We start from the raw sequence: 57,671 nt of genomic DNA on the forward strand, positions 1-57,671 counted from the left end.
ATGCCAGATTATGAACGGAACGGGCTCTTTTATGTGAGTGCGCACTTCTACCGGAGTGGGGTGGTCTGGCAATATAGCCATGCGCACAGGAGCATCTTTCCATGTCTTTATTTCTTCATAAATTGGTTTGATGATTTTGCTGTCGAGATTCTCTATGGTTTTAAGTTTCAGTTCGAGGTCCCCGTCGTGTCCTGCCTCGTCGCTTGCTTCAAGATGCAGAAAAACAAAGTCATCCGTCTTTAGCGCCTTTATCGCAGCTTCAGCCTTGCCTTCATAGTTTGTATCCGCAAGTCCTGTGGCTCCTTCTACTTTTATTATTTTCAATCCCGCATAAAATCCTATGCCACGAATCAGGTCAACTGCCGATATAACCGAGCCATTCTTGATTTTAGGGTACATATAGCATAATTTTTCCATGTCTGGGCGGTAGCCTCCTCCCCATGGCCATATGCTGTTGGCTGCGTCTTTTCCGCTTATGCGTCTTTCTTTATTGATAGGATGTTTTTCTAAAAGTTCTTGAGATTTTACAATCAGGCTGTTTATGAGCTTGGCAGTTTCATTACCTGTCATTCTGTTGCCGTCACGCTTTTTTTCCCATCCGGGTTCTGCCTTTACCAAAAGCCCTTTCCATTGTTCGTTCGGATAGTCGTGTGGTGGAGCACAAATTATGTGTTTGTTGCCTCCGCATATTATGAGCAGGTGACGATATTGTATTCCGGTAATGAATTTGATTTGCTCATTGCCGAGATGTTCGTTCAGATACTTTATAAGTATTTCTCCTTCTGCAGTATTCAGATGCCCTCCGTTATGATTTCTGATAACACCATTTTCAAGCGTTATTATGTTGCACCTCATGGCAAAATCATCAGGTCTCATGTCGTATCCGATGCTTGCTGCTTCTAGTGGTCCTCTGCCTTCATAGACTCGATTAAGGTCATAGCCTAGGATGGCAGTGTTGGCAACTTCGCTGCCCGGAAGAAATCCGTCAGGAATAGTTATTAGTCTACCTGTACGCCCTTTGCATGCGAGCATATCCATATAAGGCTTGTCGGCATATTGAAGAAGGGTTTTGCCTCCAAGTCTGGCGACGGGATGATCTGCCATTCCGTCGCCTAAAATGATGATATGTTTCATGTAGCCCCTCCTTTTATGGACTAAATGTTTGCTATGCTCATTATGTTAGCAAATACACCGGCTGCCGTTACACTTGCTCCTGCGCCGTAGCCCTGTATTAACATCGGGTATTCTTTATAGCGTTCAGTGGTTAGCATCACAATGTTGTTAGACCCTTCAAGATTATAGAAAGGATGTCCTTTTTCTACTGTTGTGAGTTCTACGCTGGTATTCCCCATTTCCATTTTTGCAACAAAGCGCCATCTTTTGTTCTGGGCTTCAAGTTGTTTGCGTTTCTGTTCGAACTCATCATCAAGCATAGGCAGATGTTTCCAAAAATCGTCCAATGAACCATTAAAGAATGATTCTGGAATGAAGAGTTTCTTCTCAACATTATCCTGCTCGGCTTTATATCCGGCTTCTCGTGTCAGGATGATGAGTTTGCGTATGACATCTATTCCGCTTAAGTCTATTCTGGGGTCTGGTTCGCTATAGCCTTGTTCTTTTGCACGTCTGACAGCTTCTGAGAACGGAACATTTTCAGACAGTTCGTTGAATATGAAGTTTAGCGTTCCGCTTAATACGGCTTCTATTTTCAGAATTTTGTCACCAGAGTTGCGCAGGTCGTTTATTGTCCCGATGATAGGAAGCCCTGCTCCCACATTTGTCTCAAATCTGAATTTAACACCTTTGGCAAGGGCTGTCTGTTTAAGTTTTATATAACTTTCATAATCGGATGAGGCTGCTATCTTGTTTGCTGCAATAACAGAGATGTTGTGCTCAAGAAAATCCTGATATAAAGCTGACACATCTTTGCTGGCAGTACAGTCTACGAATACGCTGTTAAATATATTCATGCCAATAACCTCTCTTCGTAGTGTCTCGGTGTCGGTAATCTCTGATTGTACAAGCTGTTCTTTATATGTGTCGAGGTCAATGCCTTCGCGGTCGAATATTGCATTGTGGCTGCTTGCGATGCCGACAACATTTAATTGCAGGCGCCTGTTTTGTTTCAGTTCATCATGTTGTGAGCGTATTTGTTCTATAAGTTTGCTGCCAACTGTGCCAACACCGCATATAAAAAGGTTAAGTACGTTGTATTCAGAAAGGAAGAACGAATCATGAAGAACATTGAGTGATTTGCGCAGATACATGCCGTTGACAACGAACGAAATGTTTGTCTCAGATGCGCCCTGGGCACATGCGATGACGCTTATACCGCTTCGTCCAAGTGTTCCAAACAGCTTGCCTGCTATGCCGGGAACATGTTTCATGTTTTCACCGACAACGGCAATTGTTGCAAGTCCTTTTTCTGCACGCATCGGGAACATGGCTCCTGTTTCAATCTCTTTGGCAAATTCTTCGTTAAGTACGTTTACCGCAGCTTCAGAGTCAGACTCTTTCATACCGATAGAGGTTGAATTTTCAGATGAAGCCTGGCTTACCATAAATACAGATATTCCATTATTTGCCAATGCCGTGAATATTCTTCGGTTTACACCGATTACGCCGACCATAGATAAACCGGTGACGGTAATTAATGCCGTACCGCTGATGCTTGAAATACCTTTTATGGCTTTAGTATCATTGTTTATTTCTTTTTTTATTATGGTGCCAGGATTTTTCGGATTGAAAGTGTTCTTTACCCTTATTGGTATGTTCTTTATGCATACCGGATAAATCGTCGGAGGATAAATTACTTTCGCTCCGAAGTTGCATAACTCCATTGCTTCAATATAGCTGAGCTCATTTATGGTATATGCAGTTTGTATTATGCGAGGGTCTGCTGTCATGAAACCATCAACATCAGTCCAAATCTCAAGTACCTCAGCATCTAATGCCGCAGCAATGATTGCTGCGGTGTAGTCACTTCCGCCTCTTCCTAGGTTGGTTGTTTCGTCGGTATTCTTGTCTTTACTTATGAAGCCTGGTACAACAGATATTCGTGGCAAATCCTTGAATGTTTCGCATACTAAAGAGTTTGTCAGCTCACTGTCAAGAACGTGTTTACCATTCTTCTTATGTTCAGTTTTGATAAAGTCGCGTGCATCAAACCAGCATGCGTTTTTTATCAGTGTTGCTACAATGTTTGAACTAAGCCGTTCACCGTAACTTACAATTGCGTTTTGTGTCTTTTCACTGAGGTCGTGTATCAGATATACGCCATAATAGATACTCTTTAATTGTTCAAAAAGAGCATCTACGGTATTAAAAAGATTCTCACGCTTGGTTGTGTCTGTTATTATAGTGTCAATCATCTGATGATGGCGGTTCACCATGGCATCAAATTCTCTCTTATATGATTCATCTCCATTCAGTGCCATTTGAGCAGTAGACAAAAGCTTGTCCGTGATGCCTCCCAATGCACTGACAACAATTATTACTGATTGTTTTTTTGCTTCTTTTTCAACAATCCTCTTTAAGCACATAATGCTTTTAACGGAACCTACGGACGTTCCTCCAAACTTTAATACTTTCATTTTATCTCTTTTATTTAGTTGAGCCCCTCTGACAAATAGGGTTTACGCTCTGTTAAATTGGTCACAAATTTAGCAAGATTTCTTGTTTGTGGCAATTATTTTACATAATAAATTGCTATTTTTGCACAAAATTGGAATATTATGTTACAGGTTATATATAAACGGACGTTGCTGCTTGTCCTCGTTTTGGCTGTATCTTTTGCACATGTAAACGGTCAGAAGAGAAAGTCTTATGAATTTTATAAGGATTTTCCAGTATACGCTGATAAATTACTTGCAGACTTGAAGTATCCACTGGCATGGGGCAATAGTAATGAAACAGATTTTGGTAAATGGAGAGATACAGCACGTAAAAAGGTGTTTGAATGTATGATGACACCGCCAACGGCAGCAAAAAGTTATGATATAAAGATACTTTCAGAAGAGCATAGAGACGGATATGTCGCCCGTAAAATTGAATTTAATCTTTCTGATTATTATCGTGTGAAAGCTTATTTGTTGATTCCTGATGGTAAAGGGCCGTTTCCTGCTATAAATCTTTTGCATGATCATGGGGCGCATTTGTTTATTGGCAAAGAAAAGATGATAATGCCGTTTGATGAAGATTCATCTGTTATTGCAGATGCACGTCAGTGGTGTGATAAGTTATACGGCGGACAATTCTTTGGCGATTATCTGGCAAAAAATGGCTATGTAGTGTTTTCTACTGATGCCCCTTTATGGGGAGAACGCGGTAGGGCGGAAGGTGTTGACCGGAAAAAATATGATATTATTGCAGGTAACATGATGATGTACGGAAGAAATCTATGCGCATTTATGACATATGATGATATCGCATCAACAGATTTTCTTGCAAGTCTCAATGTGGTTGATTCAGACAGGATAGGGTGTATTGGATTTTCTATGGGAGCTTACAGAGCGTGGATGCTTGCGGCTTTGTCTGAAAAAATTGCCGCATGTGCATCTGTTTGTTGGATGGTGACAACCGATGTGCAGATGACATGGAAGTACGGACGTAAGGAAAATGGAGGATTTGCTAACTGTATTCCTTCATTACGGCAGTATCTTGATTATCCTCATATTGCTAGTATTGCTTGTCCTAAACCTATGTTTCTTATTAACGGATTGAACGATAAGCTATTTCCTGTACCTGGAGTCAAAAAGGCTTATGCAATTATGCATGATGTGTGGAATAGTCAGAAGGCCGGAGACAGACTGGTGACTGAGTTAAGGGATATAACCCACTCATGTGGCATAGAAGAACAGAAGAGTGTTCTTGACTTTATGAATAAATTTTTGAAATAATATTTTGAATATGATAAGTGAATATCAATTACGTGTGCTGCCTCAACAGGCTTTCAATGAAGCAACAATAAAAGAATATATATCACGTGAAAAGGCTATTGATGCGAGAACAATAAAGCATGTCAGAGTGCTTAAACGTAGTATTGATGCCCGTCAGCGTACTATCTTTATTAATTTGAAAGTAAGAGTGTATATTAATGAAGAGCCTGAGGATGATGTTTTTGAGCATGTAGAGTATAAAGATGTTTCTTCAGCTCCTTCGGTTGTTGTTGTAGGAGAAGGTCCTGGTGGGCTTTTCGCTTCTTTGCGTCTTATAGAACATGGATTGCGTCCTATTGTTATAGAACGTGGTAAGGATGTTCATGAACGTAAAAAAGATCTTGCTGCCATTTCACGAACTCATAAGGTTGATAATGAAAGCAATTATTGTTTTGGTGAAGGTGGCGCCGGCGCTTATTCTGATGGAAAACTATATACAAGAAGTAAGAAGAGGGGTAATATAAGTAAAATATTAAATGTCTTTTGTCAGCATGGAGCTCCTATTTCAATTTTAGCCGATGCTCATCCGCATATAGGAACAGACAAACTTCCGCGTGTTATAGAAAATATGCGAAATACAATATTAAAGTGTGGTGGAGAAGTTCATTTTCAAACAAAGGCAACAGGAATCATTGTTGAAAATGATGAGGCATTGGGTGTCGAGGCTGTAGATCTTAAAAGTGGTAATGAATTGGTCTTTAAAGGACCAGTGATTTTGGCTACAGGACATTCATCAAGGGACATTTATGAGTATCTATATAAGTCTGGAATAGAAATTGAAGCCAAGGGACTTGCTGTTGGTGTGAGGCTTGAGCATCCTGCCGAACTTATCGATCAAATCCAATATCATAACAGAAACGGACGTGGAAAATATCTGCCTGCAGCGGAATATAATTTTGTCACTCAAGTTGATGGGCGTGGCGTTTATTCATTCTGTATGTGTCCTGGTGGCTTTGTAATTCCTGCTGCGACAGGAAAGGAACAGATTGTTGTAAATGGTATGAGCCCGAGTAATCGTTCTTCTAAATGGTCAAATAGCGGAATGGTTGTTGAAATTCATCCTGAAGATATTGAAGGTGAGCGTGATGCCTTGTGCATGATGCGCTTTCAAGAGAATTTAGAGAAGATGTGTTGGCAGCAAGGCAATATGAGGCAGACAGCCCCGGCTCAGCGAATGGTTGATTTTACACGCTCTAAACTCAGTTATGATTTGCCTAAGAGTTCTTATGCACCTGGGCTAATCTCTAGTCCGTTACATTTTTGGATGCCAAAGATAATTGCGGGAAGACTAAAACAAGGATTTGAAACCTTTGGAAGGATAAGTCATGGTTTCCTTACCAATGAAGCTGTGCTTATTGCCACAGAAACACGAACTTCTTCACCAGTGAGAATCATGCGTAACCCGGAAACATTGCAACATGTGCGTATTCAAGGCTTTTTCCCATGTGGTGAAGGTGCCGGATATGCAGGAGGAATAGTTTCTGCTGGAATCGACGGCGAACGTTGTGCTGATGCAGTTAAGCAATATCTTAATATGCAGAACTAATAAAATGTCCGAAGGGATTCATGTTGATTTGTATGTCATATTGACAGCATTATTTATGGGGACTGTTTTTATGCAGATATGCTTTTTATATGAATAACGATTTGAATTGGCTAAGAAGATAGATTTATAGGATATTTTTATAAAAATAATTCACCCAAGATTACGTTGTTGAACGTCTTCTTGGGTGAATTGCTTTTATTTGGTTATAATAATCAACCTTATAGAGATTTATACGAGTCCTTTGCCGTGGCAGTTCTTGAATTTTTTACCGCTTCCGCATGGACATGGATCATTTCGTCCCGGCAGCTTATCTTTATGAATAGGCATCTGTCTTCTAGGCTCTGCACTTTCTCTTGTATCTTGTTGTGCTGCTGCCTGTTGTGCCGGATCTGTCATGTCGTCTTTTTGTTCTGTATAGCGTTGACTCCTTTGCTCCGGAGCTGCTTCGTGTACCTCTTCTTGTTGCATTTCTGGTATTTGTCCTCTCATAAGAATTCCGACGATTCGGTTATTCATTTGGTCTACCATATCATCGAACAGTTTAACACTCTCTAATTTGAAGATAACCAGCGGATCTTTTTGTTCATATGAAGCATTTTGTACGCTATGTTTCAATTCGTCCAATGCGCGTAGGTTCTCTTTCCAGCAATCATCAATAATATGTAACAGGATAGTTTTCTCGAATTGTTTTACGACACTCTTGCATTCAGTATCGTATGCTTCCTTTAAGTTACATGGAATATTGAAAATTCGTTTACCGTCAGTAATAGGAACCATTATACGTTCATATCTGTCACCTTGGTTTTCGTAAACATCCTTAATGACAGGCCATCCTACGCTTTGAATGCGCTCAGTTTTACGTTTGAAGTCTGCCATTGCCATTTGGAATGCTCTTTCTGCCAAATTGTCATGGCTATCGTTGGTAAATTCCTCCACAGTAAACGGACATTCCATTGATAGTATTTTGAGGAACTCATCTTTGCAGCCTTCATAATCGTTCTTTTCAATAATGTTTACAACGCGATCCCAGATGATGTTCGTAATATCCATTCCGATTCTTTCACCCATGAGTGCATGGCGACGTTTCTCATATACGACAGTTCTTTGTTTGTTCATGACATCGTCGTATTCAAGCAGACGTTTACGAATACCGAAGTTGTTCTCTTCAACTTTCTTTTGTGCTCTTTCGATATTTTTTGTAATCATCGGACTTTCAATACGCTCTCCATCTTTAAATCCGAGGCGGTCCATAACTCGTGCGATTCTTTCACTTGCAAATAATCGCATAAGCTTATCCTCAAGGCTTACGTAGAATACTGAGCTACCCGGGTCTCCCTGACGACCTGCACGTCCACGAAGCTGTCGGTCAACGCGTCGGCTTTCGTGACGTTCTGTACCAATGATAGCCAAACCTCCAGCAGCCTTTACTTCTGGAGACAACTTAATATCGGTACCACGTCCAGCCATATTCGTTGCGATAGTAACGGCTCCAAGTAATCTTTCTTCAACATGTTGATTTCCGTCAGAATCTGTAACAGTGACCTTTCCTAATGTACTACGTCCTGCTTCTGCTACGATATTAGCTTCTCGTTGATGAAGCTTTGCGTTCAACACATTGTGAGGAATGTGGCGCATCTGCAACATCTTGCTTAACAGTTCTGATATTTCTACAGATGTTGTACCAACCAAGCATGGGCGACCAGAATTTCGCATTGCTTCAATTTCCTCTATAACGGCGTTATATTTTTCTCTGGCTGTTTTATAAACTCGGTCGTCCATGTCGTTTCTTATGACTGGCTTGTTTGTTGGAATCTCAACAACATCGAGTTTATAAATATCCCAAAGTTCTCCTGCTTCTGTACTTGCCGTACCCGTCATACCGGAGAGCTTATGATACATACGGAAGTAGTTCTGAAGAGTTATTGTTGCAAATGTTTGTGTCGCTTCTTTTACTTTTACGTGCTCCTTTGCCTCTATAGCTTGGTGTAGACCATCGCTCCATTGTCTTCCTTCCATGATACGACCAGTTTGCTCATCGACGATTTTAACTTCACCGTCCATGACAACATATTCGTCATCTTTATTGAACATGGTGTAGGCTTTCAGAAGTTGCTGTAACGTATGTACACGCTCACTTTGAACGGCATAATGATTCAGAAGCTGGTCTTTCTTATCAAGTTTCTGTTGATCATCAAGTTCTTTTTCATTTTCCAATGCAGAAAGCTGTGCTGTAATATCCGGCAACACAAACAACTCCTTGTCATTTACCTGTTTTGCCAGCCATTCTGTTCCTTTGTCTGTTAAATCAACAGAATTTAATTTTTCCTCAACAACAAAATATAAAGGTTCAACGGCTTCAGGCATGCGACGGTTGTTATTTTCCATGTAATACTCTTCCGTTTTGAGCATACCAGCCTTTATACCTTCTTCTGAAAGGTATTTGATTAACGGCTTGTTCTTCGGTAATGCTTTGTGAGAGCGGTATAGGCTCAAGAAACCTTCTTCTTGAAGTTTTTGGTCGTTCTTCTCACGGCCTTCGCTTATTTTTTGTTTAGCCTCAGCCAAGAATTGTGTGGCCAATTTCCTTTGAACATCAACAAGACGTTCAACCAATGGCTGATATTCTTCAAACATCTGGTCATCACCATTTGGCACAGGACCTGATATAATAAGAGGTGTACGTGCATCGTCAATTAACACAGAGTCAACCTCATCGACAATTGCATAGTTGTGAGCTCGTTGAACAAGATCTGAGGGCGATATTGCCATGTTGTCACGAAGATAGTCGAAACCAAACTCGTTATTTGTACCAAATGTAATGTCTGCTTGGTATGCTTTTCTTCTTTCTGGTGTATTGGGTCTGTGTTTGTCAATACAGTCAACAGATAATCCGTTGAACTCATAGAGCGGTCCCATCCACTCAGAGTCACGTTTTGCAAGGTAATCATTTACCGTAACGACATGTACACCGTTTCCAGTAAGAGCGTTCAAGAATACAGGCAATGTTGCAACGAGTGTTTTTCCTTCACCTGTTGCCATTTCCGCAATCTTTCCCTGATGCAATACGACACCACCAAAAAGTTGGACGTCATAATGAACCATATCCCATTTCATATCGTTACCGCCGGCCATCCAGTGATTACTGTAGATAGCTTTGTCTCCTTCAATCCTAACGAAATCTTTTCTAATGGCAAGTTCTCTATCGAAGTCATTTGCAGTAACAACTACTTCCTCGTTTTCTGCAAATCTGCGGGCTGTATCTTTTATGATGCTAAACGCTACCGGCATAACTTCATTGAGGGCTTTTTCATAAATTTCAAGCACCTCTTTTTCAAGCTTATCGATTTGAGCGAATATATCTTCACGCTCATCAATAGGTGTTTCTTCGATTTTTGCCTTCAGTTCAGCAATCTGTTTCTTTTGATCTTGAGCAGATTCTTGAACATACTTTTGAATTTCCTTTGTGCGGGCACGCAAAGAGTCATTATCAAGTGCTTTAATTTCTGGGTATGCCGCCTTGACTTTTTCAACTAATGGCTGTATCAGTTTCATGTCTCTTGACGATTTATCACCGAACAATGACTTTAAAAAATTATTAAAACCCATATCTATAATATTTTATTTTCTTTTATGAATTGTGAGTATTTGTGTACAAAAGTACAAATTTATTGTAAAAAAGTTATATTATTTTTAGCTTTATTTAATATAAAGGCAATGCTGAACATGCATTTGGGGCTCTAATCCTAATTATTTTTGCTATTGTAGGAGCTATTCTGTCTATTGTTACAGGTGTAATTAACTCCTCATGCTTTATTCCTGTCCCGTAAAAAATTACAGGAAAAGGAATTGCATTCCCTTTAGAAACATATTGCTGTTTTGTATCTTCATTTAGGAGTTTCCAGCCTGGTGAAACTTCAATTATTAAATCCCCACAATTGTCAGGGTTGTACCAGTTACGTAGTTTTGAATCATTCTTGTCGCCATATAGCATCAAGTCATTACTGGTAAACACATTCTTTATTCCTGAATTTTGTATCAAGAAAGATTGAGCACGGCTTAACAGATCACTTATATTTATACGCTTCAGCTCAATTTGTCTTAAATTTAAGAATATCTGATTGTAGAAACAGCTTTCAATATATTTGTCCTGTCCGTATATTGCGCCAAGATACATATTAAGTAAGTTGGCTGTTCTGTTTATATAGAAAGTACCACTAGGTATTCTGTATTTTTCGTAATTAATTTCTTTTTCATCGCAATATCCTGTACTTGTTACGACAAATAAAAGATTATTAATACCTATTTTGCTTTCGAGTTTTGATATTAACTTTTCAAGTTCTTTATCAAGTTGTATATATGTGTTTTGTAATTGTTGCTTGTTTATTTTTTTTACGGGAATCTTCACGCTGTATGTTAATGACAGCATATCTGTGATGTCATCAGTTCCCATTCCACAGGAATTCACGCATTCTAATGCAACATTAGTAATATTTGCATTTACATTGTCTTCAGTGAAATTATTCGCGTAAAGTAAATTATAAGATTCTAACCAGCTTGGAGCTTTTTTGAAATAATATTTAGATGAACACCAGCATTTGTTGTCTTTATTGAACCATAATGCTCCATCTGCAGCATGACCACCTCCGATAACTGCAGCATCACGCTCTAGAGCTATACTATATACAATGGCGTCACCTTCAGTTGCTATTTTAAGTTCGTCATTTATGGTCGTGGTAATGATATTTTTTGGAGATGCTCCTTCTTTTGTGAAGATACCTTCATAACTATTGTCATCAACACAATTTACGGGAATCAAAGTGTTTTTGTTTAACCATCTGAATCCTGTTATTCCATTGGATGATGGAGATGTGCCAGTGGAAATTGATGCAATTGATGATGCACGGTCCACTGGAGAAAACATATATTGTGCATTGCTGTATACAGCACCATTTCTTAGGAGTTTTTTTATTCCTCCTTCGCTATAGTACGGAATAAAAGCTTCAATGTAATCTGTCCTTAATTGGTCTATGGCTATATTTACAACCAATTTAGGAACAGGTCTTACATTTTGTGAGCTTATGTTTCCTATTGATGCAACTGCTAAGAATGTTGCTGTAATGTATTTATTTATCATTGTTCTTTTTACGAATAATGTTATATATGCATCTTATCAGCAAAGATAATGCCAAAATGTACGTGCCCTCAGCGTAGTCCTGAAACAGCCCTCCGATAAAGAAGCATGCGATTGATCCTGAGAGATAGTACCAAAGACGATTTGTCCTATTACGTTTTACAATATTGTATATATAAAATAGCGACAGAGGATTAAATAAAAATATTTGCAGATTTGTACTTGTTGTAGGATGCTTTGAGAAAAACATCATTAATAGTATCAAACCTATACAACCATATATAAAAATTAAAAGTGTGTCAAAAAGCCAAAAATTCTTTTTAAAGCATATTTCAATGATTGTAGTTATTATTATACATCCAAGGAATATCCATGCACAAGTGCTGGGGCGTAGTGGAAATCCCTTTTCATTATTTATGCTTGTCTGACACTTTACTACATCATGCTGGGATAGAATTAAAGGGCGAGTAATGCCATTTTTGTTTTTTATAGTGGCTTTCTCGAAGTCATACATTAAATTATACGGTAAGAATTGGTATTCATTTAGATTGGTCTTTCTGTCTGCTTTTGCGCCAAGTAAAATGTCATTGCCAAATCTTGCCCATGGGGCATTATCATTAAATGAATGTATTAAATCTCTGAATGACGGATATGACTCCTTTTTATTAGGATAACATACCTCCCCGTCAATGTTGTCAAGCAAGATGTTGCGGGCGCGTGTGGTACAATTATCATAAAAGTAGTTATATCTGTATACTCTGTTCTCAGGTAAATAATTTTTTTCGATAGCTTTAATTATCTCCTTTTTTTCTTTAGCTGTGAGATTGAGAACTTGTTGTGTGACACTTCTGTTCTCATATCTGTATTCTTCACAAAAGGCATCAAATGGAATAATACCCATTTCATAATCAGTCAATCCGAAGATGAACCTTAGAATAAAAAAGGGGGCTTTGAATGAAAACATGCCATAATTGATGGCAATATCAATTCCCTTCTTTTTGTCGTTGTATCTGATGGCTGTATGCCCGTAAAGGCTATAGACCTCTTGCCCTGGTGCACAGGTCAACAAACTTATCTCTATCGAATCTTCGTCTGTTGTTAGAGACTGCACGCTATTACTGGCACTTATTTCGTTCGTATTTAGCGAAATAAGGCATATTATGGCCAGAATTATAAATGTTTTGAAACGTTTCACGATGCAAAAATAATTCATATTTCTCATTTAACATACTATTATTCCAATTTTTTTAATAATTTTGCACGCTGTAATTTAAAACAGTCAAGTGAATCTGATTATAGATATAAGGAAACACGTGCGTGAAATTCGCATGCTTCAATGATGGACATATCATTGAATGTGTTCGTGTTGATAAAAGCGATGCAATATATAGACTGACAGATTTTTGTAATAAATACCCATTTAATAAAGGTATATATTCTACAGTAGCGAGTCTTGATGACGATTTGGTGTCGGCATTTGAAAATTTGCCGTTTCCTGTAATCAAATTAATAAGCGGTAAAACTCCTGTTCCAATTGTTAATCGCTATGCTACTCCTTCAACGTTAGGTGCGGATCGTTTGGCCGCAGTTGTCGGTGCTAATTATTTACGACCTGATTGCAATGTCCTCGTCATAGATGTCGGCACGTGTATAACATTTGATTTTGTTACGGCTGAAGGCGTTTATGAGGGCGGTAATATTTCCTTGGGACCTACAATGCGTTTTTATGCACTTAATGAACATACGGCAAAATTGCCGTTAATTGAGCGAAAAGGTTGCGTGAAGATGCTGGGTGACACTACGGAATATGCGATAAGAAGTGGTGTCGTTCAAGGTATTAAATATGAAATAGAAGGTTACGTAAGAGCCTTTTTAGAAAAATATCCGGATCTTTTTGTTTATTTAACTGGTGGCGTTCATTTGAATTTGCATTTTTCAGAAAAAATGCCCATCTTTGCAAATGATTTTATTGTCCCCATTGGACTTAACAGAATATTAGAATATAACAATGAAATTGTATAGAACGGCGTTAAGCGCAACATTATTGTCGCTTTGTGTAATTCCGACATTCGCTCAAAGTGGAACTAATTCTCCTTATAGCCAGTATGGATTAGGACAGTTAAGTGAGCAGACTAGCGGTTTTAATCGAGGTATGAACGGATTGGGTTTGGGATTTAGAGAGCATAATCAAGTTAATTATATAAATCCGGCGTCATATTCTTCAATGGACTCGCTGACATTTATTTTTGATGCAGGCATGTCTGGTCAGATAACAAATTTCAGTGAGAATGGAACTAAAGTCAATGCTAATAATGCTGATTTTGAGTATGCTGTTGCCGGATTTAGGGCATTTAAGCATGTTGGTGTGAGTTTTGGATTAATACCGTTCACTAATATAGGATATAATTATTCTGTTACTGATTATCTTGATGGTGACAGAAGTACCACTTATACAAATACTTATTCAGGCAGTGGCGGTATCCATCAAGTGTATTTTGGAGCTGGTTGGGAATTCCTAAAAGGATTGTCAATTGGTGCTAATGTCTCATATATTTGGGGTGACTTAAACCGCTCTGTTGTTAACAGCTATAGTGACAGTTGGGTGAATACTTTGTCAAAATATTATACGGCAACTGTAAATAGTTATAAGTTGGACTTTGGACTCCAATATTCAGTTAATTTGAATAAGAATAATTCATTGACGTTGGGTTTGACTTATGGACTTGGCCATAAGTTGAATTCAGATCCGGAATGTCTGATTATTTCAACAAACTCATCGACTTCTGTCGCAGATACTACATCGTTTAGAGTGGATAATGGTTTGGAAATTCCGATGTCATTCGGTGCCGGCTTTATGTGGAATTATAAGAATAAGTTGAAACTTGGTTCTGATTTCACTCTTCAAAAGTGGGGTGGAGTAAAGTATCCGGTATACAATGTCGTTAATGATGTTCCGTCTTATGAATTAGTTGACAATTATTATAAAGACAGATATAAAGTTACTGTAGGAGGAGAGTTCTGTAATAATGAAATGAGTCGTGATTTTATTGATAGAGTCCGTTTTAGAGCAGGCGTCTCATATTCAACACCTTATTATAAAGTGAACGGTCAGGATGGACCTAAGGAAATAAGCGTAAGTGCAGGATTCGGTATTCCAATTATCAATAGCTATAATAACAGGTCTATTCTTAATGTTTCCGGACAATGGGTTCATTCATCAGCAGATGGCCTGTTGACAGAGAATACTTTTCGTATTAATATAGGAATAACGTTTAATGAACGTTGGTTCATGAAGTGGAAAGTTGATTAATGTTTTTATTTAAGCAGACATTGAAATCCTATATATTCATAGTGTTTGTGTTTCTTTTCCTTTCTTGCCAGGAGGGAAAAGAACACATTGCGCCAGCAATAAATCCTCGTGATTCTGTTGCCGTAATGATTTCTTATGGTGTTAATACATTGGTTTCAGATTCAGGCTTAATTAAATACCGTATTGTTGCTGAACGTTGGGAGGTAAATCAAGAGAAAAAACCATCTAGATGGATTTTTGATAAAGGTCTTTTCTTGGAGCAGTTTGATGAGAAGTTCCATGTTGAAGCCTATATTCAAAGCGATACCGCATATTATTATGATCAGTCAAAGATTTGGGAGCTGAGGGGGCGTGTTCGCGTAAGAACAGTTGATGGCATGCGCTTTTCAAGTGAGGAACTGTTTTGGGATCAGAACAGCCATGAGCTGTATAGTCATAAATTTTCTCATCTTATTACTCCAGACCGAGAGATGCAGGGCACTTATTTCTTGAGTGATGAGCATTTAAGACATTATACAATATCTAATACAAAGGGATCTTTCGTCAAAGGTAAATTTGGCGAAAATACAGATAATGATACTATTTTAACAGCGCCGGATACTGTTAAGGCAAAGAAACGATTGCCTACAACTCCTTCGGCCAAAACAGTGCATAAAGAAATTTAATGTTAAATAAAACTAATTTTAAGCGTTCCGTAAATTTGATACGATTGTAGGTTATACCGAATAAATGAGCTAATACCGCATGAATTACAGTATGAAAAGCCTTAACAATGAACTTTTTAAGAGAAAAATAATTGTTTTTATTTTCTTTTTTGTAATTTTGTGCGCTAAAATGTTCAAATACTAATTTGAGGGAATAATAAAAAAATAAATATTTATAATAATGGCAGCATTAGGAAAAATCAGAAGCAAAGGCGTTATCCTCATCAGTATATTAGGATTCGCCCTTTTTGCATTTATTGCTGAAGAGTTGTTCCGCTCTTGTGAGTCATCACGAAACGAGAGCCGTCAACAAGTAGGCGAAGTTTTAGGTGACAAAGTCAATGTGCAAGATTTTCAGAAGCTAGTTGACGAGTACACTAACGTTATTAAAATGACTCAAGGTCGCGACAATCTTACTGATGACGATCTTAATCAAGTAAAGGATGTGGTTTGGAATACTTTTGTTCAAACTGAAATCATCAGCAAGGAAGCATCTAAGTTGGGATTGCAGGTTACAGATCAGGAACTGCAGAACATACTTAACGCTGGAACAAACCCGATGCTTCTTCAGACACCTTTCGTAAACCAGCAGACTGGACGTTTTGATGCTAATTTGTTGAAGAAGTTCTTGGCTGAATACAAGCAGGCTCAAACAACAAATCCGCAGATGGCAGAGCAGTATCAGGGTATATATAATTTCTGGACATTTATAGAGAAATCTTTGCGTCAGCAGGTATTGGCTCAGAAATATCAGTCATTGTTGGCCGGATGTTTGATTTCTAATCCTGTATCAGCTAAAATGGCGTATACAGATGAAAATCAAGAAAGCAATATCCAGTTGGCATCATTCGCCTATTCTTCTATAAATGACAACAAGGTAAAGATTTCTGATGCAGACTTGAAGGCTAAGTATGAAGAACTCAAGCCTCGTTTCAAACAATACGAAGAAACACGTTCAATCAAGTATGTTGATTATCAGGTTTTGCCTTCTGCATCAGACCGTGCAGCTTTGAAAAAGACTGTTGCCGGATATGTGCAGTCATTGAAGGAAACAGCTGATCCGGTTGAAATAGTAAGAAATAGCGGTTCTTTGGTTACATATTTAGGTATTCCTCAGACAAAAGCTGCATTCCCGACAGATATAGCAGCACGTCTTGATTCTATGGCTGTAGGTTCAACTTCTGCACCTGTAGAAAATAAGTTGGATAATACCATAAATGTAGTAAAACTTATATCAAAAGTTCAATTGCCTGATTCAGTTCAGTTCCGTGCAATTCAGGTTGGTGGCGCAACACCTGCTGATGCTGCAAAAACTGCCGACAGTATATTTACAGCACTCAAGAGTGGAGCTGAGTTTGAAGCTATTGCAAAGAAATATGGTCAGACAGGCGAGAAGAATTGGATAACATCTAATCAGTATCAGAATGCAACTTCAATGGACGCTGATACAAAGTCTTATATTGAGTCTTTGAATACATTGCCTGTTAATGAAATAAAGAACTTAAAACTTACACAAGGTAATTTGATTCTGCAGATTACAGACCGTAAGGCTATGACAGATAAGTATGTAGCTGCTGTGATAAAGAAACCGATTGAGTTCTCAAAGAACACATATTCAGCTGCATTTAATAAGTTTAGCCAGTTCGTCAGTGAGAGTCAGACTTTGGAGGCTATGCAGAAGAATGCTTCTAAGTATGGTTACAAAGTTCAGGAACGCATGGATATACGCAATTCAGAGCATTATGTAGCAGGTATACATGGTACTCGTGAAGCTCTTAAGTGGATATTCGAGACAGACGAGAACAAGGTATCACAGCTTTATGAGTGTGGAGATAATGACCATCTGCTTGTTTTGGTTATGACCAAGATTAACAAGAAGGGATACCGTTCACTTGATGATGAAAATGTAAAGAATTATGTAAAGCAGGAAGTCTTGCGTGATAAGAAGGCTGAAATGCTTATGGCTAAGGTTAAAGGCGTGAACAGCATCTCTGCAGCTAAGGCAAAAGGTGCTCAGGTTTCTGCAGTTAATCAGGTAACATTTGCTGCACCTGTCTTTGTTCAGTCTACAGGTATGAGCGAGCCCGCACTTAGTGGTGCAGTAGCTGCAACAGCGAAGGGTAAGTTCAGTTCTGCTGCAGTTAAGGGTAACGGTGGAGTATATCTGTTCCAGGTTTTGGAAAAGAAAATGCGTCCTGTTAAGTTTAATGCAAAAGAATATGAGCAGCGTCAGCGTCAGAAGATGATGCAGTATGTGGGTAACTTTATGCAGGAGCTTTACATAAATGCAAATGTTAAGGATAACCGTTACTTGTTCTTCTAATTGGATTTGAATATAAAGACGGTTTATTAAATAATTTGGCAGTCCCGACTGAAGATAATTCAGTCGGGATTGTTCTTTTTTATAATTTGGCTATTTTGTAAGCTTCCAACCTGTTTATTAAAAAAAGCATATCTAGTGCAATCTAGACTTTTTATCCTTAAATGTGTTTGTTCTAATGAAATTTAAGGTTATAATTCAGCTCGTGTGTTGTATATATCTGAGAGTGAATATAAATTCTGTATTTATTGTTTTATTCTGAAGGTTATAATTTTGTCTTATTTTTGATAGTATTTTACAGATGGGCAATGCATAAATTATGTCAAGTCGTGTTTTTACTGTTTTTTAGAGATGCTAAACGTTAAAGTCTAGTAACTTCATAATTGTTGTTCTTAATAGGTCATAAATGGTGCCTTGACATTTTTGATGTAAGGTTATTTTATTCTATTGTGTCAGATAAATTTATTTTATAATGATGTATGTTTATTGATTTAATTTTTTATTAATCAATGTTTGTTTGTTGAAAGTTATAAAGTAATTGATTTTGATGAACTAATTCAGTTATTTTTACCATAAAAATCATTGAGTTTTAGGGTAAAAACAACTGAATTATATGACCGTTGTATAACGTGTTGATATTCAGTTAGTTGCTTGTTTGTATGCTTTTATGCTGCAATATGACATATATTGAAGCGTAAAAGATGTCCTTTTGTGCTTTGAAAGGATGTATCTTATGCTCTGCTAATAATTCTTTTGATTGATCCGAGTAAATAATAGTTGCTCTTAATTATTTTGTTTGAGGTTTCTGTTTAGCATATAACCTCAGAAAGTTTGCCTGTATATGAATCTATAATAAATCCGCGTACAATAATGTCTTTGGGCATAAGAGGATGTTTGGCAACAATTTCTACTGACTTTCTGACAGCTTCTTCTGAATTGTTAAATCCATTAAGCCATGATCTGAAGTCAATTCCGCAATATTTCATCATGTCTATGTGTTCTTGTGAAACACCTCTTTCCAGCATTAGTCTGATCATTTCGTCTGGATCTAGATGCTGTGCTCCGCAGTCAGTGTGTCCTATAATCATAATCTCTTTGACTCCCAGTTCATACACTCCTACAAGCAAGCTGCGTATGGTGCTGTCAAATGGTGACTGAATGATGCCTCCTGCATTTTTTATCATCTTTACATCCCCGTTCCTTATTCCTAAGGATGCCATAAGTAATTGTGTAAGTCTTGTATCCATACACGATACAATTGCAACTTTCTTATCTGGATATTTGGTGGTTACATATGGTTCGTAAGCCTTTTCTGTAACGAACTGTTTGTTATAAGCTAGAAATTCGTCTATCATATTTGTTTATTTTGAATATAATCTTTAGGTTATTTCTTGTTTTAATTTATGGGCAAATTATGCAGAATCTTTTGCAAAATTAGTAAAAATAATAATATACGTGGAAACAGTTTAGAAAAATTATTCATATTAAATTAGCATGATTCGTTTCGTTTTCGTAAAAAATGTGTAACTTTGTAAATATCATATATTGCTTTTACAGAACACATAGATTTAACTTTCAGACTAATTACTTTAAATCTTCTAATGAAAAAACTAATTATATTTATATTTTTGTTTTGCATATCATTGCATATCGACGCTGAGCAGACACATGAATGGGAACAGTTTTTGTACCAGTTAAGTGAACTTGAGGATATAGAGTCTTCATTGTGGGAGTCTTCATTTGAACTTTTGTGTGATCTGGAAGAAAATCCAATAAATATTAATACAGCATCTAGAGAGGATCTGGAGCAGTTTCCTTTTTTGACTGCAAAGGATGTAGAGAATATCAGTGAGTATATTTATCGTTATGGACCAATGAAATCTTTGGGTGAACTCGTAATGATAAAAGATTTGTCATATTATAAGCGTAGGCTTCTTTTTTATTTTACTTATGCTGGAGATACGCATAAAAAGGGCTTTCCGTCTTTTAAAAACATCATAAAATATGGTAAACATGAGGTTGTCGGGACTATAAAAATACCTTTTTATGACAGAAAAGGTGACATAAATGGATATCAGGGCTATAAATATAAACATAGTGTAAGGTATGACTTCGATTATGGAGATTATCTACGATTAGGCTTCCTTGGATCTCAAGATGCCGGAGAGCCGTTTTTTGCAGGCCGAAATAGTATGGGATATGATTTTTATTCATTTTATCTTGTCTTGAAGAAAATGGGGCGTATAAAAACTTTGGCGTTAGGCAGGTACAGACTGCGTTTCGGAATGGGGCTTGTTATGAATAATAACTTTAGTTTTGGCAAGTTGTCAACGCTATCATCCATGGGAAGAGGTGGCAGCAATATAAGGGCTCACTCTTCAACTTCTGACGGAAACTATCTTCAAGGGGCTGCAGGTACATTCACTTTAGCCAAAGGGTTAGATTTAAGTTTATTTGTCTCTTATCGCAAGTTTGATGCTACTTTGAATAAAGGTGACAGTACAATTTCTACAATACTAAATTCTGGTTACCATCGAACCAAGACGGAATTGGATAAGAAAAATAATTCTTCACATTTGCTTTTTGGCGGTAATGTAGATTATCGTTTTGGAGGATTTTATGTAGGGGCAACTGCTGCATACACATCTTTAGATAAAGAGCTTGTGCCTAAAACTACTTCGGTTTATCGCAGATATTATGCTCATGGTAAAGAATTTTATAATGTAGGTGTAAATTATGGTTATACTGGTAGCCGCCTGTCATTCAGTGGAGAGACTGCAACTGGTGGCTGTAAAGCTGTTGCTACGATTAATTCTTTAAGCTATAGCATAACTGATCGTTTGACCATGTTGGCTCTTCAGCGTTTTTATTCATACAAATATTATTCGTTGTTTGCTGAAAGTTTTAATGAGGGTGGGGCTGTGCAGAATGAAAGTGGTATATATTTGGGAATGACATGGCGGCCGTCACAGGCGTTAAACATAATTGCATATATCGATTATGCTTATTTTGCATGGCCTAAGTATCAGGCTTCAAAAAGTTCATGTTCTTTAGATAATACGTTGCAACTGACATATGTTATGCCTAGATGGATATTTTCAGCACGTTATCGGCTTAAAATACGTGAGAAAGACAATAAAGATAAAACGGATTTAATCAATAAAATTGATCATAGAGCACGTTTTTCTGCTGCGTATAGTTTTGAAGCCAGGAAAGCTAAGACGCAGGCTGATCTTGCTTTTTCTTCATACAAAGAAAATAGTTTTGGATGGATGATAACGCAGAATGCCAATTACATATTAAAAAAACGGTTAAACATAAATGTTTCTTTTTCTTATTTTAATACAGACAGTTATGACAGCCGTGTGTATTCTTATGAAAAGGGTATGCTCTATTCATACTATTTCCCGTCATTTTATGGGCATGGTATTCGAGGTTCCTTTTTTGCCAGTTATGATATTTTGAAACAGGTCACATTGTTTGCTAAAGTAGGAACGACAAAATATTTTGACAGAGAAATAATTGGCAGCAGTTATCAGCAGATTAATCATTCTTCTGCCACTGACCTGGAATTACAATTAAGGATAAAATTATGAACTAAATGCAGAGCTGATAAGGCAATTTTCGTGTGTTATTAGGTATCAAAATACCTTGTTGATAAAAGATGAGAACAATGTTAGGGCATTTTAATTCTGATTGTATCAGGTACTCATATTTCATTCTATAAGAGATGGATGCTTTCTGATCCTGATAGTAGATAGGGTGGTACATCTTTGTTACTCTATATTTTGCCCTATACATATAATCTAAATTTGCTGATTTGGCACGACTGATATTTTTATATATCAGGATATAAATTGAAAATTATTTTGTCTGCGTTAAATTTTATCATGATTTTCAATCCAATTATCAATAAGTTTTCTTGCAATAGACAATTTTTCCGGTATTGGTGGAAGATTGTCCATGGTGAACCAGCCACCGGCACCAAGTTCAGAACGTTGTAATTTTATTTCACCACTTTCGTATTCTGCATAAAAGCCAATCATTAGGCCACAAGGGTATGGCCATGGCTGAGATCCGAAATATTTAAGGTTTTTGATTTTTAAACTCGTTTCTTCCGTTACTTCCCTTACGACAGCTTGCTCAAGTGTTTCGCCTGTTTCAACGAATCCGGCAACTAGACCATAATAATTACCTTTAAAGTTGTTTGCATGAACAAGTAATACCTGATCATTTTTGTGTATTAATACGATTATCGCTGTTGCAAGTTGTGGCCATATTTCTTTTCCGCATTTCTCACATTTCTTAGAAATATCAGTATTGAGTTTCATGTGTCCGCCACATACGCCACAGAATTTTGTATTTGAATCCCAATAAAGTATTTCTTCACATTTGCCTGCTTTGAGATATAGTGGTTGGGGCAGTTTATGATATGATGCCCTTAAATTACACATTTCAAACTTATCGTTGTTAATAGGGCCGTCTATTCGATAAGTTTTTACTTCGTAAGATTCCAGTGGAGTTATATTATGGATGGTTGTATCTTTTCCAATTTCAGTAGGAGGATACTCCTGAAAAGGAATCGTATAACTACCGTCTGAATTCTTTTCAAGTAATAAATCTGTGTTATTAAAAACAAACCAATACTTCTTCATAGTTTATAAATTATAATATGGCAATTAATTGATTATCTATTGCCAAAAAGCAGGTCTTTATCGCGTCTTATTGCCGGTATTGCTAGTGATGATGGTACGAATTTCCAGTTGCCGTTTGGTTTAGGATTAACAATTTTAGCATCTTCTATTTCTTTCATGATGTAGTACCTTTGATCATGTTCGCTTTCATATATAATTCTGCCTTTGATGGAATCTTTTGGTATCCCGGCACCACGTGTTAAAAGTTCACCTCCGCCATTGCCTCTATAGCTGTTCATTGCTACGTTATACCATTTGTCCATTATAAAAGGTTCGCCATTTGACATCTGCAATATATGTATCTTATTTCCATAAGGTTTTGTTACATCTACTTCATAGTCAATTCCTGCTGCACTGTCAAAATTGAAGGCAAGATTTTTAAATGTATATTTTTTTATTCCGTTGACGCTATCAATATTCAGCAGCATTATATGGTCATCTTTTGATACCATTGTATTTGTCCATAGGCCATAACTCATTTCAAGGTAATTCTTTATTTCCTTGCCTGTCATTTTTATCGTATATATCTGGTTCTCATATTTGTAGAGGTTAAATAAATCTCCGACAAATACGTCACCAACTTTTATACAGGCATCAAATGACAATGGAGCATTGAATGATACATCGGCATTTGTTACTTTAAGCTGAACGTTTTGGATAAAATCACAAAATGCGTTGCTTCCGAAATATGAGTCACGTGTATATATTGAATTTTTGAAGGTGCCTATTTTCTTATTGACATAGTTGTTTATGCTGTCTATTTCGTCCTTGAAATACTCCATGAATGCAGTATCAACAGGCAGATTTCTTACATCTTTCAGACTTCCTTTTATCTGTTTATTTATTATTTGCCCGTTGTTTATTGTTACGTCTATTTCAGCATCGCATATGAAGTATGCATTAGATGAAGGATCCATGCAAAGAACATCATGTCCGTCTTTATTTTTGATTGTTTCAATGTGTTTCTTATGATCATGCCCATATAAAATCAAATCGAAACCAGGTACTTCTTTGGCAATTCTTAAGGAGGCGTCTTCTTCATATTCATCTGTAATTATTCCTCCTTCGGCTCCAGAATGGAAAAGGCCGATTATTATATCAGGGTTTTCCTGCTTCTTCAAATAGGTAGTCCAATATAAAGCACATTCTTTCATTTCTTGAAAAGACATACCTTCCCAAAGTTTTTCGTTAAGCCAGTTGGGAATTGCAGGAGTTATCATGCCAATAATTGCAATCTTTATGCCGTCACGATTTATTATATGGTAAGGCTTAAGATATGGCTTTTCCGTATCTTTTGATATTATATTTGCAGCAAGCATTGGACACTTTACCTCTTTTATCCATTTGTCATATACATTATGACCGGTTTCAATGTCATGATTTCCGATAGTTTGGACATCATAGCCCATATAATTTATGACCGATGCAGCTACATTGGGAAGTTCAGGCTTTACATAATTACAGTAATAGCATGTAGGTTGACCTTGTAAAATGTCACCATTGTCCATCAATATAAGATTAGTACCATAAGTTTTTCTGAGGTCCTTTATGTATGTTGAAACACGTGCTAAAGAACCTTTTGCTGGTTTACGCTCAATGAAGTCATAGGGAAAGAAACATCCATGAACATCACTAGTCTGTATAATTCGGAGTTTTATAGTCTTTTCCTGGCCCATCAATAGTGTATTAAGGCATATAGTAAAGAAACTTATGGCGACTAATCTTAACATATTATTATTCATTTATCCTTGTCATAGACATTTCTGTCATTTTACCGTCAGGATTAATTCTTGCATTAATTTTATACTTATAGTTTGCGCTTGGCTCATCAACTTTCTCAACTTTCTGATTTGCCATGAAATTTACAATATATTCATATTGTTCGTCACCAATCTCTTTCTTTTGTATGTTGTAGTCACCGGAGATACTCCAAACCATATTCTGAACATCTTGTTTATACAATCTGTTCATGAAATAAATGATATCCTGTTTTGTAGCATTTTGCTTACCTAAAAAGTTGATGTTATCATTTATGTTTGAAACGAGATTAACTTCATCGCGCTCGTTAATGCTTACGAAAAAGTTATGGAAGAGATTACTTATTGCTTGTCTTTCTTCCATGCTTACAGTATTTGCTTTAATCTTTTTCAAAGCAATTTGTGCCTCCTCATAATGGTTGCCATCAGAATGGTCTGCCATGTACATCTGATATGCCTCAGAGGTATTTAATTTTAGGCATTGTGCCCAATCAATAGAATCAATTTTGTCCATTGCTTCTTGTTTGTGTGGACTATCAGGATGTTTGCTTAAGTAATCCATCAGTGCTGATTTACTGCCACTTACAATGGCATTTGTCCAATCTTGATCTAATTGCTCAAGTCTTTGCAAATGTGCTTTAATTGAATCAATATGCTCTTGTGGAGCATCTTTAAAGTTATTTAAATATTCTTGTAAAATTGTTGGATCCTCACTGCTTAAGGCAAAATTATATTCTTCCATTTCCTTTTCATTTTGCGCCCTGTTGTAGAAATAGAAGCATACACCTAATGCCAACACTGCTATTATTAACGAAACAATCAGTGTTGTCCTGTTATTTTTTCTTGCTTTAGGAGTGTTGTCGTTGGGAGTCGTATATTGTTCTTGAGGCGTTGTATTCAAACTATTGCTTGACTCGTCTTTTGTAGGAACGATTATACCATTGTCTGACGTTAGATAGCTATTCCTTTCTACATTTGTTGAGTTTTGCTCAACAAGGCTTTGATTGTCATTCTCAATAGGATTATTGCCATTGGAAGGTGATTTGTGACAATGTGGGCAGACAATCTCACTTATTAAATAAATTTCTCCACAATAAGGACATTTTATTATTTTTCCTGCGATTTCTACTCCACAATTGGGGCATACAGGAGCCTTGTCACTAGTTTGATGACCACATTCAGGACATTTAATAATTGCCATTTTTATATTTTTATTTTATATGTTATTTTATTAGAAATGTCTAAACCGTATTTCTCTCATGCTATGACGTCCCATAAATCTGCTCTTGTCAACATATGTGTTGATACCATTTATGCGTCCTTTTGCAGTATATTGCCAAAGAGTATAATCTCTTCCGTCTGCAAGTTTGGGTTCCTCATCAGAATATTGGGCAATCATAAGACAATAATTGTCAATTTTGCCTTGGAGATGTTTGTTGTAGAAATTTGTATATGTATACAATAAGGGCTTTTGGCGATAGGCCTTCTCAACTAAATCGATGAATTTAAATAATGAATCACAAAATTCGTCAGTCTTAAGCCCCCCTGTTGTCTCTATGTCTATCATAGGTATCAGGTCCTGGTCTCCAGGACGGCATTGTGATTTAAAATTTTCGAGTTGCTTAACTAAATCAGTTTTAGGTCGAAAAAAATGGTATGAGCCAACTTTTAAACCATATCTGTGTGCTAATTCGATATTTCTTTCGTATGTTTTGTCTATATGTGTACCGCCTTCTGTCGCTTTTAAATAAACATAGGCCATTTTACTATTTTCACCAATTGTTTCCCAGAAAACGTCTCCTTGATAATGGCTGAGATCTATTCCGTGAATATGTCTGCATGTGTCTTCACATTGAACATAGGTGTTGTAATCTTGTGCAGATATATATTGTGTTAGAGTAAATAGGCTGATAATAATAAAAATGTATTGTTTCATTGTATGATTCCTTATTTTTGGCAAAGATACACTTAATCGTTGGTACAACAAAGAAAATTATAAAATTTTAGTTATTCCTCAATATTTGAAAGACTGTTAAAAATATTAGAGAAAAAGATGCTTGTTGTCTCAAGTGGAAAGAATGAAAAATACTTGAACATACCGGTATTAGGCTTTGGGATATTACAAATCAAGTTATTAATTTCTTTTTGAGTCTCATTCATCTTGTCCTCCGATTTTGCTTTAAGGTTTAGCGGTAATTTTACTTCTCCCGTTTTGATTTTATTTTGGTTATTATAGAATGGGATTTCGCTTGTATCGAAGTTAAAGAACTTAATGAGGTATATACCAACTAAGTTCATTATTTTATTCATCTTTAATGTATTTATCCAATTGTCTATTTTAACGAAATCTATTTTATTACCATATTTTCTTAAATAAATGCCATATTCTACAAGGTCTCTGATGTATGAATTTGCGGATAAAAGATTTTTAATGTTATCAATACTTCTGTTTAAGAATGTTATAGAGTCTACAGATGTATCGATACTATGGATCTCATTATAAATAATTCGATTTAATTTCTTGTTTAAATATGGATTAGAGAATTTATTTATTGTTTTTGTCGACTGTCTGTATTGGGCGTCTTTTGGCGTGATTCTTGTTGTATTGGAATAAATAGTTTCGTTTATAGAGTTTGTGATTTTTGTTGGTATAATATTATTTGATGAGTTATCTGAATAAATTATTCCAGATATGATAAAATCTTCAACATCATTTATTTTAGCAATGTATAATAGTTGATTCCATTTATATTCAGACATTTCTTCAAGTGTACAATATGACTGAAATGCCCCAGTAGATAATAATTTAATGAAATTTCTTATTACAACTTGCATATCTTTTGTGGTTATAACTGCTTTTGCAGTGTTTTTTATTTTTCAGGATGATGCGTTTACATCATCCTGAAAATATGTTTAAAGTGTTACACCATTTTTGAAGATGGATATTTCTCTGTACCCGTTTTTCTCATTGCATGTTTTTTCACCATTGGCAACAGATATTATCTTTTTGATGAACTTGTCCAATAGGGATTTCATATCTGTTCCTTCAACCAATTCCCCTGCATTGAAATCAATCCAATTTGGCTTGTTGTTAAATAGTGTACTATTGGTCGATATTTTCATAGTCGGAATAAATGTACCAAATGGAGTGCCGCGTCCTGTTGTAAATAAAACAATCTGACAGCCTGCAGCAGCTAATGCTGTTGAAGCAACAAGGTCGTTTCCTGGTGCAGACAACAGATTTAGACCGGTAGTTTTTAGTCTGTCGCCATAGCCTAATACACCACTAACAGGGGCTCTTCCACATTTTTGAGTACATCCAAGTGCTTTGTCCTCTAATGTAGATATTCCACCGGCTTTGTTTCCAGGTGAAGGATTCTCACCAACAGGTTCGCCATGGCTCAAGAAATACTCTTTAAAGTCATTAACGAGTTTTACAGTTTGATTAAAGAGGTCTTCATTTTGACATCTGTTCATGAGAATTGTTTCTGCACCAAACATTTCTGGCACTTCTGTAAGTATAGATGTTCCGCCTTGTGCAACAATAAAGTCAGAAAATTCTCCAACAAGCGGATTGGCTGTTATGCCACTTAATCCATCGCTTCCGCCACATTTTAATCCTATACGCAACTTGCTTAACGGACACTCTGTCCTTACATCTTTACTTGCTATGTCGTATAATGAGTGCAGAATTTTCATTCCTTCTTCAACTTCATCTCCTTGAACCTTTTGTACTACAAGGAATTTTATACGACTTTTATCGTAATCGCCTAAAAGTTTTTCAAACTGGTCAGGCTGGTTGTTCTCACATCCCAAGCTTAATATCAGAACAGCTCCGGCATTAGGATGAAGGACAATGTCGCGTAACACTTTTCTGGTGTTTTCATGGTCCTCACTTAATTGTGAACATCCATAATTGTGGTGCCAGGCATGAACGGCGTCAATACCGGCTAATTTTGTTTCTTCAGCCAGCTTTGTCGCTAATTTTTCTGCTATTCCATTTACACATCCTACAGTTGGTACAATCCATACTTCATTTCTTATTCCAACCTCACCATTGGCTCTGACATATCCATTGAATGTTAGATTTTGGTTTTCGATGGGAAGAATTTCATTTACAGGATTATATTCATAAGCAAGTTTACCTGATAAATTCGTTTTTAGATTATTCTCATTAATCCATTCACCAGCCTTTAAATCTTTTTGGGCATGTCCTATAGGATAGCCGTATTTGATGATGTTCTCACCAGCCTTTGTGTCTTGTAAAAGGATTTTATGGCCGACAGGAGTGTCCTGCAAAACGGTTATAGTTTTGCCATTGATGCTTATTTCTTCTCCCTGCTTATAGTCCCTTAGACAAACTACAACAGAATCGGCCGGATTAATTTTAATGAATGAAACTTTTTCCATAAAATGATTTGTTTTATAGTTGTGTAAATTAAGTTTATAATTGTGTGCGTCTATAGAAATCCACGTTCTCTTTAGACAATAATTCTATTGGCATATAGTTTACCGGATCAACCTTCTTTTTTAACACTATTGCCTTAAATAATGTATCGACACAATTGTAGCCCTGCATGAAGGCATGTTGGGCGATGAGGAATGATATCGTTCCTAATCGTAAGCATTTCGCATTTTTTTCAACCATATCATATCCCATTATTTGAACGTCACGTCTATTGGTCTTTAATAAAAATTCACCGACAATATGACCTTTTGAACATAGAGTGATGCAATGGTGTATATGTGGGTTTGATGTAAAGAAATTTTCTAAGATAGAGTCATAATTGTTTTCATCTTCATCCAACGGTAAATCTAACTCAATAATCTTCGTTTGTGGAAAATGGTCCTGCATATAATGTCTGAAACCAACTTCTCTGTTATCTTGTTGCTTACTTTCGACTTTTCCGTTCTTAGTCTGTTTCATAAGCATTATTTCTTTTTCGCCTGATGCTATTAACATGAGCATTTTTGCGGCAAAATATCCACTACAAAAAGAATCCTGACCATAGAATGAAAGTGGCTTTAAATCTGGCATATATGAGTCTAATAATATAAAAGGTATGCCGCGTTCGTGCAATTTTTCCGTAAAACCTTTCGTTGTTTCTAAATCGCTAGGTACAACAATTACCCCATTTGGGTTTGCATTTAGACATTTGGTGTATTCTCTAATAAAAGTAGACGGGTCAAACCTTTTATAGTACATCATTTTCACATCAATGTGAAAATCACGTCTTGCTTCACATGCTTTTGCTGCTCCCTCTTCAATTTCTTCCCAATAAGCTTCTGATTTGTGTTGAGGGATTATACAATAAAAAGTGTATGACTTGTTGTATGCAAGAGCACTTGCATACATATTCGGTTGGTAATTTATGTTTTTTAAAACAGCTTCAACCTTTTCCCTTGCTGATTTGGATACATTCGGACGGTTATGTAAAACTCTGTCAACGGTTCCAACTGATACACCTGATTTCTCGGCAATGTCTTTAATTCTTATCTTTTCGCTCATATATAAATCCACTTTCAAAGATAAAGTGAAATATTTTCTGCAAAAATAGCAATAAAAACTGAATCGTGCGAAAACACAAAGGCGATTTTTGTGAAAAACACATTTTTTTGTTGTTTTATTTGTTTGGTTTTAATTTAAATATTAATTTTGTGAACTGAAAAAACAAATTATAAATCTATAAACATTCAAAAATTAAAGAAATGGCTAAAGTTGTAACCTTGGGCGAGATAATGCTTCGCCTTTCATCTCCCGGTCAGAAGAGATTTGTTCAATGTGATAATTTTGATGTTGTGTATGGTGGTGGCGAGGCAAACGTTGCTGTTAGTGCTGCGAATTATGGTCATGAGGCTTATTTTGTAACGAAATTACCTAAACATGAAATAGGACAGTGTGCCTTAAATGCATTACGCAGATACGGAGTTAATACACAGTTCATTGCGCGTGGTGGTGATCGTTTAGGTATATATTTCCTTGAAACAGGTGCAAGTATGCGTCCTTCAAAGGTTGTATATGACCGTGCTCACAGTTCTATCGCTGAAGCTGATCCTGAAGATTTCGACTTTGATAAGATAATGGAAGGAGCTCAGTGGTTCCATTGGAGTGGAATTACTCCGGCCATTAGTGACAAGGCTGCAGAACTTACACGTCTTGCTTGTGAGGCTGCAAAACGTCATGGCGTAACTGTTAGTGTGGACCTTAATTTCCGTAAAAAACTTTGGACATCAGAGAAGGCTCAGAGTATAATGAAACCTTTGATGAAGTATGTGGATGTATGTATCGGAAACGAAGAGGATGCACAGTTATGTTTAGGCTTTAAGCCGGATGCAGATGTTGAAGGTGGAAAAACAGATGCTGAAGGATATTATGGCATATTCAAGGGTATGATGGAAGAGTTTGGCTTTAAGTATGTCGTTTCAACTCTTCGTGAGTCTTTATCTGCTACCCATAATGGCTGGAAGGCATTGATTTATAACGGAAAAGAATTTTACCAGAGTAAGCATTATGATATAATGCCTATTATTGATCGTGTTGGTGGTGGTGATTCTTTTGCCGGTGGTCTTATACATGGATTGTTGACATATCCGGAAGATCAGGGTAAGGCATTAGAGTTCGCCGTTGCAGCATCTGCCTTGAAACATACAATTCCGGGCGACTTTAATTTGATGTCAGCAGAGGAGGTTGAAAACCTTGCTGGTGGTGACGCTTCTGGTCGTGTTCAGCGTTGATGCTGGCATGGGTAATGTTTGGACATCTGAAATATATAAACTAAGAAATGCTTTGACAATTTGCGTGTTTAAGGAATAAAACTTTCAAAAGTCCGTATTCCGTATGTTGTTTAAGTGTTATTATAAAACAAAAATAGAATATAATGGCTAAATTTGATAAAATTGCGGTATTGAACAAGATAAGTTCAACTGGAATGGTACCAGTCTTTTATCATAAGGATGTAAAAATAGCAAAAAAAGTTATAAAAGCATGTTATGATGGAGGCGTTCGTGCTTTTGAATTCACCAATCGTGGTGATTTTGCTCACGAGGTGTTTGGTGAAGTAGTTAAGTTTGCTGCCGTTGAATGTCCTGAACTTGCTTTAGGTGTCGGTTCAGTTGTTGATCCCGCAACAGCAGCATTGTATATCCAACTTGGTGCTAATTTTGTAGTTGGCCCGTTGTTTAATCCGGAAATTGCTAAGGTTTGTAACCGTCGCTTAGTTCCTTATACTCCTGGATGCGGAAGTGTTTCAGAAGTAGGCTTTGCTCAGGAATTAGGCTGTGATTTATGTAAAGTATTCCCAGGTGACGTTTTAGGACCAAAATTGGTTAAGGGAATGTTGGCTCCTATGCCTTGGTCTAAATTGATGGTAACCGGTGGCGTTTCTCCTGATGAGGAAAATCTTAATTCATGGATTAAATCAGGCGTGTTCTGTGTGGGAATGGGTTCTAAGTTATTCCCGAAAGATGTTATTGCTGCAGGTAATTGGCAAGCTATTACGGATAAGTGTAAAGAAGCTTTAGGGTATATTGCTAAGGCTCGCGGATAATAAATACGTATTAAAAGGCTCGATTGTGCTTCTTGGCATATTGAGCCTTTTATTTTTTTCAGCTTGTTCTTTTGAAAACGAAAAATCAGAAGTTGACAGGTTGAATGATATATCTTATGTATATCATTACAAGGACTTGGATTCAACTTATTATTATGCCAATAAGGCATTAAGTTTGTCGAAAGGAAATTCTTCTGCATGCGCAGAGGCATATAATAATTTGGCTTTTTTTCATATTTCAAAAATGAATTATGAAAAAGCATATGATTTTCTTGATAGCGTTACTTATGTTACAGATAATCAAGTAGAACTTTTAATTGCTGATATTCAGCGTATGAGATTGTGTCAGCGAGAATCAGAAAATAAAAAGTTTTACGATTTTCGTGAACGTGCTCAAGCCAGATTAAAGCGAATAAACGAAGAAAAAAAATCTTTACCAGAACGCTTGTCAAGGCGTCTTAATTATGCTGAATCAGAGTTTCTGATAGTTAGTTCTACTTATTACTATTATTTGGGACTTGTTGATAAGGCTAAGCATGCCATATTGCAAATAGACTCTATAACTGAAATATATAAGGATACAGCTCAATATATAAATTATTTATATCAATTAGGGAGCGGCGGATTGATAGAAGGAAAAACACAGTATGATGTTTCTCAAAAAGAATTCGAGTATTTGTTTAAATGTTATTTGTATGCTAAGAAAGGAAAATACAAGTACTGGGAAGCAAACTCTTTGCAAGCGTTAAGTGAACATCTTATAGATAAAGACAATCGAACGTGGTTGTCTTTAAATAATAAATTGGCAATAAACTATCTTAATATTGATAATATGCCTGATAGTTTGTTGGCCGGAAATTTAGCACAAAGAGCATTATCATTATTTGTTAGTTATGGAGATGTATATCAAATTGCAGGAGCATACCGTACTTTGGCTTTTTGTTATTGGACTGTGTGTGATTATACATCTTCTTTGATCTGTTTGGAAAATGCATTGGCAGAGCCTTTGATAAACCAAGCACCTGATTTAGTCGCTAGTATCTGTGAACAATTGAGTTTGGCTTATTCTGCGATTGATGATAAGAATAATAGTGATATTTATCGTAATAAATATCTTGATTTACGAGAAGAAACGCGACAAGATCGGCAATTAGAAGCTCGTGCTGAACAATTGGAAAAAACATCAATGCAACTTAATGTCCTTATAGTATTCATAATCTGTTTAATATGTGTTGTTATTGCATTGTTTTTTATTCTTAATAGTTTAAGAAAAAAGCGAGATAAAAAATTTTATATTGACGATTTGTTAAAACCTTTACAGGAATGGAATAAGTTGAATTATAAGTATTTAAATAATCTTGATGAAAGTTATGAAGAGGTTGAAGAACAATTGAATTTATGTCGTTTGAGTGTAGAAAAAGCTAAAAGGAGAAACGTGGACAATCGTTCTAAGGTTTTTCTTGTTAATAATGTATTGCCTTATATTGATCGAATAATAAATGAGATAAAGCGGATAGAGATGTCTGTAGAATCAGATGAAATAAGGCGAGAAAGGTATTGTTATGTTAAAGAATTGATTGATAGAATCAATGAATATAATGATGTACTTACTCATTGGATTCAACTTCAACAAGGTCAGCTTTCTTTGCATATTGAAAGCTTTAAGTTACAGGATGTTTTTAATGTCTTGCTAAAATCAACTGCTTCTTTTCAACTGAAAGGTATAAAATTAGAAGTTCTGTCTTCTTCTGCTGTAGTTAAGGCTGATAAAATAATGACTTTGTTCATGCTTAATACACTTTCTGATAATTCTCGTAAATTTACAAAAGCAGGTGGAATAGTCGTGATTAGTGCAGAAGAAAAAACTGATTACGTTGAAATATCTGTTTCTGATACTGGTGAGGGTATTGATAAGCAAAAGTTGGAGAATTTGTTTGGACACAAAATAAAGAATGGACATGGCTTTGGTCTTATGAATTGTAAAGGTATTATTGACAAGTATCGTAAGACTAGTCAGATATTTAATGTATGTGGTATTTTTGCAGAGAGCGAAATAGGAAAGGGTAGTAGATTTTATTTTCGTTTGCCGTATGGTATTCTACGTGTCTTTTTATTTTTTATAAGCCTTAGTCTGACGATAAATCTTAACGCAGAGGATGTAAAAGAAATAAAAGCAAATACTGTTTTAAAAGTAAAATCAGAATATTTAATAAAAGCAAGTAATTTTGCTGATTCTGCATATTATAGTAATATTAATGGAACATATCAAAAAACGTTGAACTATGCAGATTCTGCAATTTCCTATTTGAATTTATTCTATAAGCAGGCATATTACCAAGGAAAAGACTTGATATCGCTAAAAGGCACAGAGACGGATTTGCCTGCTGATATTATATGGTTTCGTAAGGGGATTAAAACTGATTATGATGTAATTCTAGATATTCGTAACGAATGTGCAGTCGCTTCTTTGGCATTACATAAATGGGATTTGTATGTATATAATAATAAAATTTATACTCAACTATTTAAAGAAATGTCTGCAGATAGAGGTTTGGCTGAATATTGTCTTACAATGCAGCGTTCGAAAACAAATAAAGTAATAGCAGTCATATTTCTTATTATATTATTAATTTCTGCTGCGGGATTATATTATTTGTTATATTATCGCCATGTCTTATATTATCGTTTTTGTGTAGACAAAATTAATGATATTAATAAACTTCTTTTTTCTGATAAATCTATTTCGCAAAAGATTTCAACTATCTCAGAAGTTGATGTTTCAAGATATCCTCATTCGTTACAAAAAGTGATAGGGCAGATAAAAAGTGTTTTGGATAACTCGATTGACTTGAATGAACGTAAGAAGGCTGATATAGAATATCTTTCAGACGAACTTAATCGGGCTAGATATGAGGATGAAAAACTGTATGTATGTAATAATGTTACAGATAATTGTTTGAGTGCGTTGAAGCATGAAACAATGTATTATCCTTCTCGAATCAGACAGCTTGTTGATGAAGCGGATAAAAATATTCAACCTTTAATTGAAGTTACTGTATATTATAAAGAATTGTATACTCTGTTATGTGAGCAGATACAGCGACAGGTTGATTTAGTATCTTATGAATGCAAACCTGTCTCTTTAAAAGAAATAATCGGTATAGATGAATACGTGTTAGGGGATAGCGTATTGATAAAGTATCTATTTGATATTTTGAAAACTCAATGCGGATGTGTAAATGGTGATGTGATAATTTCCTCTAAAAATAATCAATATATAGTTTTTGATGTTATCTGCCGTAGTTTATCGTCTGATTTGATGAAAACTAATATTGATTTGTTTGTTCCATCAGTAAAAAATATTCCATATTTGATATGTAGACAAATTATACGTGAAAATAGTGAACAGACTAATCTTCATGGATGTGGTATTGTTACAATTTTCGAGGAAAGGGAGAACAAGATGATTTTGCGTATAACTTTGGCTAGGTATATTTGTTCAAATATAAAAACATCTTAAATTAAGAGTTAAAATGAATAGTTTTAAAGTTATTATAGTTGAAGACGTTCCTCTAGAATTAAAAGGAACGGAAGGTATATTAAGAAATGATATACCTGAGGCAGAGATAATAGGTACTGCAGATAGTGAAATTGCGTATTGGCATTTGATTAAGCAGCAATTGCCAAATTTGGTATTGCTTGATTTAGGACTTGGCGGCTCAACAACGGTTGGAGTTGAGATTTGTAGACAAACTAAAGAGTTGTATCCTGATGTTAAAGTCTTGATATTCACTGGCGAAATTCTTAACGAGAAATTATGGGTTGACGCACTTGATGCTGGCTGTGACGGAATTATACTAAAAAGTGGTGAACTTCTTACGCGGGGCGATATTTCTAGTGTAATGAAAGGGCGTAAGTATGTTTTCAATCAGCCAATACTTGAAAAGATTGTTAAACGCTTTAAAGATAGCGTAAGTAAACAAATAATGCGCCAAGAAGCGTTGGTAAATTATGAGATTGATGAATATGATGAGCGTTTTTTGAGACATCTTGCATTAGGATACACGAAAGAACAGATAACGGGATTGCGTGGTATGCCTTTTGGTGTTAAGAGTTTGGAAAAAAGACAGAACGAACTTATTCGCAGACTATTCCCTGATGGTAATGGAGGTGTTGGAATAAATGCAACAAGATTGGTAACCAGAGCGATTGAACTTCATATTCTTGACGTGGATAATATTATACCAGATGATTTATAATTAATGAATTAATTAAATGATGCATCGTAAACAAGTATTGGCTTTATCCGCATTGACATTGTTGTTAATGTTTATTTGTGTGATAGTATTTTCGTGGATTGTCAGTTCTGTTAATCCATCATTACCAATAAGGTCAATGATAAGTGAAGAAGGGGTGCGTCAGTTTATGGGTGGTTTTGCTTATTGTTTGGCATCTCCACTATTAGTGTGGTTAGTCTTGTGCTCAATTGCATGGGGCACATTTAGGTATAGTGGTTTTTGTGATGCTATTTTATGTGTTTATAGGGGGAGGCCCATCACATATAGAGAGAAACATGCATTAATTGTTTCTGCTATATTTTTTATTGTATTTTGTATCGTCATAATTTCTCTGACATTTGTTCCACATGCGGTTCTATTAGGAGTTACAGGTGAATTGTGTCCTAGTGCTTTTACGGCAGGAGCAGTTCCTATATTTGCATTTATTATTATAGTTCTTTCTTTGTCATATGGAATTTCATGTGGTAAGCTTGGTGATTTGTATCAAGTTTATAGAAGTCTTTATGTCGGAATAAAAATGTCAGCCTCATTATGGCCGATTTATATTTTTGTTATGCAACTTTATTTTGCGGTTGTGTTTGTCTTCTTTTGAAAATGAAATCGTATTTGGGGTTTTAGAAAAGATTATAGAAGAATTACAATGTATATCATAGATTTTAATTTGTTACTATTTGTTGGATTTAAATATGTCATTCCAAGAGTAACTGCCAGGTTTTAATATTATTTCGGTTTTATCATAAAGCATACTCACTATACCTGGAGAGTATTCCGTCTTAAATTCCAGGTTGTACCATTTCAAATTTTGAATTATTGAATATGCAGTAGCTCCTCCTTCTATGATGAGTATGTCCGGTTGATGTATTTTAACGAGAGTTCTTGTGGCTTCAGCCATGATACGTTTAAGTCTGACTGCATATTCTTTTCCTCGATTTTCTCTTTTCCCAACATTGAGAATCATTGTTTCATGTTTATCATATAACTTTTTTAGCTTAATAATCCATTTATTTATTCCATGTCCGTTAAATACATCATCAGGCATTACTGCTTCATATCCGTTGTGCTCTGTTATATAAGGTTCATTGGCAAGAGAGTTACTTTGTGTACTTCCGCATACAATTATAATGCGATTCGCATTTGGAATCTTGGCAACTTCTTTTCTTAACGGATAAACATTAAATTCTTTCTTTATTATGCAGTTAAAGAAATCCGCTCCACCGGAAAGTAATGTGTGTTTATGCGCTTTTGATAATTGTATAATGATGTCGTTTTCATTTTGGGCATTTGCAATGTAAATATTATTATCAGATAAAGTAATATCGTCTATATTGAGGATTTTGGCTGAATTATTTAATAATGTATTAACGTTTGATGATAATATTGGATATTCCGGGTCATTCCTGAATTCGGTTTTATCTAATTTATTTTCATAGATGTAATAGATACCATCTTTAATAATTCTCCCCTTAGACGGATTTTGAGGTAACAATAATGCGTTCCTATAATAGGAATATGAGATTATCGTTTTAATTTCTGCTACAATATGGCCACGTAGAACTGAATCTGTCTTTTTGTATATTGTAATAGCTTTATCTTTCAATTTACACATTAAATGTTTGATAGCTTTTACAGAGCCAGACTCAGTATCTGAACGGGTATCAGTAGCAATAATAAGTATATCTGAATGCGGCAGAACATTGGTGATATCAGTTGTAATTATTGTATTTAATCCATATCTTAATGCAATACCTCCAAGTTCTGCTGCACCTGTAATATCGTCTGAAATGACAACAATCATGTTGAAAAATTTATTTCTGATTATTTATTCTTTCCATTGCCATGCGTGATGCATAATTTATTGAAAGCAACATCGCGTCAGGGCTTGCTATATTTTTCCCGGCAACGTCGAACGCTGTTCCATGGTCTACGGAAACACGTATTATTGGCAATCCTAATGTTATGTTGACTCCTTTCGCACTTTCCATTTGGCCTGTTTCTTTATTCCAATTGAAACCTACGACCTTAAATGGAATATGCCCTTGGTCGTGGTACATGGCCACGCATCCGTCGTATTTTCCACATTTTGCTTTTGCAAATAATGTATCTGGTGGAATCGGACCTTCTACATCATATCCTTTTAAACGCAGTTCTTCTATAGCAGGTATGATTTCATTCCTTTCTTCATCACCGAAAAGTCCATTGTCGCTAGCGTGAGGATTAAGACCGGCAATGCCTATTTGGGGATGTGAAATGCCAAATTGTTGACATGCATTATATATTAGCTCGGTGACGTCAATTATGCGTTGTTTTTTCACTAAGTCACATGCTTTTCGAAGTGGTATATGTGTTGATACATGAATTACACGCATAAATTCATCAGCAAGCAGCATGGCATATTTTTTTGTATTCGTAAAATGGGCATATATTTCTGTGTGACCGTCAAAATGGTGTCCTGCCATATTTAGGGATTCTTTATTTAGTGGAGCAGTTACAGTGCCGTCGACGATATTAGCCATAGCAAGTTCAATGGCCTTTTTTACCGAAAAAAATGCAGCATTGCCGCATTGAGCATCTACCTTGCCCTGTTTGAATGTATCCATATTGATACATTTTAAATCATATACGTCTATTGTCCCATAGGTAAATATTGCGTCTTTTATATCATCAATAGCATTAATAGATAAAGATATATTGCATTGTTTGACTGCATATTCCATTATTGACGCGTCACCAATAACAACAGGATTACATTTATTATAGGTCTCTTTAAAAGCAAGAGATTTTATTATTATTTCAGGACCAATACCAGCAGGGTCACCCATTGTTAATGCTAATATTGGCTTTTTGTTCGTATCCATGGTCTTGTTTTATTTGTATAGATTGTTGTAAATATCACATGCGTCTGTTTCTGTAACTTCACGTGGATTATTCTTTAGTAACCTTTGTACTTTCATTGCTGCTTTTGCCATACGGCTTACTGCTTCTTGCGGAATGCCAATTTCTGTAAGTGATGTAGGTATTCCACATTTTATTGAAAGGTTTGTTATATAATCAACTCCATTTAGAGCCGTCTCTTCATCTGTTGTTCCACGTTTTGCACCAAATGCAATTGCTATATCTGCATACTTTTTAGGATTTGCGGTGTAATTAAACTTCATGACAGAAGGTAGCAATATTGCATTTGACAATCCATGTGATATATGAAACTCTCCTCCAAGTGGATATGATAAGGCATGAACAGCAGCTGTATTAACAGGTCCAAGGCATAAACCACCATACATACTTCCTAATGCCATTGCCTCACGTGCTTCAACGTTATTCCCGTCTGTTACAGCTTTAAATATGTTGCTTGCGATTAATTTAATGCCTTGAAGTGCATACATGTCAACTATAGGATGTGCAAACTTGTTTGTATATGCTTCAATGCAATGAGTTAAGGCATCCATACCTGTTTCTGCTGTTATTTTGGCAGGTACGCTCCATGTCAGTTTGGGGTCAATGTATGCCGCATCTGCTATTAAATATGGACTTACAACACCTTTTTTCAAAGAGTCTTTTTCATCAAGTAATATTGCGTTGGGTGATACTTCGCTACCCGTACCGGCTGTAGTCGGCATACACGCAAACCATTTCCCTTTATGGTTAATAAGATCAATGCCGAATAAATCTTCAATTTTTTGATTGCTGTCAATCAATGTGGCAACAAGCTTAGTTATATCAAGAATGCTTCCACCGCCGATGCCAAGAAAACTGTCTGCACCGAATTTTTTTGCTTCTGCCATTAGAACATCAAAGTCTGTTATAGATGGCTCATTGCATATCTTTTCGTAAAACTCAATATGTATGCCGTTTTTATTAAGTCTTTCAACCATATTGGAAATCAAAGGCCTAATTACTGGCATGGTTATAATGAATAGACGGTTAAGACCAAGTTTTAAATAGTCGTTCACAAATTTGTCTATACAATTTGTTCCAAACACAATCTTTTGTGGTTGAAGTAATGTAATTTCTTTCATATATGTAATATGTTATTTTTTATTTTTCTTTTCTTCAAGGTAACCATATATTGTCAGCTCCTTATCTGCAAGAGGTGTCTTGAAAAACAGACTCGCAATATACCCAACGACCAATACAATAAGGTGACTATATACGCCGAGCATATAAGTGTGATGTCTGAAATTCCAATCTTCAAGATCTAAAATTATTCCAGCATCAGGATCGCTGCCAAATTTTGTTGTCGTTAATACTGCATATGCTGTGAATAAGATTGCAGCCGCAATACCTATGTACAATCCTTGCCAATTTGCTCTACGACTGAACAGACCTAGTAGGAATATGCCGACGATGCCTGCAGACAATATTGCATAAAGCCCGAATAATGTACCTAAAACGCCTTCACCTCCCCAGGCTACATATAATAATGCAATTAGGATAGCTCCTATGCCTATTGCAATTACAGATATGCGTCCGACAAGTAATTTTTGCTTGTCTGTAGCTTTTGGGCGAAAACGTGTATAGTAATCTTCTACAACTACAGCTGATATGCAATTAACATCTGCATCCAAACTAGATATCGCTCCTGCAATCAATGCGGAGATTATAAGTCCGGTTATTCCGATTGGCATTTCTGTCGCAATAAAATATGGGAAAATTTCATCACTCTTAATACCTGACGGTAAATCGCCTGCATTTATCTGATAATATGCAAATAAACATGTGCCAACGAACATAAATAAAGCCCATGTCGGTACACTTAGCATAATTCCCAGATATGACGCTTTTTTTGCGCTTTTATCAGTTCTTGCGGTAAGATATCGCTGTACAATACTTTGGTCTGTACCATATTTCTGTATGGCATAGAAGATGCCATTAAACACCATTACAATAAATGTCAATTGTGTGAAATCCCAAGCGTATGGACCGAAATCAATTTTGTGATGTTCTGCAGCTATATTTAATATCGCGGAAGCCCCTCCCTCGGTTAGATGGAATAAAATGACAATAGCCATTATTCCGCCAATGATAAGGAGAAATCCTTGGATGACGTCCATCCATATTATAGCTTCCATGCCGCCGAAGTATGTAAGAATAATAACTGCAATACCAATACTAATGATAAACCAAGTGATATTTATTCCGCCAGAAAAAGCAACCATGGCCATGGCTAGTAGATATAGTATGGTTCCCATTTTAGAAAAATGTTCCAACACAAATGCTATAGAACTATAGAATCGAGCAAATGCTCCAAAACGTCTTTCAAAGTATTCGTATGTGCTAAGTTTTATTACTCTTCTGTATAATGGAACGATAAAGCCTATTACCCCAAGTAAAACCAATGGAACCATCAGGCCTTGTACTAATAAAATCCAATTTCCTGAATATGCGCTTCCTGGGTATGCTAAAAATGTTACACTACTTATGATTGTCGCAAACATAGACATACCGACAGCCCATGCAGGTATGTTGCCGCTTGCAGCAAAATAAGCTTCTGTTGAGTTTTGTCTTTTTGCAAAATAAATGCCAACACCTATGGCAAGCAATACGGATGCGATCACGATTGTTGTGTCAATCCAGTGTAGACCTTCGTAATTCATGGTATGTTTTTTAAGGTTAGTATTACATGTTATTTGTATTTATTAATGATATCCCTGACTTTATTTTGAATGTTTATTACAGTTTCTTCTTCAAGCTCTGTAAGGGGAGGTAGCATATATGTCTCACAAAGTCCATACATCTTCATTATAACTTTTAAACCTGCAAGGGATTCGCCAAGTGTAAGATTGTCGGTATTGATTTTTCCAATTTCAATTGTTTTAGCTTGTAGATCATCTGCAATTTCTGTGTTTCCGCTTATTCCGGCTTCAAACAAGTCATTATATATCTTAGGCAAATAATTACCTACGCTTGGCACAATGCCGTCTGCTCCTAGTGACAGAGCTTTTGCAGAATTAGCTGCGCATCCACAGAAGTATGCAAAATCTTCGCGGTCAGAGAATAGTGTTAACGCCTCTTCCATGCGTTGAATGTTGTTTTCAGAGTCTTTTAATCCAACAATGTTGGGATGATGGCTTAGTTTTTCAATAACGTCAAGTGGTATGCTCATGTGGGTCGTTATAGTTATGTTGTATAGCATTAAAGGAGCAGTAAGCGTGTCTGCAAGATTCTTGTAGTATTCATACATTTGTTTCGGTGTTAATGAATAGTAGCATGGTAGTGTGGCTGCAATGACATCTGCACCTGCTTCAATAAACTTTACAGCCGCATCATATTGTTCTGAAATACAATTCCCGGCAAGTCCGGCGTATATTGTTATTCTTCCTGCGGCTGCCTCCGATGCAGCTTTTATCATTTTAACGCCACTTTCAACTGAAACAGAATTACCTTCTCCTGTTGTTCCCATTATCAATGCAGATACATTATATTGAGCAAAATTATTTATAATTCGTTTTACGGCATCAATATCAATTTCGTTATTCTTTGTAATAGGTGTGACCATTGGCACTACAACTCCATGGTATTTGTTTAATGTTTTCATTGGATTTGATTTTAAATTAGTTAATCGTTTGTTATAAATGTGTTTTAAATTTAAGACGGGAAAAAGTAACAATGTAACTTATTTTTGTCATATTATTTTCAGATAATATTATTTTTTCCATGTCAATGTGTCTGTTTTGCAAAATATTTATTTATTTTTGCAAAAACAAAAAATAAGATATGAGAACAGTACGGCCAAAGAAAAATTTAGGACAGCATTTTCTGACGGATCTTAATATTGCCAATGCAATAGCCGATACCGTAGATGCATGCCCTGATATTCCAATTTTGGAGGTAGGTCCCGGTATGGGTGTATTGACTCAGTATCTTGTTCAAAAAAACAGAGATGTAAAGGTTGTTGAAATAGATTCTGAATCTGTTAATTATCTTAATGAAAAATATCCGGATTTAAGAGAAAACATTATTGAGGATGATTTCCTTAAAATGGATCTGAATACAGTATTCAACGGACGGAAGTTTGTTCTTACGGGAAACTATCCTTATGACATATCTTCACAAATCTTTTTTAAGATGTTGGATAATAAAGATTTGATACCATGTTGTACCGGAATGATTCAACGTGAAGTGGCTCAGCGTATGGCTTCCGAACCTGGAACAAAAGCGTATGGAATACTAAGTGTGCTTATTCAGGCCTGGTACGATGTTGAGTATTTGTTCACAGTTGATGAAAACGTATTCAATCCACCGCCAAAAGTTAAAAGTGCAGTTATTCGTATAACTCGTAACAATGTTAATGATTTGGGGTGTGATTGGCATATGTTCAGGCGTGTTGTAAAGGCTGTTTTTAACCAACGGAGGAAGATGCTTCGTGTATCATTAAAACAATTGTTTGACAGAATGCCTGATGACAGCTTTTTTGAACAGGATATAATGACAAAGAGACCTGAGCAACTTTCAATACAGCAGTTTGTTGACCTCACAAATATGGTTCATGAGCAGATGAATAGAAATATCGATAAATAGCAAAAAAGACAATATCTGTAGTGATGTGTTTTGGAGCTTGATTTGAAAATATTTATGTAACAAAATATAATTATATATGTTAGACGTAAAGACAACTTTAAGCGAAAGCGAAGAGAGAATGGAAATGGCTGCTATGTTTTTAGATGAGCAGCTCTCTCGTGTACGTGCCGGACGTGCAAATGTTGCCATTCTTGATGGTATAAGAGTAGATTCATACGGATCAATGGTTCCTTTGAATCAAGTTGCTAATGTGTCAACACCTGATGCGCGGACAATAGCCATACGCCCATGGGATAAAAAAATGATTAGGGATATTGAGAAAGCCATTATGGACTCAGATGTTGGCATAACTCCTGAAAACAATGGCGAGATAATAAGACTTGGCATACCGCAGCCCACAGAGGAGCGTCGTAAGGAACTCGCTAAACAATGCAACAAGATTGGAGAGAAGGCTAAGGTTGAGGTGCGTAATGTGCGTGCTGATGTAAAAGACAAACTTAAAAAAGCTATAAAAGACGGCCTTTCAGAGGATAATGAAAAAGATGCAGAGGCTGAATTGCAGAAACTTCATGATAAGTATATCAAGAAAATCGATGATTTGCTTGCTGCAAAGAATAAGGAAATAATGACAGTATAACAGCAGTGAGAGGACTTGTAATAAAAAATACAGGTAGTTGGTATTCGGTTAAAACCGACGAAGGACACACTGTAGAATGTAAAATTAAAGGCAATTTTAGACTAAAGGGCATCCGCAGCACCAATCCGGTTGCTGTGGGTGACCGTGTTGAGATAATCTGCAATCAGGAAGGTACGGCTTTTATAAAAGATATTGAGGAAAGAAAAAACTATATTATAAGAAAGTCTCCAAATCTCTCTAAGCAGAGCCATATTATTGCAGCAAATATAGATCAGGCATTTCTGATTGTTACAGTAAATTATCCGGAGACATCCACAACATTTATTGACAGGTTTTTGGCATCAGCAGAAGCTTACAGAATACCTGTTTCTTTAATATTCAATAAAACCGACATACTTTCGGAAGCTGAACTAAACTATCAGAATTTAATGATAAACCTTTATGAAACAATAGGTTATACATGTTTTGCTGTTTCAGCTCTTGATGCCAAATCGCTGGATTGCCTTGTCCCTGAGCTAAAAGACCGTATAACGCTTTTTAGTGGAAATAGCGGTGTAGGTAAAAGTACCCTGTTAAATCATCTGATACCAGGATTAAACTTACGGACAGCTGAAATTAGTGAAGCTCATAACACAGGAATGCATACTACAACATTCAGTGAAATGCTTCCACTTCCTTACGGAGGATGGGTTATTGATACTCCCGGAATAAAGGGATTTGGTACATTTGATATGGAGCCAGAAGAAATCTGTGGATATTTTAAAGAGATATTTAAGTTTTCAAAAGATTGTCGCTTCAATAATTGTACGCATACTCATGAACCGGGATGTGCCGTAAGAAAAGCTGTTGAGGAGCATTATATTTCAGAAAGCAGATACAATTCATATCTCAGCATGCTGAAAGATAAAGAAGAAGGAAAATATCGCGAGGCGTGGTGATTTTTCTGCGCCTTTTTCGATTTTATATTTTAAATACAACTTATCTGTTTTTATTTTAGTATACTATGATGAATGCTGCTTCCGAGCAGGCAATGGCTTGGGATATAATAGAAAATACCGGGGCAAATCTTTTTTTGACCGGTAAGGCTGGAACAGGTAAAACAACGTTTCTCAAGGAAATAAAGAACAAATCAACTAAACGGCTTGTCGTGCTCGCTCCTACAGGTATTGCTGCAATAAATGCAGGAGGAGTAACCATTCATTCCTTCTTTCAACTTCCTCTGTCTCCTTATGTGCCTGGAGCTACCTTTGGAGGTGAAGATCAAAAGTATTATCGTTTCAGTAAGGTTAAGCGTAACATAATACGAGCCATGGACTTGCTTGTTATTGATGAAATAAGTATGGTACGTGCAGATTTGCTTGATGCAATAGATTCCGTAATGAGACGATACCGTGATTATGGAAAACCTTTTGGCGGTGTACAACTGCTGATGATTGGCGATCTGCAACAGCTTGCTCCCGTTATAAAAGATGAAGAATGGGCAATGTTGAGTAAGTATTATCCGACACCTTACTTTTTCTCAAGCAAGGCTCTTAATGCCGCAGAGTATCATACCGTTGAGCTTAATACCGTATACAGACAGCAAGATGAAACGTTTATCTCTCTCTTGAATCAGATACGGGAGAATCGTGCTACAGATGAAACATTGTCAGCTCTAAACAGGCGTTATATTCCTGATTTTATTCCAGAGAAAGACAGTGATTATATTCGTTTGACGACACATAACAATCCGGCACATATGATAAATGACAGGGAACTGTCATTGTTGCCTTCGCGTGAATATGAGTTTAAGGCTGAGATTGAGGGGGATTTTCCTGAAACTTCATATCCGGCCGATGTTAATTTGGTGCTAAAACAGGGAGCGCAGGTTATGTTTATTAAAAATGACCCTGAGAAACGTTTCTTTAACGGCATGATTGGCGAAGTGGTGTCATTGGATGAAAGTGCCATTATTGTCAGAGATAAGAATGGAGGGGAAAGTTTCAATCTTGAAAAATCAGAGTGGGCAAATGCCAAGTATACTATAGATGAAACTACAAAAGAAATAACAGAAACAGTAGAAGGTGTTTTCAGACAGTATCCTTTACGCCTTGCATGGGCTATAACAATACATAAAAGCCAGGGACTGACTTTTGATCATGCTATAATAGATGTTTCACATTCGTTTGCACACGGACAGGCATATGTTGCATTAAGTCGCTGCAGAACTCTTGACGGAATGGTGTTGAGTGCCCCTTTACAACGTGATGCCATAATCAGTGACAGTACTTTGGATGCATATATTAACACTATCGACAAGCGTGTTCCGTCTGCAGAAACATTATCTGCTTTGCATAATTCTTATGTTATACAGTTGTTGGATGAATTGTTCGATTTTTCGTCATTGAAGTCTTCGTTTGATATGTTGTTGAGAACGCTTGATGAGCATTTGTATAAAAAATATCCGAAACTCTTGGCTGAATATAAACGTATAGGGCTGTCGTTTGAGAGCATTATTGATGTGTCATATCGCTTTAAAATACAATATACAAGAATGTTGCATGCAAATCCTGATATAAGCAGCCCTGATATTCAGACGAGGATACATAAAGCTGCAGCGTATTTCTCTGAAGAGATGAAGGTTTTCACCTTGTTGTGCAACAAAACAAAAGTTGAGATTGAGAATAAGGCTGTTAAAAAACAGTTTGATGACAGATATAGTGTCTTTTTCAGGGATATAGAACTAAAAAAACAGCTTTTCGTACATGCTGAAGACAATAATGTTGAATTTTCAATATCTAATTATCTCCGGACAAAATCGAAGATATTATTGAGTATTGATGATGGTGGAAAGAAAATAGTAAAGGCAAGAAAACCAAAGACAGTGAAAGAGCCGAAGATACCAACTTATAAAATTAGCTATGACATGTTTTCTTCTGGTATGACAATAGAGCAGATTGCTAAAGAAAGAGGACTTGTTTATGGCACTGTATTTGGACATATTGCCCGTTATGTTGAGGCTGGTGAACTTGAGATGGATCGTCTTGTACCTGAGGAGCATATAAAAGCTATAAAGACTTTTATTATTAATAATCCAAATAATAGGTCTGTAAGTGATATATATTCAGGTGTCGGACCGGTTGTTACGTATAACGAAATACATCTATATCTTAAAATGTTTGGTGAATAACTTGTATTGTTTCGGATATTGCAAGTGTTAGATTTTTATATGGTTGTTGATTACGTCTTATCGGAATATTTTATGTAATAATTTATTTTGTAATATACATGGAACGTAATTGATAGTTTTTATCTGCGTTTCATGATAAATTATGTCGTGTGCGGTGCTGGATGTTTGATTTTTGATAAATAACGCTGTATCTTTATTCGATTTGAAATTAATTGACTTTTAAGGTAAAAGTCAATGATTTTTGATGTAAAACTCAGTGGTTTATTATGTGAAAAACAGTCAAATTAATTAGCTTAAACACAAGATTAGGAAAAATGATTGCTGAAGATGAAGATCTATTCTTGATAAAACAAAAATAAAATACACCCAAGCTTGAGTTAAAACTCAAATGCTTGGGTGTATTTTTTTATAAGCTGAGTTAATTGATTTTATGTTGCAAAGTGTTACAACGCTGTTTCTTATTTTATTAAAGAAACAGAACGTTTAATAAATGCATCGAGGGATGATCCTTTCAGCATGCCGTTCTGAAGCAGAGCCAAGTCTATTAGCTGATGCACAATTTTGTTATCTTTAGCGTATTCTGAGATGATTTGGTTCTTTTTCTCACGTTGTTCGTTTAATGCTTTTTCTGTATTTGCAAGATCATCCTTTTCTTCTTGAGTAATTTCTTCCGGCTTTTTCTTGCTTTGATTCTGATGTAGAGCTGCAAGGCGTGCTTGTTGACCCTTTATTTCGCTGATTACAGGGTTAAGAGCATCACTGCATTTGCTGGTTTCATCATCAAGAATATTTTTTATGAGCTTATGATCGCTGTTCAGAACAAGACTATAGCTGTCTGGCATCTGAGCATAGAAACTCATTCCGCTTTGGAAACGGCTTATGTCTTTCATTCTGCGCATATACTCACTTTGAGTGATCATTACAGGCATGCCATTCTCTCCCAGGGCTTGAACTTCAATATTGAATTCAACTTTGTTAATTTTAGGCATCTGTGAACGGAATGCTGCTGACAGATTGTCGGCTTGATCGCTGTCAAGTTCTGTCTTCTTGACATCATCTTTGACAATAAGACGGTCTATAATGTCGCTGTCTACGCGCATGAATCTGCTCTTCTCAAATTTCTGCTCAAGCATTGAAACAACAGGAACATCGAGCTGTCCGTCAAGCAACAATACACTATATCCCTTATCTTTTGCAGCTTCAATGTAAGAATATTCTTCTTCTTTATTGTTTGCATAAAGATAAATAAGCTGTCCGTCTTTGTCTGTCTGATTGTCTTTTATTAATTGTTTGTATTCGTCAAATGTGAAATATTTGCCTTCAACATCTTTCAACAGGGCAAAGTCCTTAGCTCTATCATAGAAATCCTCTTGAGACAGCATACCGTAATTTATGAAAAGCTTCAGGTCATCCCATTTGCTTTCATAATCTTTGCGGTTTTCTTTGAATATGCTGTTGAGTCTGTCTGCAACTTTTTTAGTAATGTATGTTGAGATCTTCTTTACGTCTCTGTCACTTTGCAGATAGCTTCGGCTTACGTTCAGAGGTATATCCGGAGAATCAATTACTCCGTGTAATAGTGTAAGGAATTCAGGAACTATGCCTTCAACTTGATCTGTTACGAATACCTGATTGCAGTATAGCTGTATTTTATTACGCTGAAGTTCAATATTAGACTTGATGCGTGGGAAATATAATATACCAGTTAGGTTGAATGGATAGTCTACATTAAGATGTATCCAGAACAGAGGTTCATCCTGCATAGGATAGAGTTCGTTGTAGAACTTTTTGTAATCCTCGTCCTTAAGCGTACTTGGAGTTTTTGTCCATAACGGCTCTACACTGTTTATTATATTGTCTTCTTCTGTTTCAACTTGTTTTCCGTCTTTCCATTCTGTCTTTTTGCCAAAAGCTACAGGAACGGGCATAAATTTGCAATATTTGTTTAACAGAGACTGTATGCGTGCCTTTTCCAAAAATTCTTTACAGTCATCGTCAATATGAAGTATTATATCTGAACCTCTATCTGCTTTTTCTGCATCGTCTATTTCGTATGCCGGACTGCCGTCACAGCTCCATTTAACTGCTTTTGCTCCGTCTTTGTAGCTCTTTGTTATGATTTCCACCTTGTTGCTGACCATAAACGAACTATAGAAACCAAGTCCAAAATGTCCGATTATCGCATTGGCGTTGTCTTTATATTTATTAAGGAAATCATTAACACCTGAAAATGCAATTTGGTTAATATATTTGTCAATCTCCTCTTCTGTCATACCGATGCCTCGATCGCTGATTGTAAGTGTGTTGTTTTTCTCGTCGAGAGTAACACGTACCGTCAAATCGCCAAGTTCACCTTTGAATATTCCTTTATCAGCAAGTGTTTTTATTTTCTGTGTTGCATCTACAGCATTGCTTACCATTTCACGAAGGAATATTTCATGGTCTGAATACAAGAATTTTTTGATGACGGGGAAAATGTTTTCTGTTGTAACCCCAATATTTCCTTTTTGCATAGCTATATGTATTTTAAATGTATTTTTGTAATAAGTAATCGTCAAATCAACTTGCAAATACTGTGCCATAATTGTCGCTTACTTTTATTGTTATTAATTAAGTGCGGGAGATCTTTATTGCTTTTGTTATTCGTAATAATATCTGCCTGACATTCTAAAATTAGATATAAGTAATGATTAAGGCTATTGTTTTAATAAAATATTATCGATAATTAATTGATTGTCAGATGGCTGTGTTTTATTGCTATAGATTCTGCTTTTTGTAGATGTTGTTGGCTATAACTTTTTTAGATGTTTCAAAACAATTTGAATTTGTATACGGCAGGAATAAATAGATTGATTCATTTTTTGTGTCGTAGGAAATGAAGTATCTTTGCATATATAAAGCTAATTTACAGCTATGGAAAAACTCGAAACTAAATTTACTACAATTGGCAAGTATTATGCAGAGCATTTTAATGATTTGCGTGCATTCGTTGTAAGCAGAATTAAAGAAACAGAATACGCCGATGATATTGTTCAAAATGTATTTATTAAGTTATTGTCAATAGATAAAATTTTGACAGAAGAGAGTCTTTCAAATTTGGTCTATACTATAACGCGCAATCTTATATACGATTATTATAGGCATAAAAAATCAGTGGATGATTATTCTTGTTATGTTGTGTCTAAAACTAAAAAGGACTCTTGTGATGACTTTCCCAATTATTCATTTGAGGAAATTATCGAAATACTTGATTGCGGAATTCAGAAACTAAATGAAAATCAACGAAAGATTTACAAGATGAATATATACGACGATTTGGCTGTTTCTGAGATATCTAAAACATTAAATATGAATTATAAGAGTGTCGAAAATAAGTTAGGTAGTGCTCGTAAGGTTATTAGAAAGTATATGAGCAAAATGTTAGCATGATAATGGTTAATTAATACATTCGATAGGTTGTTTTAAGGTTGTTGCCCTTACATTCGTAGTGATATGAATGTAGGGCTTTTTATTTGGATAAAAATAGCTTATTATTCTATATGTCAATTATGATTAATAATCAAGGCAAAAGTCGTGAACATCTTTCTTGTTTTATTATAAATTTCTAGGATGATTTTATAAATTTCAAAATGAAATAAATCCATATGGTTTAATTTATAAATAATAGTAGTGTATTTACAGTCACAAATAAGGGGGCATTTATGATGCGAAACAGGTCTGTTCATTACAGGTGAACGATAGGTTAATAATTTAGAAATTTTATATGTCTTTTTGCTTGTGATTTTAAGTAAAGCACGTTTTTTACTTAGTTGTCCCTTAAAACCATCATTATCTGTTGGTATTAAGTAATCAGATTACCGATTAGGCCGTAACTTTTATAAGGGTGTGGTGGGAGATATTGTAAACGTGCTTATGGCGGCTGCAGCCTATAACTTCAAAAGAGCCATGAGAGCTCTTTGTTGCATGCTTCAAAAAATATAAGAGATGCTGTCCAGGATGATGTCTCGTAAGAATAGGCTTTTAGGAATGATTAAATGGATTATTTGATGTGGAACTTGGACAAAGTATAATAAATAATCTCCTTAACTATTGACAAAAAATGTCATTAGTTAAGGAGATTTATCTTTAGTTATATATGTAATAAAAATTACATAATGTCGTTTATAGGCAAATGATTATTAATCAAGCCATTTTACATAACAGAAGTCTTGACGGTGAGGCAGGGCGGAATTTTTTGGATACATTCTGACAGCAGTCTTGTATGTGCCTGCTTCTGATGCCTCTACTGTAGCTTCAAATGTGTAAAGGTTGCCTTCATGTCCGATTAACTTGAATGGGAATACATTTGAAATACGGTCTTCGCCATTATTGTCAACAGTTAATGAAACAAATTCAAGTCCTATTGCGTCATTTAAGCCCTGTTCGTCAATTACGTATCTAATTTTGTATGTAACTCCTGTTTCTAAACCAGTGTTGGGGAACATAGATTCTTTTGAAACAACATGTATTGAGTCCCAACGTTCAGCTACGCTTTCTTTCCATTGTGCAATGTCTTTTGCTAAACGATTATCATTTGCTGCAAGTTTCTCGAAACGGATAGCTTCTTTTGTATAGAACTTTTCGTAATAATCATCCAATTGTCTCTTCATTGTATAATGAGGAGCAATTTTTGCGATAGAGTTCTTTATCACTTTAATCCAACCTTCACTATATCCGTTTTCATTCTTGTTATAGTATAAAGGTATGATTTCATTTTCCAATAATCCGTAGATCGTTGCAGCATCAAGCTGGTCTTGGTAGCCTTGATTCTTGTATGTACGTTTTTCTGTAAGTGCCCAGCCTGCTCCTTCACGATATCCTTCGAGCCACCAGCCGTCCAAAACAGACAAATTGACAACACCGTTCATTTCAGCTTTTTCACCAGATGTACCAGATGCTTCAAGAGGACGTGTCGGTGTGTTCATCCATATATCAACACCTGAAACCAGGCGGCGTGCAAGCTGCATGTCATAATCCTCGAGGAAGATAATTTTCCCTAAGAATTCAGGACGTTGGCTAATTTCGAAAATCTTCTTTATAAGACCTTGGCCTGCGCCATCTGCAGGATGGGCTTTTCCTGAGAACAGGAATTGAACAGGACGCTCTGGATTGTTGACAATTTTTGCCAAACGGTCGAGGTCAGTAAACAGAAGGTGTGCACGCTTATATGTAGCAAATCTTCTGCAGAAACCTATCATCAAGGCATTTGGATTGATCTTTTCAAGCAAAGAAACAACTCTTGAAGGATCTCCTTGATTCTTTAGCCATGTTTCACGGAATTTATCGCGAATATAATCTGTAAGTTTCTTCTTTAATACCATGCGGGTGTCCCAAATGACATTATCTGGAACTTTGTATATTGCATCCCATATGCTTTCATTGCTTTGGTCTGACATGAAAGCTGAGTCAAAATATTTGGCATATAGCTTACGCCATTCTGTTGCTGCCCATGTGGGGAAGTGAACACCATTGGTAACGTAACCAACGTGGTTTTCCTCTGGATAATAACCTTTCCATATTCCTGAGAACATCTTCTGGCTAACCCATCCATGGAGCTTACTTACACCATTCACTTCCTGACAAGTGTTGCAGGCGAATGTTGACATACAGAATTTTTCGTTGTGGTCATCAGGATTAGTGCGTCCCATGCCAATAAATTCATCCCATGTGATGCCAAGTATTGAGGGGTAACCGCCCATATATTTGCCAAACAGACCTTCGTCAAAATAGTCATGACCGGCAGGAACTGGAGTATGAACAGTGTAAAGTGATGAGGCTCTAACCAACTCTATTGCCTGATTGAAAGAGAGTCCGCTTTGTACGTAGTCACAAAGACGCTGAAGGTTGCATAATGCTGCATGTCCTTCGTTGCAGTGGTATATTTGTTTCTTGATACCTAATTTTTTAAGAGTTAAAATACCTCCTATACCTAACAGAATCTCTTGTTTCAGACGGTTCTCCCAGTCACCACCGTAAAGAGAGTGGGTTATTGGTTTGTCAAAATCAGAGTTCATTTCGTTATCTGTGTCAAGTAGGTAAAGCGGAATTCTACCAACATTAACTCTCCATACATAAGCATGAACCTGATAGTTCATATATGGAACATCTACAACCAAGGGATTGCCTTCGGCATCAAGTTGGCGAACAATAGGAAGTGAGTTGAAGTTTTGAGCTTCGTAGTTTGCAATCTGCTGTCCGTCCATGCTGAGGGACTGCTTGAAATATCCATAGCGATAAAGGAATCCTACGGCACACATATCAACATTGCTGTCAGATGCTTCTTTCAGATAATCACCGGCTAACATTCCTAGACCGCCTGAATATATCTTAAGAACTTGGTTAAGACCATACTCCATGCTGAAATATGCAACAGAAGGACGTTTTGTATTTGGTTTAACGTCCATATATTTACGGAACAGTGAATATACGTCCTTAACTTTTTTCATTATTGTCTTATCCTTGACAATTTCTTCTTTTCTGTCATAGCTAAGACGTTCGAGCAATAAAACAGGATTATGACCAACTTCTTCGTACAATTTTTCATCTAAGCTGCGCCATAAATCTCTTGCTTCGTAGTTCCATGCCCACCACATGTTATGAGCAAGTTCATCTAAACACTTTAATTGTTCAGGTAATCTTGATTTTACAGTCAGTTCTCTCCATTGTGGAGCGTTGACATAGTCTGCTTTAATTTTCATTGTTTATTTAATTTATGTAATTTACAAATTGATTTAATGCTTTCTTGCTTCTGCTCGTCTGAGCGCAAAGTCATATGCTTGGTAATAGTATTTTATAAAATTGCTCCATAATGCTTTTTTAGACAGCTTTTCTGCATTGTTTCTGGCTTTCTTAATCTCGCTGTCGGACATATTGGAGAATTCTACAATTGTATCTTTTATCTTATCAGCAACTTCAGAATAATTGTAATCTGTACGGTGAATAACTTTTACGCCGTCAGTAATTTCTCCATATCTTCCAAATTCGGCATTTGCCCAAAGTCCAAAGCCTGCTAAATCAGATGTTATGCATGGAACCTTAAATGCAATTGCCTCCAATGGAGTGTATCCCCAGGGTTCGTAGTATGAAGGATAAACGCAAAGGTCGTTTCCTAATACGAGGTCGTAATATTTCATGTTGAAGATACCATCGTTGCCATTAAGATAACAAGGCAGGAATATCAATTTTACTTTGTCGTCATACCTGTTTTGCATGTCTAAGAATTTCAACATTCCTAATACATTGTCCTGACTCATATTTTGAAGCCAGTGTGTTATCATTGGTACTGGTAATGGCTCGTTGTATTTCTTTTGTGACTTAATACGTTCTTTTAAGTCTTCGCGAGGTTCACCAACCCATCCGGGAACTTCGATGAATGCAAGTATTTTTTTGTTCAGACGGTTATCTCTAAGCAACCTGTTCATTGCTTCTATGTATACATCAACTCCTTTGTTCCTGAACTCATATCGTCCGCTAGTTGATACAATGAGTGTGTCGTCGTCTAAGTCTGTTCCGAGTAACGCATTCGCAATGTTTAGAACATGTTTGCGGGCAATATTCCTTTTTCTGGTAAACTCTGCGCCTTTTGGTACAAAATCATTCTCAAAGCCATTGGGCAAGATAACGTCTACAGGCTTATCCAGAAGTTCTTTACATTCATTTGCAGTAATTTCACTTACAGTGGTAAAGCAGTCTGTGTATTTAGCAGTTTGTTTCTCAATTGAATGTTTGCTTTGCATGTTAAGCTCGTTAGCCATTTGATCACCATTATAGGCGAACAAATAATCATATAACGGCTTATTGTTTCCTGCAATACTTCTTCCTATACTCGTGGCATGAGTGGTGAATATTGTTGCAATTTGTGGTATCTTGTAGCTTAAGTACAGAAGTCCTAACCCGGTCATCCATTCATTTGCATGATATATGACCCTTTGAGAATCGTCAAGATAAAAATTATAGAAACTTTCAACTACCTTGGCAGCTGCATATGAGAACATAGACGCTTCGTCATAATCACCATAGGCATGTAGACTGTCTACCTGAAAATGTTCCCATGTCCATGTATAAATATTGTTTTTATCTGTATAATATTGATTGAAGTTTACCAATATTGCAATAGGTTGTCCTGGTATATTCCATCTTCCAATTTTAATAACAAGACCTTCTTTGTTGGCTTGTTCATGCCATTCAGAAAACAGTTTGTTGTCTTCTATGAAATAAGGATTATCGTTAATAAAAACATCAGGACCGATAAAAATAATTTTGTCTTTCAGAAGATTCTGTAGGGTTTTTGCTCTTGTTGAAAGAACTGTATATATACCTCCGACCTTATTGCAAACTTCCCAACTAGATTCAAAAATATAATCAGGTGTTAATAATTTTGTTGCCATAATTCTTTTGTAATATGGGCGCAAAGTTAATAAAAAATCATACAAAAACAAATTTTGTATTATGTATTTTTAAGAAATGAGAGATTTTATTGATTTATGATTATTTTATTAATAACTATTTAAAATGATTGCAAAATAGTTATTGTTAAATATTAAAGAGGATATATGTTTTTTATTTTGAATGCTAAAATCTGCGCGCTTATAATTAAAAATGAAATATGGCATAATATTTGTTTGTGATAAAATGTTTATCTTTGCATCGTAAAATTATTGTAAATAAGAATATATATAAAATGACCAGTCAATTTTCACCAAAAGTGTCTCAAATTCTAGCGTTTAGCAGAGAAGAGGCAGCCAGGTTAGCCAGCAGGTCTGTTGGTCCGGAGCATTTGCTGCTTGGTATACTTCGTGACAAGACGGGCCCTGTGCATGAATTATTTTTGAATTTAGATATAAACTATCAGTCAATAAAAACCGAGTTGGAACAGAAGGTGCGTGAAGATGATTTTATGCAACCTTTAAATACTCGTGAGCTTGTGTTGAATGAAAAGGCCAGTAATATTTTAAAACTTGCTGTTTTGGAGGCCCGTATTCAGTCTATGCAAATGGTTGATGAACAGCATTTATTGTTGGCGATTTTACATGATCATGCAAATAATGGAGCAAAAGAGGTGTTAGAGTCTAATAATATGAGTTATGAAGATGCGTTAACCTATTTTCAGAATAAATCAGGTTATATGACAAATGATGGGATTGACATGCCTGATAAGGATGAAGATGAGGACGGCATGCTTAGTATTAATGGCGGTAATTCACAGAAATCAAATCCGCAGAGTACTGCAACTGGTGTACATAGAAGCCAAGGAAAAACGCCAGTGCTAGATAACTTTGGAACCGATTTGACGAAATGTGTATCGGAAGGAAAACTAGATCCTGTTGTAGGCCGGGAGCGTGAGATTCAGCGCGTTGTAGAAATCTTGTGTCGTAGAAAGAAGAACAATCCAATCTTGATTGGAGAACCTGGTGTAGGTAAAAGTGCAATAGTTGAAGGTCTGGCTCAGCTTATTAACAAGCATCATACATCACCAGTCCTATTCAATAAGCGTATAATTAGTCTTGATATGACTGCTATTGTTGCAGGCACAAAGTATCGTGGACAATTTGAGGAACGTATACGCGCACTGATTAAGGAAATTGAGCAGAATCCTGACGTCGTTATTTTTATAGATGAGATACATACGCTTATAGGAGCCGGTTCTACTCCGGGTTCAATGGATGCCGCCAATATATTGAAACCGGCATTAGCACGTGGCACTATTCAGTGTATTGGAGCAACGACATTAGGTGAATATCGTAATTCAATCGAGAAGGACGGAGCTTTGGAACGAAGGTTTCAGAAGGTTATTGTGGAACCGACAACGTCTGATGAAACAATAACCATCTTGAATAATATAAAAGAGCGTTACGAGAATCACCATCATGTTTCTTATACTAACGATGCCATATTGGCGTGTGTCAAATTGACAGAAAGGTATGTAACAGACAGGTTCTTTCCTGATAAGGCTATTGATGTTCTTGATGAGGTGGGTGCACGTGTGCATCTGCGGCACACACAAATGCCTCCTGAGATAAGTGAAAAGGAAAAAGAAATTAATTTTATCAAAGGGAAGAAGCAGGCTG

General features: G+C 36.2%; 39 protein-coding genes (2 of these 39 cut by a window edge). 18 read left to right on the forward strand and 21 right to left on the reverse strand.

Annotated features, from left to right (window positions below; genetic code table 11):
* Positions 1-1,134, reverse strand: the 5' portion of a protein-coding gene (locus ACZMIG_RS09745) for a cofactor-independent phosphoglycerate mutase (RefSeq protein ID WP_302697927.1). It extends 111 nt beyond the left edge of the window; 1,134 of the gene's 1,245 nt are visible here — the first part of the coding sequence; the start codon lies at positions 1,132-1,134; its stop codon lies beyond the left edge, outside the window.
* Positions 1,135-1,154: 20 nt separating this feature from the next.
* Positions 1,155-3,593, reverse strand: a complete 2,439-nt coding sequence (gene thrA / locus ACZMIG_RS09750) for a bifunctional aspartate kinase/homoserine dehydrogenase I (protein WP_418874777.1) — start codon at positions 3,591-3,593, stop codon at positions 1,155-1,157.
* A gap of 141 nt (positions 3,594-3,734) precedes the next feature.
* On the opposite strand from thrA, the gene ACZMIG_RS09755 reads away from it, so the two are divergent.
* Both ACZMIG_RS09755 and ACZMIG_RS09760 read left to right on the forward strand, forming a co-directional pair.
* Positions 3,735-4,898 carry a dienelactone hydrolase family protein gene (locus tag ACZMIG_RS09755; RefSeq protein WP_418874776.1) on the forward strand — a complete coding sequence of 388 codons (1,164 nt, stop codon included), beginning with the start codon at positions 3,735-3,737 and terminating at the stop codon, positions 4,896-4,898.
* A 10-nt stretch (positions 4,899-4,908) separates the two neighbouring features.
* Entirely contained in the window at positions 4,909-6,483 is a 1,575-nt protein-coding gene (locus ACZMIG_RS09760; RefSeq protein WP_418874775.1) for an NAD(P)/FAD-dependent oxidoreductase, read from the forward strand.
* Positions 6,484-6,711: 228 nt separating this feature from the next.
* Here ACZMIG_RS09760 and secA read toward each other — a convergent pair whose 3' ends face one another.
* The 3 genes from secA to ACZMIG_RS09775 all read right to left on the reverse strand — a co-directional run bounded on the left by secA (position 6,712) and on the right by ACZMIG_RS09775 (position 12,836).
* The gene (gene secA / locus ACZMIG_RS09765) at positions 6,712-10,089 is read right to left on the reverse strand and encodes a preprotein translocase subunit SecA (protein WP_053398032.1); all 3,378 of its coding nucleotides are present in this window, start codon (positions 10,087-10,089) and stop codon (positions 6,712-6,714) included.
* 94 nt (positions 10,090-10,183) lie between these two features.
* A complete protein-coding gene (locus tag ACZMIG_RS09770) occupies positions 10,184-11,617 on the reverse strand; it encodes an alkaline phosphatase family protein (RefSeq protein ID WP_021854927.1) in 1,434 nt (477 codons plus the stop codon).
* Positions 11,607-12,836 carry an Lnb N-terminal periplasmic domain-containing protein gene (locus ACZMIG_RS09775; protein WP_487889483.1) on the reverse strand — a complete coding sequence of 410 codons (1,230 nt, stop codon included), beginning with the start codon at positions 12,834-12,836 and terminating at the stop codon, positions 11,607-11,609. The genes ACZMIG_RS09770 and ACZMIG_RS09775 overlap by 11 nt, the downstream gene beginning before the upstream one ends.
* A gap of 95 nt (positions 12,837-12,931) precedes the next feature.
* On the opposite strand from ACZMIG_RS09775, the gene ACZMIG_RS09780 reads away from it, so the two are divergent.
* From ACZMIG_RS09780 to ACZMIG_RS09795, 4 genes are all read left to right on the forward strand, one after another.
* Positions 12,932-13,636, forward strand: a complete 705-nt coding sequence (locus ACZMIG_RS09780; protein WP_487889484.1) for a type III pantothenate kinase — start codon at positions 12,932-12,934, stop codon at positions 13,634-13,636.
* Positions 13,623-14,924 (forward strand): BamG family beta-barrel-assembly machinery protein, encoded by a 1,302-nt coding sequence (gene bamG, locus ACZMIG_RS09785; RefSeq protein ID WP_021854924.1) that lies wholly within the window; start codon positions 13,623-13,625, stop codon positions 14,922-14,924. The genes ACZMIG_RS09780 and bamG overlap by 14 nt, the downstream gene beginning before the upstream one ends.
* Complete coding sequence (gene lptC, locus ACZMIG_RS09790) at positions 14,924-15,589, forward strand: LPS export ABC transporter periplasmic protein LptC (protein ID WP_021854923.1); 666 nt, start codon at positions 14,924-14,926, stop codon at positions 15,587-15,589. Before bamG ends, lptC begins: the two co-directional genes overlap by 1 nt.
* Positions 15,590-15,809: 220 nt before the next feature.
* Positions 15,810-17,951, forward strand: coding sequence for a peptidylprolyl isomerase (locus ACZMIG_RS09795; protein WP_487889485.1), 2,142 nt, complete (start codon positions 15,810-15,812; stop codon positions 17,949-17,951).
* A gap of 806 nt (positions 17,952-18,757) precedes the next feature.
* Here the strand turns inward: ACZMIG_RS09795 and ACZMIG_RS09800 are convergent.
* Positions 18,758-19,303, reverse strand: coding sequence for a beta-class carbonic anhydrase (locus ACZMIG_RS09800; protein ID WP_021854920.1), 546 nt, complete (start codon positions 19,301-19,303; stop codon positions 18,758-18,760).
* A 246-nt stretch (positions 19,304-19,549) separates the two neighbouring features.
* Between ACZMIG_RS09800 and ACZMIG_RS09805 the strand changes: the two genes are divergently transcribed.
* Positions 19,550-21,544, forward strand: coding sequence for a helix-hairpin-helix domain-containing protein (locus ACZMIG_RS09805; RefSeq protein WP_487889486.1), 1,995 nt, complete (start codon positions 19,550-19,552; stop codon positions 21,542-21,544).
* A gap of 282 nt (positions 21,545-21,826) precedes the next feature.
* Here the strand turns inward: ACZMIG_RS09805 and nudC are convergent, their stop codons facing one another.
* The 7 genes from nudC to ACZMIG_RS09840 form a co-directional block, all read right to left on the reverse strand.
* A complete protein-coding gene (gene nudC / locus ACZMIG_RS09810; RefSeq protein ID WP_021854917.1) occupies positions 21,827-22,603 on the reverse strand; it encodes an NAD(+) diphosphatase in 777 nt (258 codons plus the stop codon).
* Positions 22,604-22,635: 32 nt separating this feature from the next.
* Positions 22,636-24,372: a bifunctional metallophosphatase/5'-nucleotidase gene (locus ACZMIG_RS09815; RefSeq protein ID WP_418874770.1), complete on the reverse strand. Its 1,737-nt coding sequence runs from the start codon at positions 24,370-24,372 to the stop codon at positions 22,636-22,638.
* Between the two features lie 4 nt (positions 24,373-24,376).
* Positions 24,377-25,600 (reverse strand): zinc ribbon domain-containing protein, encoded by a 1,224-nt coding sequence (locus tag ACZMIG_RS09820; protein ID WP_302023551.1) that lies wholly within the window; start codon positions 25,598-25,600, stop codon positions 24,377-24,379.
* Positions 25,601-25,630: 30 nt separating this feature from the next.
* A complete protein-coding gene (locus ACZMIG_RS09825; RefSeq protein WP_021854913.1) occupies positions 25,631-26,335 on the reverse strand; it encodes a glycoside hydrolase family 25 protein in 705 nt (234 codons plus the stop codon).
* Positions 26,336-26,406: 71 nt separating this feature from the next.
* Positions 26,407-27,234 carry a hypothetical protein gene (locus ACZMIG_RS09830; protein ID WP_021854912.1) on the reverse strand — a complete coding sequence of 276 codons (828 nt, stop codon included), beginning with the start codon at positions 27,232-27,234 and terminating at the stop codon, positions 26,407-26,409.
* Positions 27,235-27,312: 78 nt separating this feature from the next.
* Positions 27,313-28,809 carry a UxaA family hydrolase gene (locus tag ACZMIG_RS09835; protein WP_021854911.1) on the reverse strand — a complete coding sequence of 499 codons (1,497 nt, stop codon included), beginning with the start codon at positions 28,807-28,809 and terminating at the stop codon, positions 27,313-27,315.
* Between the two features lie 34 nt (positions 28,810-28,843).
* A complete protein-coding gene (locus ACZMIG_RS09840) occupies positions 28,844-29,908 on the reverse strand; it encodes a LacI family DNA-binding transcriptional regulator (protein WP_021854910.1) in 1,065 nt (354 codons plus the stop codon).
* A gap of 200 nt (positions 29,909-30,108) precedes the next feature.
* Between ACZMIG_RS09840 and ACZMIG_RS09845 the strand changes: the two genes are divergently transcribed.
* The 5 genes from ACZMIG_RS09845 to ACZMIG_RS09865 all read left to right on the forward strand — a co-directional run bounded on the left by ACZMIG_RS09845 (position 30,109) and on the right by ACZMIG_RS09865 (position 36,836).
* The gene (locus ACZMIG_RS09845) at positions 30,109-31,134 is read left to right on the forward strand and encodes a sugar kinase (RefSeq protein WP_021854908.1); all 1,026 of its coding nucleotides are present in this window, start codon (positions 30,109-30,111) and stop codon (positions 31,132-31,134) included.
* Between the two features lie 143 nt (positions 31,135-31,277).
* The gene (locus ACZMIG_RS09850; RefSeq protein WP_418874769.1) at positions 31,278-31,946 is read left to right on the forward strand and encodes a bifunctional 4-hydroxy-2-oxoglutarate aldolase/2-dehydro-3-deoxy-phosphogluconate aldolase; all 669 of its coding nucleotides are present in this window, start codon (positions 31,278-31,280) and stop codon (positions 31,944-31,946) included.
* Positions 31,947-31,971: 25 nt separating this feature from the next.
* A complete protein-coding gene (locus ACZMIG_RS09855) occupies positions 31,972-35,466 on the forward strand; it encodes a sensor histidine kinase (RefSeq protein ID WP_487889487.1) in 3,495 nt (1,164 codons plus the stop codon).
* 13 nt (positions 35,467-35,479) lie between these two features.
* Complete coding sequence (locus ACZMIG_RS09860) at positions 35,480-36,205, forward strand: DUF5932 domain-containing protein (protein ID WP_053398045.1); 726 nt, start codon at positions 35,480-35,482, stop codon at positions 36,203-36,205.
* A gap of 136 nt (positions 36,206-36,341) precedes the next feature.
* A complete protein-coding gene (locus ACZMIG_RS09865; protein WP_288949619.1) occupies positions 36,342-36,836 on the forward strand; it encodes an ABC transporter substrate-binding protein in 495 nt (164 codons plus the stop codon).
* Positions 36,837-36,911: 75 nt separating this feature from the next.
* On the opposite strand, the gene ACZMIG_RS09870 is transcribed toward ACZMIG_RS09865, so the two are convergent.
* The 5 genes from ACZMIG_RS09870 to ACZMIG_RS09890 are packed head-to-tail and all read right to left on the reverse strand — an operon-like array spanning position 36,912 to position 42,776.
* Positions 36,912-38,039: a four-carbon acid sugar kinase family protein gene (locus tag ACZMIG_RS09870; protein ID WP_418874768.1), complete on the reverse strand. Its 1,128-nt coding sequence runs from the start codon at positions 38,037-38,039 to the stop codon at positions 36,912-36,914.
* 10 nt (positions 38,040-38,049) lie between these two features.
* Positions 38,050-39,099, reverse strand: a complete 1,050-nt coding sequence (gene pdxA / locus ACZMIG_RS09875; protein WP_418874767.1) for a 4-hydroxythreonine-4-phosphate dehydrogenase PdxA — start codon at positions 39,097-39,099, stop codon at positions 38,050-38,052.
* 9 nt (positions 39,100-39,108) lie between these two features.
* The gene (locus ACZMIG_RS09880; RefSeq protein WP_418874766.1) at positions 39,109-40,257 is read right to left on the reverse strand and encodes an iron-containing alcohol dehydrogenase; all 1,149 of its coding nucleotides are present in this window, start codon (positions 40,255-40,257) and stop codon (positions 39,109-39,111) included.
* A 12-nt stretch (positions 40,258-40,269) separates the two neighbouring features.
* The gene (locus ACZMIG_RS09885) at positions 40,270-41,835 is read right to left on the reverse strand and encodes a sodium:solute symporter family protein (RefSeq protein ID WP_302352830.1); all 1,566 of its coding nucleotides are present in this window, start codon (positions 41,833-41,835) and stop codon (positions 40,270-40,272) included.
* Between the two features lie 29 nt (positions 41,836-41,864).
* On the reverse strand, positions 41,865-42,776 hold the full coding sequence (locus ACZMIG_RS09890; protein WP_302024639.1) for a dihydrodipicolinate synthase family protein: 912 nt from the start codon (positions 42,774-42,776) through the stop codon (positions 41,865-41,867).
* A 179-nt stretch (positions 42,777-42,955) separates the two neighbouring features.
* On the opposite strand from ACZMIG_RS09890, the gene rsmA reads away from it, so the two are divergent.
* From rsmA to ACZMIG_RS09910, 4 genes are all read left to right on the forward strand, one after another.
* Positions 42,956-43,759: a 16S rRNA (adenine(1518)-N(6)/adenine(1519)-N(6))-dimethyltransferase RsmA gene (gene rsmA, locus ACZMIG_RS09895; RefSeq protein WP_125104128.1), complete on the forward strand. Its 804-nt coding sequence runs from the start codon at positions 42,956-42,958 to the stop codon at positions 43,757-43,759.
* 76 nt (positions 43,760-43,835) lie between these two features.
* Positions 43,836-44,396, forward strand: coding sequence for a ribosome recycling factor (gene frr, locus ACZMIG_RS09900; RefSeq protein ID WP_021854897.1), 561 nt, complete (start codon positions 43,836-43,838; stop codon positions 44,394-44,396).
* A 5-nt stretch (positions 44,397-44,401) separates the two neighbouring features.
* Complete coding sequence (gene rsgA, locus ACZMIG_RS09905) at positions 44,402-45,334, forward strand: ribosome small subunit-dependent GTPase A (protein ID WP_021854896.1); 933 nt, start codon at positions 44,402-44,404, stop codon at positions 45,332-45,334.
* Positions 45,335-45,402: 68 nt separating this feature from the next.
* Positions 45,403-47,565 (forward strand): helix-turn-helix domain-containing protein, encoded by a 2,163-nt coding sequence (locus ACZMIG_RS09910; RefSeq protein ID WP_418874013.1) that lies wholly within the window; start codon positions 45,403-45,405, stop codon positions 47,563-47,565.
* A gap of 458 nt (positions 47,566-48,023) precedes the next feature.
* Here the strand turns inward: ACZMIG_RS09910 and htpG are convergent, their stop codons facing one another.
* Positions 48,024-50,078 carry a molecular chaperone HtpG gene (gene htpG, locus ACZMIG_RS09915; protein WP_053398053.1) on the reverse strand — a complete coding sequence of 685 codons (2,055 nt, stop codon included), beginning with the start codon at positions 50,076-50,078 and terminating at the stop codon, positions 48,024-48,026.
* Between the two features lie 400 nt (positions 50,079-50,478).
* Here htpG and ACZMIG_RS09920 point away from each other — a divergent pair, with 400 nt between their 5' ends.
* A complete protein-coding gene (locus ACZMIG_RS09920) occupies positions 50,479-50,994 on the forward strand; it encodes an RNA polymerase sigma factor (protein ID WP_021853704.1) in 516 nt (171 codons plus the stop codon).
* 749 nt (positions 50,995-51,743) lie between these two features.
* On the opposite strand, the gene glgP is transcribed toward ACZMIG_RS09920, so the two are convergent.
* Together glgP and ACZMIG_RS09930 are read right to left on the reverse strand one after the other, a co-directional pair.
* Positions 51,744-54,302 (reverse strand): alpha-glucan family phosphorylase, encoded by a 2,559-nt coding sequence (gene glgP / locus ACZMIG_RS09925; RefSeq protein WP_302024640.1) that lies wholly within the window; start codon positions 54,300-54,302, stop codon positions 51,744-51,746.
* 33 nt (positions 54,303-54,335) lie between these two features.
* Positions 54,336-55,991 carry a glycogen/starch synthase gene (locus ACZMIG_RS09930; protein ID WP_487889488.1) on the reverse strand — a complete coding sequence of 552 codons (1,656 nt, stop codon included), beginning with the start codon at positions 55,989-55,991 and terminating at the stop codon, positions 54,336-54,338.
* Positions 55,992-56,284: 293 nt separating this feature from the next.
* On the opposite strand from ACZMIG_RS09930, the gene ACZMIG_RS09935 reads away from it, so the two are divergent.
* Positions 56,285-57,671, forward strand: the 5' portion of a protein-coding gene (locus tag ACZMIG_RS09935) for an ATP-dependent Clp protease ATP-binding subunit (RefSeq protein ID WP_487889489.1). Its footprint extends 1,169 nt past the window's final position; only the first 1,387 of its 2,556 coding nucleotides appear in the window; it begins with the start codon at positions 56,285-56,287; the stop codon falls past the right edge of the window.

This window comes from Xylanibacter sp., from assembly GCF_057607445.1.

Coding starts and splice junctions, on each gene's coding strand:
- ACZMIG_RS09835 (WP_021854911.1), bottom strand. CDS start 28,809: ATGGAAAAAGTTTCATTCATTAAAATTAATCCGGCCGATTCTGTTGTA.
- ACZMIG_RS09930 (WP_487889488.1), bottom strand. CDS start 55,991: ATGGCAACAAAATTATTAACACCTGATTATATTTTTGAATCTAGTTGG.
- ACZMIG_RS09800 (WP_021854920.1), bottom strand. CDS start 19,303: ATGATAGACGAATTTCTAGCTTATAACAAACAGTTCGTTACAGAAAAG.
- htpG (WP_053398053.1), bottom strand. CDS start 50,078: ATGCAAAAAGGAAATATTGGGGTTACAACAGAAAACATTTTCCCCGTC.
- bamG (WP_021854924.1), top strand. CDS start 13,623: ATGAAATTGTATAGAACGGCGTTAAGCGCAACATTATTGTCGCTTTGT.
- ACZMIG_RS09795 (WP_487889485.1), top strand. CDS start 15,810: ATGGCAGCATTAGGAAAAATCAGAAGCAAAGGCGTTATCCTCATCAGT.
- ACZMIG_RS09820 (WP_302023551.1), bottom strand. CDS start 25,600: ATGGCAATTATTAAATGTCCTGAATGTGGTCATCAAACTAGTGACAAG.
- ACZMIG_RS09825 (WP_021854913.1), bottom strand. CDS start 26,335: ATGAAACAATACATTTTTATTATTATCAGCCTATTTACTCTAACACAA.
- ACZMIG_RS09910 (WP_418874013.1), top strand. CDS start 45,403: ATGAATGCTGCTTCCGAGCAGGCAATGGCTTGGGATATAATAGAAAAT.
- ACZMIG_RS09885 (WP_302352830.1), bottom strand. CDS start 41,835: ATGAATTACGAAGGTCTACACTGGATTGACACAACAATCGTGATCGCA.
- frr (WP_021854897.1), top strand. CDS start 43,836: ATGTTAGACGTAAAGACAACTTTAAGCGAAAGCGAAGAGAGAATGGAA.
- ACZMIG_RS09775 (WP_487889483.1), bottom strand. CDS start 12,836: ATGAGAAATATGAATTATTTTTGCATCGTGAAACGTTTCAAAACATTT.
- ACZMIG_RS09760 (WP_418874775.1), top strand. CDS start 4,909: ATGATAAGTGAATATCAATTACGTGTGCTGCCTCAACAGGCTTTCAAT.
- nudC (WP_021854917.1), bottom strand. CDS start 22,603: ATGAAGAAGTATTGGTTTGTTTTTAATAACACAGATTTATTACTTGAA.
- ACZMIG_RS09880 (WP_418874766.1), bottom strand. CDS start 40,257: ATGAAAGAAATTACATTACTTCAACCACAAAAGATTGTGTTTGGAACA.
- pdxA (WP_418874767.1), bottom strand. CDS start 39,099: ATGGATACGAACAAAAAGCCAATATTAGCATTAACAATGGGTGACCCT.
- secA (WP_053398032.1), bottom strand. CDS start 10,089: ATGGGTTTTAATAATTTTTTAAAGTCATTGTTCGGTGATAAATCGTCA.
- lptC (WP_021854923.1), top strand. CDS start 14,924: ATGTTTTTATTTAAGCAGACATTGAAATCCTATATATTCATAGTGTTT.
- ACZMIG_RS09805 (WP_487889486.1), top strand. CDS start 19,550: ATGAAAAAACTAATTATATTTATATTTTTGTTTTGCATATCATTGCAT.
- ACZMIG_RS09845 (WP_021854908.1), top strand. CDS start 30,109: ATGGCTAAAGTTGTAACCTTGGGCGAGATAATGCTTCGCCTTTCATCT.
- ACZMIG_RS09870 (WP_418874768.1), bottom strand. CDS start 38,039: ATGATTGTTGTCATTTCAGACGATATTACAGGTGCAGCAGAACTTGGA.
- ACZMIG_RS09770 (WP_021854927.1), bottom strand. CDS start 11,617: ATGATAAATAAATACATTACAGCAACATTCTTAGCAGTTGCATCAATA.
- ACZMIG_RS09755 (WP_418874776.1), top strand. CDS start 3,735: ATGTTACAGGTTATATATAAACGGACGTTGCTGCTTGTCCTCGTTTTG.
- rsmA (WP_125104128.1), top strand. CDS start 42,956: ATGAGAACAGTACGGCCAAAGAAAAATTTAGGACAGCATTTTCTGACG.
- thrA (WP_418874777.1), bottom strand. CDS start 3,593: ATGAAAGTATTAAAGTTTGGAGGAACGTCCGTAGGTTCCGTTAAAAGC.
- ACZMIG_RS09850 (WP_418874769.1), top strand. CDS start 31,278: ATGGCTAAATTTGATAAAATTGCGGTATTGAACAAGATAAGTTCAACT.
- ACZMIG_RS09830 (WP_021854912.1), bottom strand. CDS start 27,234: ATGCAAGTTGTAATAAGAAATTTCATTAAATTATTATCTACTGGGGCA.
- ACZMIG_RS09840 (WP_021854910.1), bottom strand. CDS start 29,908: ATGAGCGAAAAGATAAGAATTAAAGACATTGCCGAGAAATCAGGTGTA.
- ACZMIG_RS09865 (WP_288949619.1), top strand. CDS start 36,342: ATGATAAGTGAAGAAGGGGTGCGTCAGTTTATGGGTGGTTTTGCTTAT.
- glgP (WP_302024640.1), bottom strand. CDS start 54,302: ATGAAAATTAAAGCAGACTATGTCAACGCTCCACAATGGAGAGAACTG.
- ACZMIG_RS09920 (WP_021853704.1), top strand. CDS start 50,479: ATGGAAAAACTCGAAACTAAATTTACTACAATTGGCAAGTATTATGCA.
- ACZMIG_RS09890 (WP_302024639.1), bottom strand. CDS start 42,776: ATGAAAACATTAAACAAATACCATGGAGTTGTAGTGCCAATGGTCACA.
- ACZMIG_RS09815 (WP_418874770.1), bottom strand. CDS start 24,372: ATGTTAAGATTAGTCGCCATAAGTTTCTTTACTATATGCCTTAATACA.
- ACZMIG_RS09860 (WP_053398045.1), top strand. CDS start 35,480: ATGAATAGTTTTAAAGTTATTATAGTTGAAGACGTTCCTCTAGAATTA.